The following is a 56,783-nucleotide window of genomic DNA, read 5'->3' on the forward strand; positions in this document are numbered from 1 at the left end:
CTTGCAGAACGCCAGCAGCCGCGCCATGTCCGGCCGCGCGCCGGCGCTGAGCAGTGCGGTGAAGCCACCGGCGGAATAGCCGACCACGCCCAGCCGCGACGCATCAATGTGTGGCCCCAACTGCGGGTCGGCCAGCACTGCGGCCAGCGCGGCCTTCAGGTCGTCGGCGCGCAGCCAGGTCAGCACGCTGCCGGCCAGCGTCATCTCATCGGCGCCATTGTTGCCCGGGTGGTCCACGGCGATCACCAGGTAGCCCGCACGCGCAAGCGCAGTGCCCAGCCACCCCATCATGCGCGCGGTGCCGCCATTACCATGCGACAGCAACAGCGTCGGCAGGCGCCCTCCGGTGATGGGGGCGTCCTTCGCGGCGCGCCCCACCTCGAACAGTGGCGCATCCGCTGGCCCGATGGTCAGCGGCGTTTCCTGGCTGCCAGGGCTTGCCGGGTACCACACGGTGAAGCGCAGCACATCGCGGTGCGCGCCATCGCGTATCGCCGCGCTTTCCAGCGTTGTCACGCCGTGGCGTTCACCGGCGGTGATGGGCGCTGCCGCCATCGCCAGCGGTGTCAGCGAAGCCAACAGCAGGGCCAGCATCCATCGCGTCGCATGCATCATCAGTCTCTCCGGGTCAGGCAGTGCGTTGATCGACCGGCAGCCAGATTTCCACGCCACCGTGGCCGCTGTGCTCGTCGAAGCGGGTGTCGTAGCGTTCAAGGTCCGGCGCGTTGGCCAGGTTGAGTTGGTTGGCGGGCAGATATTGGTCCAGCAGCCAGAACCAGGTCGAGCGGATGGTGGAGATATGGCCGCCATGCCAGGCCACCAGGTAACGGCGCGCAGGCACATCCACCCGCTGCCAGTGTGCCGGTACCGATGGCAGGGCATTCACCGGCAGCGCGGCGATGTAATCGAAACCACCATCGTCGTCGCTGTTGCAGCACACACCGAAACTGACCGGTGCCGGCGTTGGCCATTCGCGATTGAGCTGTGCCCACTGCCCCGGAATCGCACCACCGCTGTCGCGGGTGTGGCGCATGCCGATGCCAGCCACCTGGAACGGTGTGCAGTCGATCAGCCTGGGCGCCTCGCTGCAGGCCTGTGGTGCATCGTCGAGACGGATCGCGTGCACCAGTGCCAGCTCCTGCAGGCCCTGCTCGCGCACGCGCTCCGGGGTCTGCCCGAACTGCTCGCAGAAGGCACGGGTGAACGCGGCATGCGTGCTGTAGCCCGTCGCCAGAGCTACCTGCAGGATGTCGCCGGCACCGTTGGCCAGCTGCTGCGCAGCGGTGGTCAGGCGGCGTCCGCGCAGGTAGCGCACCACCGACGTACCGGTGCGGGCCTGGAACAGGCGCGACAGATGGAACGGCGACAGTCCGGCGGCAGCCGCGATGTCGGCCAGCGCCAGCGGCTTGTCCGCATGGCTTTCGATGTACCACAACGCTTTGCCTGCCGCGCTCATCGCGCTGTTCCTTGTTCGAATGCCGGGCAGCGTAACGGATCGACAGGGTGGGGCGCTTAGCAGTTCTTGCGGTGGCGGGGCTTTGCGTTTGCCGTTGTACCGGCAACAATGCGGCCTTCATGGACACGATGGAGGCCAGGGACATGCCGGAAGTCACCGCTATCAGCCAGACCGCGCAGATCGACGCATGGTGATGATCATTGCGATTGCCCTGCTGCCGGCGCTGCTGCCACTGGCGCTGCTGGTGATCATGTGGCGGCGGGCGCCGCGCTGGCGCGGGGCTCCCTGGCTGTACCGTGTGATGTTCTCATTGCTGGCAGCACTGCTGGCGCCCACGCTGTTGATGGCAGGCCATGGCGGCCTGCCGTGCCCCACCATCGGTGGCCTTGTGCTGGTACTCATGGACCTCGAGTGGATCGGCCAACTGCAGATGAACCTGATTGCCTTTGGAACCGAGGACACTGCCATCCTCTCCGCGCCTTTCCTGTTCGTTTTCGCGATCGCGCTGTTCATCCCGCTGCGCACGGCGCGGCCAGCCACCTTCGGCTTCGACGACGACGCTGCCGGCTAGCGCACGCCCGGTACGGGCGGCACCCGCACCGTAACCGCTGCAACTGTCGTCTCCACGTCATCGCTGCTTCACATCGCAGCCCGAGACTGCGCGCCTTGTCCAGGTCCCACCTGGCCCTGTCGTGCCTTCCCGGAGTCCTGCCGTGCATCGTTCGAAGCTGTCGCGTTCCATCCTCCTCGCCCTTGGTCTGGTCAGCGCAGGAGGCGCGATCGCAGCAGATGCCGGAACGGCAGACAGCAGCAGTGGCAGCCACGCCGCACCCACCCAGCTTGACGCGATGCTGGTTACCGGTACCCGTGCCTCCAACCGCACCCAGTTTGAAACCCTGGCGCCGGTGGACGTGTTCACCAAGCAGGACATCCAGTCGGTCGACTCCACCGATCTGAAGGACGTGCTGGCGCAGCTGGTGCCGTCGTTCGTGGTGCAGCGCCTGCCGATGGCCGATGGCCAGGTGTTCGTGCGCCCGGCCACGCTGCGCGGCCTGTCGCCGGACCAGACGCTGGTGCTGGTCAACGGCCGCCGCTTCCATCGCAGTGCGTTGCTTGGCAACCGCGGAGCACAGGCCGCCGACCTGGCGCAGATCCCGACCAGTGCCATCAAGCGCATCGAAGTACTGCGCGATGGTGCGTCGGCGCAGTACGGTTCGGATGCCATGGCCGGCGTCATCAACATCATCCTGGAAGACAGCCCGGGCACCGAGATCACCGCCGGTTATTCGCAGTACGCGCAGGGCGATGGCGCCTCGCGTGACTTCAGTGCACGCACCGGCTGGGCGCTGGGGGACTACGGCAGCCTGGCCCTGTTCGCCGAATCATCCAACTCCGATGCGACCTCGCGCACCCGCCAGCGTCCCGACGCCATCGCCTTCCAGGCCGCGCATCCAGAGCTGGACGTGCCCAACCCGGTGCAGCGCTGGGGCCAGCCGGAGCTGGAAAGCCGCCGCGTGGGCTTCAACCTGAAGGCCAATGCCAGCGACACCCTGGAGCTCTATGCCTTCGGCCTGTACAGCCACAGCGATGGCGTCAGCGATTTCAACTGGCGCAACCCGGATACCACCACTGGCGCGTACCGTACGACCAGCATCTTCCCGGGCTGGAACCTGCGCTCGCTGTATCCGGTGGGCTTCAGCCCGCAGTACGGCAACACGCAGAACGACCTGCAGCTGGTCGCGGGCCTGCGCGGTGAAATCACCCCCAAGCTGCGCTGGGACCTGAGCGCCTCGTATGGCCGCAATGCCATCGACTACAGCCTGGACAACTCGATCAACGCATCGCTGGGCCCGGACAGCCCGACCGCATTCGACCTCGGCCGGCTGACCCAGACCGAGAAGAACGCCAATGCGGACTTCAACTACGAATGGGACGTGGCTGCGCTGTCGAAGCCGATCAACGTCGCCTTCGGTGCCGAGTTCCGCCAGGAGACCTACCAGGTGCGCGCCGGTGACCCTGCCTCGTATGCGGTGGGCCGTGGTGCGGCGGCGGGTCTGGAAGCGAATTCCAACGGCGCGCCGGGTTTTTCGGCCAGCCAGGCCGGGCAGTGGAGCCAGCGCAGCAAGGCCGCCTACGTGGACATGGAAGTGCCGCTGGGCGAGCGCTGGAGCATCGGCGCGGCGGGTCGTTATGAAGACTTCTCCAGCTTCGGCAGCACGGTGGACGGCAAAATTTCTGCACGCTTTGCAATCACCCCGGATGTTGCGCTGCGCGGCACCGTGTCCACCGGCTTCCGCGCGCCCACGCCGGCCCAGCTCAACACCACCAGCACCACCCAGGGGCTGGATACGCGCACGCTGCAGATCTTTACCAGCGGCCGCCTGTCGCCCAGCGATCCGTTGGCGCAGCTGCTGGGCGCCAAGCCGCTGACCCCGGAAGAATCGCGCACTGCCTCGCTGGGCCTGACCTGGCGCACCGACATGGGCCTGTCCGGTTCGGTGGATGTCTACCGCATCAAGCTCAGCGACCGCTTCAGCCAGTCGGCCAGCTTCGCCATTCCGGCCGGCACGCCCAACCCGCTGGGCTATACCTCGGTGAACTACTTCACCAACGATTTCGACACCACCACCACCGGCGTGGACGTGGTCGGCAACTACCTGCGCGATCTCGGCGCCGGGCGCATGACGCTGACCCTGGCTTACAACTACAACCAGACCCGCGTCGACAACGGCAGCACCTCGGTGGCGACCAACGAGACCCAGCGCGTGCTGTTCGAAGACCGCCTGCCCGAGCACAAGGGCAGCTTCACCGGCAACTGGGACGTCGGCGCGTGGTCGTTGATGGCGCGCGTGCGCTACTACGGCAAGTGGACCGACTCCACCGGCAACGCAGCGGGCGATATCTACCAGCAGTTCGGTGCGATGACCTTCCTGGACCTGGCGGTGGGCTATCGCATCAACGAACACCACAGCCTGCGCGTGGGTGCCGACAACGTGTTCGACCGCTACCCGGATGAAGCCACCTTCCAGGCCAGCCGTGGCCTGATCTATTCGCGCAACGCGCCGTATGACACCGACGGCGCCAATGTGTACGCGCAGTACCGGCTGACCTTCTGATGGACAGCCGCCGTCGTTCCCTGCTGCGTGCGGGTGCGCTGTTGCCGGCCGCTGCGGCGTTGTCTTCACTGCCTGCCGCAGGCGCCGCGCGTTACGCTGGGCCCATGCAGATTCCCGCAACGACCGTGGCGCCGGACGTGCTGGCCCGCGACGAAGGCTACTGGGCAACCGTGGCCAGCCACTTCGACATCACCGATGAAGTGAACCACCTGGAGAATGGCTACTGGGGCGCGATGGGCCGCGAGACGCTGGCCAGCTACCAGCGGCACACCGCCGAAGTGAATCGTGGAAACGCCTGGTACGGCCGCCGCGCGTTCCCGGCGCAGTACATGGCGGTGCATCGGCAGGTGGCTGACATGCTCGGTGTCGGTGCGGACGAGATCGCGCTGACCCGCGGCGCCACCGAGGCGATGCTGGCGTTGATCGGCGGCTACAACCGCCTGCAGCCCGGCGACCAGGTGCTGTACGCCGACGTCGACTACGACAGCATGATCAACGCCATGCGCTGGCTGCAGCAGCGTCGTGGCGTGCAGGTCGAGCGCATCGCACTGCCGGCGGTGCCAACCCATCAGCAGATCCTGCAGGCCTACGATGACGCGTTCGCGCGCCTGCCGCGCCTGAAGCTGGTGTTGCTGACCCAGGTCAGCCACCGCCATGGGCTGGTGCTGCCAGTGGCTGAGATCGCCGAGCGTGCGCGTGCGCGCGGCATCGATGTGATTGTCGATGCCGCACATGGCTTCGGCCAGATCGACTACGTGGTACCGCAGTTGAAGGCCGATTTCGTTGGCATCAACCTGCACAAGTGGATCGGCGCACCGGTGGGCGTGGGTGCGATGTACGTACGCAAGGGGCGCGTGGCCGACCTGGATCCTTACATGGGCGAGACCGACGACGGTCGCGTGGGTAGCCGCGTGCACACCGGCACGGTCAACTTCGCTGCCTATCTGGCGCTGCCCGAGGCCATCGCCTTGCACCAGCGCATCGGAGCAGCCAACAAGCAGGCGCGCCTGCGCTATCTGCGCGAGCGGTGGACGGTGCCAGCGCGGCAGATGGCGCATATCGAGGTGCTGTCGTCGCCGGATCCGGCGTTGGCCAGTGCATTGGCCAGCTTCCGCCTGCGTGGCCATACCTCGGTGGAAGAGAACCAGGCACTGCAGAAGCGTCTGCTGGATGAGCATCGGATATTCACCACGCATCGCGATGGTCTGGACTCCGGCGCCTGCGTGCGGTTGACGCCGTCGGTGTTCACCCGCCCGGCGCAGATGGATGCGCTGGTGGCGGCGCTGGCCGCGCTGGCCTGAACTCCCCCCGCTTTGGTGGATGCCAACCTTGGTTGGCACCGCATCCACGCATGGCATGGACGGGCATTGCCAACCAAGGTTGGCATCTACCGAAACAGGCCCAGTAGATCCACGCCATGCGTGGATGCTCTCCGCCTACCGCTCGATCGCCGGCAACGCGTCGGACAACAACAACCGATCGATCCGCCGCAGCGCGTTCTCCAGTTGCCGCCGGTCCGCAGCCAATCCCAACGACAGCCGCACCCCGCTCGCGAACGGTGCGCCCGGCGGACAGAACGCCGATGAAGGCGCGATCGCCAAGCCCTGCAGCTGTGCCGTACGCACCAGCGTGGCGTCGGTCCACGGTGCTGGCACCCGGCACCACGCATGCAGCCCATCGGCGCGCTCCAGCAGTGAGGGCGCCAGCAGATACCGCGCCATCCGCGTACGCTCGCGCGCTTCGTCGCGCACCTGCACCAGCAGCGCCTGCGCCGAACCATCCAGCAGCAGCTGGCTGGCCAGCGCGGAGACCAGCGGATGGCCCATCAACCGCGTGGCACGCAGTGCGGCAGCCATCGCCTCGGCGTGGGCGGCGCTTGGGCATTGCACGAACGCGGTACGCAGGCCGGGGCTGATTACCTTCGACAGCGTGGCCACATGGAATACGTGCCGGGGCGCCAGCATCGCCAGCGCAATCGGCGCGGTGACGGCCAGATGCCAGTACGGGTCGTCCTCGATCGCCAGCAGGCCTTCGCGCTCCAGCACCCGCGCCAGCGCCTCGCGCCGCGAGGTGGGCACGGTCAGCGCCGTCGGGTTCTGGCAGGTGGGGTTGAGGTAGACCAGGCGCGCGCCACATTCCCGCGCCCGGCGGGCCAGCGCCTCCGGGCACATGCCCTGTTCGTCGCCCTCCACCGTGACCAGCCGCCGCCCCAATGCCGCAGCCGCCTGCAGCAGGCCCGGATACACCAAGCGGTCGCAGAGGATCGCATCGCCCTCGCGCCCCTGGCTGACCAGGATCGCCGCCAAGGCCACCTGCGCGCCTTCGGTCAGCAGCAGGCGTGCGTCGTCCACCGTGCCCAGCATCGGCTGCAGCCAGCGCGCCGCCGCGTGGCGGTCGGTCGGGTTGCCACCGCCCAGGTGATAGGTCATCAGGTTCGGCGCATTGCTGCGCGCCAGTACCGCCGCTGCGCCTCGACGCAGCATGTCCGCCAACGCATCGGCGTCGGGTACCGGCGGCACGTTCATGCTGAGATCGACGGCCTGGTCAAAGCCCGCTTTCGGCGGCGCGATGAAGCTGCCCTGTGGCCCACGTGCTTCGATCAGTCCACGCTTGCGTGCTTCATCGAACGCACGGGTCACCGTGGTCAGGTCCACGCCCAGCTGTTGTGCCAATGCACGCTGCGAGGGCAGCCGTTGCCCGGGCGCAAGGCCGCCGCGATTGATGGTGCGTTCCAGCGTGTTGACGATGCGCAGGTAGATCGGACCGCTGTGCACGTGCACGTCCTGCACCCAGCCCAGCCCTGCGACGCCAGGCCCTGCGACATCGGGTCGCGGCATGTACGGAGGATGTCGGGGCGTATCGTTGCTTCCAACGGCGGGAGCCTGTCCATAACCATCGGTCGGTTCGGACAGGTGACCGCCGTTGTTGTTTGCGGCGGCTGCGCCGGCCAGCGTCGGTGATGTCATCGCGCGTCCTCAGCGCTTGGCCTGCCACGGGCAGTAGCAGCCCACGGCAAGCAGTCCTTTCGGGCGCACGGTTTCCCCGCGCACCAGTTTGTCCAGCAACGGTTCGACAAAGCTGTTGGCCGAATTGCAGACCATGCCGATGCTGTACGGGCCGGCATAGGCCAGGTGGCCCTGGCGGTCCCAGATCGCCACCGCCGGGCTGGCCGGAATGTTCTCGATGCCGTCGATGGTCGGCAGGTTGATCACCTTGTTGCGCAGCGGCTCGGGCAGTTCACCTGCGGTACCGGGGCGGCGGATCGCATAGAAGTCGATGCCGGCGCGGCGGTACATGCTGATCAGGTAGCTGAGGTGCGCACCGGTTTCGCGGTTGCACACACCGCAGGCCGGGTCCCAGAAATGCACCACGCGGATGCGGCCGGTGTCGCCGGCCAGTTCCGCCGGCAACCGCAGCTGCGAGTCATCGAAGACGATGGCCTGTTCGGCGAACGAGGACTGCTCGCCATAGCCGAAGTACTGCCACAGGGCCGCCGCCACGCCGGCCATGAACAGGCAGGCGAGGGCGATCATCACCGGCAGCATCGAACGGCGTGGGCGCGGCGCGGCTGCGCCCATCAGGAGCCGTCCTCGCCGAACTTGTGCACGTACTGCTTGCGCATCTCGCGGCAGGAATCGGCCTGGGCGCGGCGCTGGATCTCGCTGCGCGCCGCGTCCTCGCTGCGTTGCAGGCACTGTTCGATGGCGTGGCGCTCGGCGGCCTGCACATCCACGGTCTGCGGTTGCAGACAGACCCAGGCCAGGGCAGCCAGCATCAGCACGACGAAGCCGCCGCAGCCGGCCATCACCAGGTGGAACTTCACTTTGTCGGCGGCCATCGGCGGCACGTCCCTCGGTCCATACATTACATACAAGATATCATCTTGTATGGTTATGGCTTGCGGGGTGGTTCAGACGATCGCCGAATGCCGCGCGTCGGGCGCCTCGGACAGGATCTCGTTCAGCTTGGCCAGCGCCCCGGCCAAGGCCTCCTGGTCCACGGCCCCGCCCAGCGACAGGCGGATGGCGTTGCCCGGTGGCGGTTCTTCCACACTGAAGGCATCCGAGCTGGCAATGCCCAGGCCCTGTTCCTGCGCGGCCTGGATCAAGCGGTACTGGTCCAACCGCGGCGGCAATGGCAGCCATACATGCAGGCCGGCCGGATGGGCCTGGCGGCGGGCGGGCAGGTAGCGGGCGGCGATGGCCTGGCGCTCGCGCAGTTCCTGCTGGAAGCGCTGCACCATCGCCTGCGCCTGGCCGGTGCGGATCCAGTGCGAGGCCACGGCCACCATCGACTGGGTGGGCATCAGCGCGATCGCGCGCAGGGCGTCCAGCACCGGCTCCATCGGCTGGCCGGCCGGCACCACCAGGTAGGCAGTGCGCAGGCCGGGGGCCAGGCACTTGGACAGGGTGGAGATGTAGTAGACGGGGCAGCCAGCGTCGGCCAGCGCGGCCAGTGGCGGGGCGGCATCGCCGGCCAGCAGCCAGTAGGGATCGTCCTCGACCACGGTCAGTTCGTGCCGCCGCGCGACCGCCAGCAGGGCCTGCCGGCGCTGCGCCGACATCGTTGCCGTGGTCGGGTTCTGGATGGTCGGCACCAGATACAGCAGGCGCGGCCGGCGCAGCTGGCAGGCCTCTTCCAGCGCATCGGGCAGCATGCCTTCGGCGTCCATCGCCACCGGCACCACGCCCCGCTGCAGTACGCGCGCAGCGGCCAGCAGGCCAGGGTAGGTCAGCTGTTCGGCGGCGATCAGTTCGCCCGGCTGGGTGCGGGCCAGGATCAGCGCGCACAGCGCGGTCTGCGCACCGGGGCAGATCACCACCCGCTCGGCGCCCACCGGGCCGAGGATCGGCGCCAGCCATTGCACGGCCGCAGCGCGGTCGTCGCGGCTGCCGGCGCCGACGTGGTAGCTCATCAGCTCGCCTTGGCCCAGCTGCTGGCCCAGGTGCTGGAAACCGGCCTCCATGCCCTGTGCGAACGGCGCGCTGCCCAGCAGCGGCGGGATGTTCATGCTCAGGTCGACCGAGGTGCTGCGGTTGCCGGCGGACATCGCGATGAAGGTGCCGCCGGCGCCCTGTGCGTCCAGCAGCCCGGCTTGGCGCAGTTCGGCGAAGGCGCGGGTGACCGTGGTCAGGTCCACGCCCAACTGCTGGGCCAGATCGCGCTGCGGTGGCAGGCGGTCGCCCGGGCGCAGCACGCCATCGTCCACCGCCTCGCGCACCTGCTGGGCGATCTGCAGGTACAGCGGTCCTGCGCCCTCACGGAAGGGGCGAACCCAGGTCCGGTTGGGGTGTTTCAGGCGGCGGCCGGCAGCAGGAGGCGTCATCGGTCGGATTTTTCCATACGTGCAGATGCACAAGTCCATACAATGCTGTATCTTGTATGGGCTTGATTGGAGTGGTTCGCCTGCTTGTAGGCGACCTCGTACCCACAGTGTAGCCGCTCCACGCCCGGGCGCTGCGCGCAGGCGAGCCGGTCAAGCGCGCATCTTCAACAGGGTTGACCTCCAATGAATATCTGCTGGAACCGCATCCGCCTGGCGCTGGTCGCCCTGGCCTGCATCGCCCTGACGGGCTGCGATTGGGTGCTGCTGGATTCGAAAGGCATGGTCGGGATTGCCCAACGCGACCTGATCCTGATCTGCATCGGCCTGATGCTGATCGTCGTCGTGCCGGCCATCGTGCTGACCTTCGTGTTCGCCTGGCGCTTCCGCGCCGGTAATACCAAAGCGAAGTACACGCCGGACTGGTCGCACTCCACCAAGGTGGAAGTGGTGGTCTGGGGCGTGCCGTTGATCATCATCGCGGTGCTGGCGGTGATCGTGTGGCAGTCCACCCACGAGCTGGATCCGTACAAGCCGCTGGACGTGGCCGGCGAGCCACTGCACGTGGACGTGATCGCCACCGACTGGAAGTGGGTGTTCGTATACCCGGACCTGGGCATCGCCACGGTCAACCAGCTCAACTTCCCGGCCAACCGCGCGCTGGCGTTCAACATCACCTCCAACTCGACGATGAACACCTTCTTCATCCCGCAGCTGGGTGGGCAGATCTACGCGATGGCCGGCATGCGCACGCAGCTGCACCTGATCGCCAACGAGCCCGGCCAGTTCCGTGGCATGTCCGGCAACTACAGCGGCCATGGTTTCTCGAACATGAAGTTCATCGCCACCGCCAGCAGCAACGAAGACTTCGATCGCTGGGTGGCCGAGGTGCGCAGCGCGCCGGATGCGCTCAGCTTCGAACAGTTCAAGGCGCTGGCCGCACCGTCGAAGAACGCGCCGGTGCAGCACTTCTCCAGCGTTGAACCGCTGCTGTTCAAGAAAGTCATCGACCAGTTCATCGGCGTCGGTGAGAACACCGCTGCTGCGGCCCCGGCCGGTACGGCCGCCGGTGCCCAGGTTTCCCAGGAGTAACGAACATGTTGGGTAAATTGACGTGGGAGGCCGTGCCGCTGCACGAGCCGATCGTGGTGGTCACGCTGGCGGCCATGGTGCTGGGTGGCCTCGCGCTGCTCGGCGCGGTGACGTACTTCAAGCTGTGGGGCGTGCTGTGGCGCGACTGGTTCACCACCGTGGACCACAAGAAGATCGGCATCATGTACGTGGTCGTCGCTCTGGTCATGCTGGTGCGCGGCTTCGCCGATGCGCTGATGATGCGTGCACAGCTGGCGGCCGCCGGGCCGGGCAGTGATGGCTTCCTGCCACCGGAGCACTACGACCAGATCTTCACCGCGCACGGCGTGATCATGATCTTCTTCGTGGCCACCCCGTTCGTGGTCGGCCTGATGAACATCATCGTGCCGCTGCAGATCGGCGCGCGCGACATGGCGTTCCCGTTCCTCAACGCCTTCAGCTTCTGGATCTTCGTGGTCGGCGCTGCGCTGATGATGATCTCGCTGGGCGTTGGCGAATTCGCCATGACCGGCTGGGTCGCCTATCCGCCGCTGTCGGGCATCGAGTTCAGTCCAGGCGTGGGTGTCGATTACTACATCTGGGCGTTGCAGGCGTCCGGCATCGGTACGTTGCTGACCGGCGTCAACCTGTTCATCACCATCCTGCGCATGCGTGCGCCGGGCATGACGTTGATGAAGATGCCGGTGTTCACCTGGACCGTGCTGGTCACCAGCGTGATCATCATCGCCGCCTTCCCGATCCTGACCGTGGCCCTGGGTGCACTCACCTTGGACCGCTACCTGGACTTCAACTTCTACACCAACACATTGGGTGGCAACCCGATGATGTACGTGAACCTGGTGTGGGCCTGGGGCCACCCGGAGGTGTACATCCTGGTGCTGCCGGCGTTCGGCATCTTCTCTGAAGTGACCGCCACGTTCTCGCGCAAGAAGCTGTTCGGCTACAAGTCGATGGTCGGCGCCACCCTGGCGATCGGCATCCTGTCCTTCATCGTGTGGCTGCACCACTTCTTCACCATGGGCTCCGGTGCCAGCGTCAATGCCTTCTTCGGCATCATGACGATGATCATCGCCATCCCCACCGGCGTGAAGATCTTCACCTGGCTGTTCACCATGTACGGAGGCCGCGTGGAGTTCAGCGTGCCGATGCTGTGGACCATCGCCTTCCTGGTCACCTTCACCATCGGTGGCATGACAGGCGTGCTGCTGGCCATCCCGGGCGCGGACTTCCTGCTGCACAACAGCCTGTTCCTGGTGGCCCACTTCCACAACACCATCATCGGCGGCGCGCTGTTCGGCTACCTGGCCGGCTTCGTCTACTGGTTCCCGAAGGTGTTCGGCTTCACCCTCAACGAGCGCCTGGGCAAGTGGTCCTTCGCCTGCTGGGTGATCGGCTTCTACCTGGCCTTCATGCCGCTGTACATGCTCGGCTTCATGGGCATGACCCGACGCATGAACCAGTACGACAACCCGGCGTGGACGCCATACCTGATCGCTGCGTTCATTGGTGCGCTGTTCGTGTTCGCAGGCATCATCCTGATGCTGGTGCAGATCTACGTCAGCGTGCGCGACCGCAAGCGCAACCTCGACCTCACCGGCGACCCGTGGAATGCACGCACGCTGGAATGGGCCACGCCGTCGCCGCCGCCGTTCTACAACTTCGCCGTGGTGCCCAAGGCCGATGAGCTGGACGCCTTCCACGAAGCGAAGAAGCGCGGCCTGCCACCGCAGCCGAAGAAGTACGCGCCGATCCACATGCCGAAGAACACCGGCGTGCCGTTGATCCTCAATGTCTGGATCCTGGTGCTGTGCTTCGCCCTGGTCTGGCACATCTGGTGGATGGCCGGTGCCAGCTTCATCGCGATGATCGTCACCCTGATCGCGCGCTCCTACAACGAGGACGTGGATTACTACGTCAGCTCCGAGGAGGTGGCGCGTACCGAAGCGGCCAACCACGCCAAGCTGCAGGAGGCACGCGCATGAACCTGTTGACCCGTCCGCAACTGGACAGCGACGCGCTGGTCCACGACGACCACCATGAGCATGACCATGCCCACGAACAGGGCGGCATGAAAGTGTTCGGCATGTGGGTCTACCTCATGTCCGACCTGGTGCTGTTCGGCTCGCTGTTCGCCTCGTACGCGGTGCTCAGCACCGCCTACGCCGGCGGCCCCACCGGCAAGGAGCTGTTCTCGCTGCCGTTCGTGATGGCCGAGACCTTCATCCTGCTGGTGTCCAGCATCACCTACGGCCAGGCCGTGCTGGCCATGCACCGCCTGGACAAGGCCGCGGTGCTGCGCTGGCTGGGCGTGACCTTCGTGCTCGGTGCCTCGTTCATCGGCATGGAGCTGTACGAGTTCTCGCACCTGATCCATGAAGGTGCCGGCCCCAGCACCAGTGCCTACCTGTCGGCGTTCTTCGCCCTGGTCGCCACCCACGGCCTGCACGTGGCCAGCGGCCTGATCTGGATGGCGGTGGTGATGCACCAGGTGTATCGCCGTGGCCTGACCCCGACCAACATCACCCGCGTGTCCTGCCTGAGCCTGTTCTGGCACTTCCTGGACCTGGTGTGGATCTGCGTCTTCACCTTCGTCTACCTGATCGGAGCCTTCTGACATGGCCCACGTCGAAACCTCGCGCGCCGGCAATGCGCACGGTTCCACCAAGTCCTACCTGATCGGCTTCGTGCTGTGCGCGCTGCTGACGGTGGTGCCGTTCGCGCTGGTGATGAACCCGGTGCTGTCGCGGCCGGTCACGCTGTTCCTGCTGGTCGGCTTCGCCGTCGCGCAGATCCTGGTGCAGCTGGTGTATTTCCTGCACATGGACCGCAAGTCCGAAGGTGGCTGGAACCTCGCCAGCTTCGTGTTCACCCTGGTGATCCTGTTCATCGTGGTCGCATTGTCGATCTGGATCATCTGGAGCATGCACTACCACATGATGATCAACTGACCGTGGCCGGGGCGATCGGCAAGGAGTGCGCGATCGCCCTGGCACCTCAGCCCTCACTCCCCCCAGGGCAGGCCTGACCGAGACCGCGCCCACCTCGTGTTGGTGGTACCCGTGATGCGTGTTGCTTCCGTTGTTCGTTCCCTTCGCCTGCCGCTGCTTGCCGCAGGCCTGGCACTCGGCCTGCTGGCCGGCTGCAGCGCGCAGTCGCGCATGGATTTCTATTCCAAGGACATCGCCTGCGAGGAACTGGGCCAGCACTGGACCATGCCCGACAGCGCCGGCACCCTGCGTGGCCCGAAGGACCTGCAGGGGCAGGTGACTTACCTGTTCTTCGGCTTCACCAGCTGCCCCGACGTGTGCCCGACCACCATGGTCGAGCTGAGCCAGGTCAAGCACCTGATGGGCAAGGATGCCGACCAGCTGCAGGTGGTGTTCGTCAGCGTGGACCCGGCGCGCGATACACCCGAAGTCGCGCACACCTACGTGCACGCATTCGACCCGAAGGCGATGGCACTGGTCGGTGATGAAGCCCAGCTCTCGGCGATGGCCAGCGACTTCAAGGCGTTCTACGAGAAGGAGCCCGGGCAGCTGCCGGACACCTACACGATGAGCCACATCGCCGGCGGCTACGTGTTCGACCGCCAGGGCCGCCTGCGCCTGTTCGCACCCTATGGCATGCCGGTGGAACAGCTGTTCTCGGACGTGCAGCGGTTGCTGCTGGAGCCGGAACATCCGGCTGCCGGCAGTGAAGCACTGGCCGCATGCAAGCTGCCGCACAACACCAGCATCGCCGCCCGCTGAGCGACGCGTCCGCTCCGGTGGGTGATGCCCGCTCCGGTGGGTGTCGACCTTGGTCGACACGATCACACATGCGCCAATCCCCCGGCCGGCCAGGAGAGCCAACCGGCCAGGGGCACCACTCAACGCCTTACTTGGTTTCTTCCCACTGCACCACGTCCGGCTCGGCAGCCTTGATGCCGGCGGTCGACAGCAGCTTGGTGGTCGCATCCAGCGCCGCGTTCACCGACGGGTACTCCACAATCGCGCGGCCCGCGGCCTTGGACACCTTCACCACGGTGCCGCCTGTGGCAGTGGCCGCGCGCTGGGCCGAGGCCGCATCGGTGAAGAACACCTTGACTCGTGACGTTGCCACCACCGGGGCGCCATCATTGGATACCGCCGCCGCGAACTTGCCGGCACCGGCATCAGCGCCGCCTGCTGCTGCACCATCCAGCGAACGCTTGCTGCGCGCGCTGGTCGTGGTCGCCGCGGCCTGCGGGGTGATCGTGAACTGACCGCCTGCGGCCTGCTTCACAGTGGTCGAAGGAGACAGCTGGAAACGCGCGCCGCCCACACCGAACGAGCGGCCGGTGGCGGAGGCTTTCAGTTCCTGTGCATCCACGGTGGACAGGCTCCGGGCCGGTGGGGTCTGCCCCGAGCTCTGTGCCCAGGCAGGGGAGGTCATCGCCGCGAAGGCGAGCGTGCTCAACAGAATGGTCGTCTTCATCATCAGTGCCCCAGAACGCGGATCTTGAAGAATTCGAGGTTGCCGCGCGATGCAGCGTTCGCGGCCTGCCCCATGTCGGTTACTTCCAGCGTCCAGGTGCCGGTGGCGTTCTCATCCAGGAAGGCATTGCTGGACAGCAGATCCCAGTTGGTGAAGTTGCGCTGCACGCCCCCCGTACCCGAGCCGATGGCGGTAAACGCCGGCTGCACCACGCTACGCGTGCCACTGGGCGAAACCAGCACGAACTGCAGCTGGCGGGTGTTGCTGTGGTTCACCCGGAAGCCCAGCTGCACCGATTCGATGTTGCGTGCACCATTGGCTACCTGGAAGGTCAGCCGCGCAGCCGCGTTGGTGGTGTTGCCGATGGCAACGGTGCGCGTGGTAGTGCGCCAGCCGGTGTCGACCAGCGGGCCCAGCGACTGGAAGTTCTCCGCTACCTGCACGGCACGCGCCGCATTGACCACACCGAAGCCGTACCAGTTGCTGTACGCGCGGTTGGCGGCGTTCACCGTCCAGCCCGGCACCAGCGTGCGCCCGTCGGCCAGCGTCACCGCCGGCTGGTTGGGATGATTGCGCGTGGCGGTAGTGGCCAGGATGTATTTCACATCGCGGTAGGACAGGTTCGGATTCGCTTCCAGCACCAGCGCCGCCACGCCCGACACCATCGGCGTCGCTGCCGAGGTGCCGTTCATCCTGCCGGTGTAGTTGCAGGTGGTGTCGAGGGCCGACAGGTTGCTGTCCAGCGCGTTGTAACGCTGGGCATTGGTGTTGCTGCCCTGCGCGCAGCCGGTCACGTCGGTGGTGAGGATGGCCGGATCGTAGCGAACCGCCAACTGGTTCGGCACGTACTGCCGCTGCCAGCCGTTCTCGCCACCAAAGCCGGACACCCAAAGCGCCGAACCGGTGGACGAGTACGACGAACGCACGCCGTCGGCGCGTACTGCCGCCACGGTGATCACGTTGAACAGGTTGTTGCGTGGATCGCGGCCGGCCGGCACGCAGCCGGTTCTGCGGTTCCTGGTGTCGGCGGTGCAGACGTCCTGGAACTGGTTGATCGCGGCGTTGTCGAAGTTGTTGCCCGCCGCCTTTACGTAGATGCCGCCGCGGCCGCCACGCGTGCCGGACAGGGCCTGCTCATTGGATGCCACGTCGTTCTGGCTGAAGGCGAACGGCAGGTTGGGGTTGCTGGGACCGGCGCCCCAGCTGTTGTTGAACACCTGCACATCGGCCGACTCGGCACCATCCCACCACGAGTACTCGATATTGCTCAGCTGGTTACCCCCTGCATCCGAGGCCAGCACGTTGAAGCCCTTCAGCGTGGCGGCGGGCGCAACGCCGCGGACGCCCACGCCGTTGGCACCGACCGCGCCGGCGATGCCGCCGACCATCGTGCCGTGGTTGTCCCTGTTGGGGTCGGACGGCGAAGGGTTGTTGCTGCCGTTGGCGAAGTTCTTGCCCGCGATTGCCGCGACGTTGGCTGCCAGGTCCGGGTGGGCGATCTGCAGGCCGTCATCGACGATCGCGATGGTAACGCCCTGACCGCGGATGCCATTGCGGAACAGGCCATCCACGTTGAGATCGTTGCCGGCCACGGGCAGGGTATCGCCCAGCACCGCTTGCCCGGTGTTGAGCAGATGCCATTGTCGACCGGCCAGCGGATCAGCCTGTTGTGCCTGGGCGGTAAGGGCCAGGCTGCCCAGTACCAGGGCAGTGGCCAGGGCCAGGCGCGCAGAGCGCGGTGGCGCGGAGCGTTGCGTGTGTCGCTTCATACACGAATCCTTCTGTTGTGAATCGGCATGGCAGGACGGCGGGGCGGATCTGCCCCATCGCAACGAGCCAAACGCGACACAACGAACAACCCCCTACCTCTTCACGCAGCCAATGTGTTGATGTGCCAAATGCGTCACAAACACTTATGCCGCCTGGTAATCACGACTGCGCCGCTCTAGCCTGAGCTTCGGTAGTTGCCAACCTTGGTTGGCACCAGGCATCCACGCATGGTGTGGATCTACGAGGTCATCGCACCCCCTCCCACCCCCCTGTGCTACTACAGCCCGTGCAGCCCTTCCCCGTACGGAGCACGACCATGGTCAACCCCGTCGCCCAGGCCCACCGCGGCCTCGGCACAACACTGTTCAGCCTGTTGAACCCGATACCGTTCGGCTTCTTCGTGGCCGGCCTCATCTTCGACATCCTCTACCTCAACACCGCTGAAGTGATGTGGGGCAAGTCGGCCGCGTGGCTGATCACCTTCGGCCTGCTGATCGCCATCCTGCCGCGCCTGATCAACCTGTTCGCGGTGTGGCGCCGCAATGGCACCGCTACCGGCACCGACCGCCTCGATTTCCTGCTCAATCTGGTCGCCATCGTGCTGGCCATCTGGAACGCCTTCGTGCACAGCCGCGACGCCTATGCGGCGGCCGTACCAGGCACCATCCTTTCCGCGCTGACGGTGGCACTGATCGCGCTCGGCTTCGTCCTGCTTTCGCTGCAGCAGCCGGTGCTGCAAGGAGCCCGTCATGGCTAAGCGCATCCTGCCCGCCGTGGGCGTGCTCTCGCTGGCATTGGCGCTGGCCGCCTGTGCCGGCAAAGCCGAGTACCACCCGGCCGATCAATCCGGTGCGCAGCCACCGCTGCCTGCGCCGCAGAACTACCTGATGCCGCCGATGCAGGTGCCCAAGGGCGTGGGCTGGGGCGAGGGCCAGGCACCGTCGGTAGCCGACGGCCTGAAGATCGAGCGCATCGCCGCCAACCTGCAGCATCCGCGCCGGCTGCTGTCGCTGCCCAATGGCGATGTGCTGGTGGTGGAAGGCAATGGCCCGGGCGAAGAGCCGGTCACCACGCCCAAGCAGTGGATCGCCGGCAAGGTGAAGGCGCGCTCGGGCAAGGCCGGCAAGGGCGGCAACCGGGTCACCCTGCTGCGGCGCACGCCGGGTACCGACGCCTGGACCCAGCATGTGTACATCGAGAACCTGCACTCGCCGTTCGGTATCCAGCTGATCGGCGACACGCTGTATGTGGCCAACACCGGCAACATCATGAAGTACCACTACGTGCCCGGCGAAACCCGCATGTCCGACAAGGGCAGCGAGTTCACCGACCTGCCAAGCACCATCAACCACCACTGGACCAAGGAACTGCTGGCCAGCCGCGATGGCAGCAAGCTGTACGTGGGCGTGGGCTCCAACAGCAACATCACCGAGAACGGCCTGGCCGTCGAGTACCGCCGTGCGGTGGTACTGGAAGTGGACGTGGCCACCAGCGGCAGCCGCATCTACGCCTCGGGCCTGCGCAACCCCACCGGCCTGGACTGGGAGCCGAGCACCGGCAAGCTGTGGGCGGTGGTGAACGAGCGCGACGAGATCGGTGCCGACCTGGTGCCGGATTACCTCACTTCGGTGCAGGAGCACGGCTTCTACGGCTGGCCCTACAGCTACTACGGCCAGCACGTGGATGAGCGCGTGCAGCCACAGCGGCCGGACCTGGTGGCCAAGGCGATCCGCCCGGACTTTGCCATCGGCTCGCACGTGGCACCGCTGGGCCTGCTGTTCTACACCGGCCAAGCGTTGCCGGCAAAGTACCACGGCGGTGCCTTCATCGGCGAGCACGGCAGCTGGGACCGCTCGCCTTTGAGCGGTTACGAAGTGGTGTACGTGCCGTTCAAGGAAGGCAAGCCAGCCGGCCGCCCGGAAGCGGTGGTGAGCGGGTTCGCGTCCAAGGATGAGAAGACGCTGATGGGCGCGCCGGTAGGCATGGCCATCGATGCCGAAGGCGCGTTGCTGGTCGCCGACGATGTGGGCGACGTGGTGTGGCGGGTATCGGCGAAGTAACCGGCCACCCGCGCATCGCAGGCTTTCTGTAGAGCCGAGCCCATGCTCGGCTGACGTGCGCAGCGCGGGGTTTCTACGCCCAGATGGAAGAGCAGCCGAGCATGGGCTCGGCTCTACAGCGCTGATGGCCCGGTGCGCAGCCCACTGAACACCGATTCGGCCGCAAACCCTACACCGCCCAGCAGTACGCCGAAGTACACCACCGACGCCACCACGAAGCCGTAGCCGGCCGCCACTGCGGCGCCATCGCGCTGGATGAAGCCGATCGCAAATGACATCAGCGCCAGCGCCGGCAGCGTGTTGCTGAAGGGAATCGGCCCGGCCGGCAGCATCAGCAGGATCGTGGCGAACACCAGCGCCAGGTTGTTCAGCCGCATCATCTTCTTCGAGCGCACCATCGCTGCCAGCCGCATCGGCCGAGACAGCCGCTCCATCCGGTGCACCCACTTCAGGGCACGGCCCAGGTTGGCCTTCAGCTTGTCGGTGGCGATCTGTTTGTCGGCCAACCGCTGCGGCACCCACAACGGGCGATCGCGCACGCGGCTCAGGCCGATCAGCAGGATGGACGCACCGAATACCGTGCTCAGCCCGGGAATCGACACCGGAATCAGGAAGATCGCCGACAGCAGGATCACCACCAGCATCAGGCCCTCGTCGCCCAGCGCATGCAGCAGCGTGCCGACACGGATGTGGTCGCCGGGCAGGCCGTCGATCAGGTCTTCAATCTGCTGGGCAAGCGGGGCAGTGTCGTTGGCGTCGGGCGCTTGGTAGGTCATGCGTCGAAGAAGTGTCCAGGGAAGGGCGGTCGATAGGGCCGTCCTGCGGTGGGGGACGCACAGGCCCCATGAGTATCTCCGGCCGGCGCGGCGCGGAGGTGAACCGGGCATGAGGCCGGCAGTGCCCCGCAGCCTGGCCTAAAATGGGCGTCCCCCGCACTGGTTGAAGATGATGGACATGGGTCGCAGGCAATCGACCATCGAACTGGTCGCCATCGATATGGATGGCACCCTGCTGGACCCCGCCCACAAGCTTACTCCGCGGGTAAAACAGGCCATCGCCGAGGCGCGCGCGCTGGGCGTGCACATCGTGCTGACCAGCGGCCGCCCGGTGCCGGGGCTGGTGCCATTCCTGCATGAACTTGGCATCGATGGCGACGATGACTACTGCATCGCCTGCAACGGTGGTCTGGTGCAGCGCATCGGCCCGCGCGAAACCGTGGTCGAGTATCCGCTCAGCTTCGATGATTTCGTGTACTGCGAACAGGTCGCCCGCGAGATCGGCGTGCATTTCCAGGCACTGGACGCGCAGCGCATGTACACGCCCAACCAGGACATCAGCATCTACACCGTGGCCGACTCGCATCTCTCGCGCATGCCACTGTCGTACCGCCGCGTGGCCGACATGGACCCGGGCATGTCCTTCATCAAGCTGATGATGATCGACGAACCAGAAGTGCTGGACGCCGCCATCGCGCGCCTGCCAACCGCATTGACCGAGCGTTTCGCGGTGCTGAAGAGCGCGCCCTTCTTCCTGGAAGTGTTCGACCGCCGCGCCGGCAAGGGGCCGAGCCTGCAGAAGCTGGCCGAGCACCTGGGCATCGACCGCGCCAACGTGATGGCCATCGGCGACCAGGAAAACGACCTGACCATGCTGCAGTACGCCGGTACCAGCGTGGCGATGGGGAATGCCATCGATGCGGTGAAGGCGACCGCGCGTTTCGAGACCGCGACCAACGCCGATGAAGGCGTGGCCAAGGCGATTGAGCGGCATGTGCTTGCATGACCCAGGGCCATCCGCAACGGACGCTCCCTGCAGGAGCGCCCTCCGGTTGCATACGTTTGCAGCGTCAATGCGCGCCGATGCGCCACTCGTGGAGTGAACCCAGTGGCTGCAAAGGCTCGGAGTAGTCTGCTTGCCTTTTCAGGCCTGCGGCCAGGTACGCCGATGCGATGCCACTGCTGTCACCAAACCATACATCCAGCAGTGTGGCCCCGTCGTTCACAGTGAAAAGCGGGTGGTAGAAATCCTTGTTTTCCATGTAATCCAGCGGAACCCGGAAGCTGAAATGACAATCAGGATCTGAGCGCACGGCGTCGAGATGGACGGTTTCTTCTGGTCGATAGTTCAGGTTATAGCTATCCACCAGCTTGATGAACGCATCCGCCCTGTCGTTTTCCGAAAGGAATCCAGGGAAGGAAAATTCCTCGGATGCAAGAACGGCAAGCGCGTGTTCAAGAAGCTCGCCTGTTCTTTCAACTTTCGGCTTATCTGCCCCGAAGCGAATCGCGGCATCGTCCCGCATATCCTTGTCGGGATGCGTCTCGGCCATCTCCGAAAGGCGGTCCAGATACGAGGATACGATGGAAAAATCAACGTCTCCTGCGCCGCTACGCAATGCCAGGAGCGCGTTTCTGATGCCATGCAAGCTGGTATTACAACGGTACTCGACCTGATCATTGCTATCCAGACCGATATCAACGTGGACGCTCAGCGTGGCTTTCAGGTGCTGGGGCTGCGGAGCCGGTTGCGAGGCTGTGCTGCCTTTACGTCCCTCAACATGGCCACATGCCTTGAGGAAGTCGAGATGAGAGGCTTCCACTGCGCCGCGCTCGCGGACGCCTGCGAGCAGTCGTACCGCCCGGGCGTGAGCTTCTTCCGGATGCTCGACAAGGCTGCGAATCAAGCGCGCGAAGGCAGCTACTTGTTCTTGGACGGCAGCTTCGCTGGTATGGCCCAGGAAAGAAAGCGATTCAAGGTTGGAGATCTGCCCTGACTCTTGCACGAATCGATAAAAGCCCGAGTTCTCCGCAACGATCAGCGGCACGCAGCAGCACATCGCCTCCCACGCCACGAGGCCGAAACCCTCATGGACCGAAGGCATGAGAACCAGGCTCGCATTCTTGACGACCGACAGCATCTGCCGGCGAGAATCGACGAACTCGAGGCATTTGACCGGAACCTCGTAGCCCGCCTCCTCATTGATCATCGTCTTGAACTCGCCGATCTGGGGCGAGTTGCGATCGAAGCCGTACATGTCAACAGTGGCGTCACGCATGCGCGCACCGGGGGCGCGAAGCGCGCGTCCGATGGCCCTTGCAGCCAACGCTGCCTGCTTGACCGCGTCGTTGCCATCCTCAATCCGGCCGGAGTACAGAATTCGAGGTGCGGTTCGAGCATTGGCAGCCGGTTCAATCGATAGAAGCGGTGGCAGCAACAACTTGGGTGGCTTCATCGAAGACGATGCCCGCTGCATGTCTTTCAGGCTGTCCACAAGTATCGGGCCAATGCCGAAGCACTGATCAGCCTTTGGAAAGAGATCATTCTGTCGATTCTCTTTGCCAAGAGCGTTCTGCGAGTCGCGCATCAATGCGCTGTACCTTCCATATGCCATGTGATGCAGCAGGATGGTTCTTGCTCCGATCCGCTTTCCAATCTCCAAGGCAAGTTCACCGGTCACGACATCATGCCCAACCACTGCATCCACCTGTCCATGGGCCGCCAGTTTTCCAACCGCAAGATCTGCGTCATCGGCGATTCCAAGGAATTCCTCACCCGAGCTTCTCAGCGCAACCGCCGTGGCAGTCGATGCCAAGTCTGGGTCAACGCATGCACCACTTGGAACAAGGCAGAGCAGATGCAGTCCTGCCGTAGGGGAAAGTGCTGAAAGAAGCTCGGCATTCAGCACGTTGATGCCGCCGAGATTGGCGCGTAGATGGCTTGCTACAAATACGATCGTTGTCATTCCGTGACCCTCGCCAGTGCTGCGTTTTGATGATTGACGCACTGCCGTCGAATTTGACTTCCCATGACGTGCAGCCCTGCATGGGGCTATCGGCCGGGGCGGGCGCAACTTGAGGCGGCTTGGAGCCGAATCTATACATGGGTATACGTTCGATATGCCCGATGCCATATGTGATGTACCACCGCGCGATGGCGAAGGCGGGAATCCAGTGCAAGAATTCCGCTCGTCGAAATCATCCCGCCGCATCACCCGGAAGATCACCGCTTCCATCCGCTGCCGACCGGCGCGCACCGCGCCGTCATTCCTTCAACGCAATCGCCGCCAGCCAGCGCGCCGCACACCGGCGCTGCATCGCGCTGGGCGTGCGCCTGCGCCACCTTTCCCCTGCACCCTGGATCTGGCCATGAACACTCCACCTACGCTTCTTGCCCTGGCGATCGGCACCGCTCTCGTTGCACCACTGCACGCTGCCGAGTCGACCGACGCCGCCCATGAGACCCCCACCACCCTGAACGCGCTGCAGGTCATCGCCACGCCGCGCGGTGCCGCTGTCGCCCCCACCCAGGTGGTCGGCCCCAACCGCTACGTCATCAACGCCACCGACCTGGATGCGATGGTGTCGGGCAACAACGGCCTGTCGATGCTGAAAAACGTGCCGGGCGCGAGCTACACCGCCACCGACGGCCTCGGTCTCGACATCTCCGCCACCAGCCTGTTCGTACGCGGTTTCCGCATGAATGAAATGGGCATCACCTTCGAAGGCATGCCGCTGAACGACAACGGCTTCCTCTCGCTTACCGGAACCAGCGTGGTCAACGTCGGCGTGCCCGATGGCATCGGCTCGATCACGGTCAGCCCGGGCGGCGCGCCGGTCAGCGTGTTCTCGAGCAGCGTCAACGGCGGCAGCCTCGAGTACCGGCTGGCAGAACTGCAGGACACACCCAGCCTGCGCATCAAGCAGGGCGTGGGCAGCAACAACACCCTGGTCACCACGGTCTCGGGCCAGAGCGGCCAGCTGGGCGAGCACGGCCCGAAGCTGCTGGTCGACCTGCAGCGCGTGTCGGCCGACAAGTACCAGGGCGCCGGCACGCAGAAGTTCCTGCGCGGCGACCTGAAGGCCCAGCAGGATGTGGCATGGGGTGACTTCACCGTGTTCCTGTCCGACAGCAAGGCCGCGGTGTGGGGCTACAACAACATCTCCTTCGACATGATCCGCAAGCTGGGCTGGAAGGCCGACAGCTTCTATCCGGACTATGCGTGGGCGTACTACGTGGCCTCGCCGGAGAACGCCGACAAATCCTGCGGCGCCTACACGTGCGGTGAGCTGTCCGAACTGATTCCGTACGACACCGGTCAGGTGACCCGTGACCGCGTCGCGTCGATCAACCACCGCTTCCAGATCACGCCAGCGCTCAGCGGCAACGTGCAGCTGTACAACGCCAACAGCCACACCCAGGCCACCTTGACCGACCCGACCGTGCCGTCACCCAACGGTGCGCCCTTCTCCGAACAGGTGCAGACGCCGCACCTCAATCGCTTGGGCGGCATGTTCAACCTGCAGTTCGAGACCGGTGCGCACACCATCACTACCGGCTTCTGGCAGGAGAAGAGCAAGGCGGCCGCCAAGACCGAGTGGTACCAGCAGCCGCTGCTGGGGGAGGGCAAACCACTGAAGGCCACCGGGCCGTTCGATGTGTATGGGCCGGCGTTCCAGACCGACAACGCATCAAGCTGGGTGACCCGTTCACGGCAGTTCTACCTGCATGACAACTACGCTGTCACCGACACGCTGGTGCTGGGGCTGGGCTTCAAGGCGGTGGACTTCAGTACCACCGGGGGTGGCATCGGCGATGCGCCGGAGCGGCCGGTGAACGGCACGCTGCGTGCCAAGAGCAACTTCCTGCCGCATGTATCGCTGTACTGGAGCCCGACAGAAAAGACCGATGCCTTCATCGACCTGGCCAACACCATGAACGGCTATCGCGTGGCCCAGCGCGGCAACATCGGCTACACCGCCTCGGCCTGGACCATCACCGACCAGGAAGAGTTCGACCGCGTGGCCGGCACCCTGCGGCCGGAGAAGAACTGGAACCTGACCGTCGGTGCCAGCCATCGCTTCGACCGGCTGACGGTGACGGCGGACGTGTTCTACAACGACATCCGCAACCGGCTGCTGTCGGCGGCGATCGGCACCCAGTTCGCACAGATCAACACGGTGCGGTTGATGCCGAAGATGCACGTGATCGGCGCCGACCTCGGCATCACCGCCGACCTCACCGATCACCTGCAGTTCTACCAGGGCATCGCGCTTGCGCGCTCGTACTACGACAGCGATTTCGTGGTGGGTGATACCGTGTACCCGATCAAGGGCAACGCACAGCCGGGCTATCCGCAGCTGTCGCTGGTCAGCGACCTGTCCGCGCACTTTGGCGGTTGGCGTTTCGGTGCCACCAGCACCTCGTACCTGCGCCAGCCCTTCACCTATGAAAACGACATCCGCGTGCCGACGTTCTGGCAGGTCAACGCATACACGGCCTACAAGCTGGGGCCGGACAGCCTGGTGCCGGGGCTGGAGCTGCGGCTGGACGTGAGCAACCTGTTCAACCGCAACAACATCGGCACCGCCACCATCGCCGGTTCGTCGTTCTCGGGGGATTACCAGACCCTGCAGCGCAGCGCCCCCCGGCAGGTGATGTTCAGTACGTCGATGGCGTTCTGAGATACGAAACGGGGTCCGGAACGGGGTCGGATCCCTTTGCCACGCCAAGGGCTCCGACCCCATCCGCTGTTTGCACGATCTGCACTGATTTCGTGGCACCAACGCAAGGTTCCCACAATGTTGCTGGGTCATCCTGTAGGCATGGCACAGCAGAACCCCCGTTTCCCTCCAGTCCGCAGGCGCGCCCATGGACGTCCGCGTCCGGTGCCGTTCGCAGCACCGGCGGTCGACCTGGAGGCCGAGTACCAGTTCTGGCAGGTCTATGACCGCGTGGTCCGGCCCCTGCCCGGGGGCGGCTTCCGCCTGGCCTGGCTGGTGCTGCAGACCGTGTACCGGGCGCGGGCGCGCTATCCCGACGACACCCACAAGCTCGCGCTGTCACGCGTGCTGTTCGGCGCGAACATGACCGCCGACCGCGCCGCCGAGCTGGAGGAGCTGTACGCGCTCGTCAGCCGCCGGCTGGCGGCGGTGGCGGTACGCGGCCAGGATCCCCTCCGCATGATGGGATCCTGATCCGTCCCGCATCACCCACCACGCGTGCCATCGCCCCCGTCAGCTGACCTTGCAGGGCATGCAGATCCGTCCCACCCCACCGGCACCGGCGCGCAGGTCAGGGTCGAAGAACTCCTCCTGGCTGCGGATCTGCCCGCAGCGGCTGCAGACCTTCTTTTCCTTCGACTCCAGTCCCTGCACCTGCTCGATCACCTGATCGACCGCTGCCGAGCGGATTTCCGTGCCGGCCACCTCAATCAGGCGATAGAGCCGGTCGGACAGTGTCTGCACCGGGTCGCTGCCGAGGTTGAAGCGGTTGATGCGCAGGAAGCGATAGCCGTAGCTTTCCAGCGTCAGCTGGCGCTCGACATCGGCCTCCACCAGATAGCGCTCGTGGTTGCCCACATGCACCGGCTTGTCGCGGCGGAAATGGAACTCGAAGCCGTCGTACTCGATCACGATCTGCAGTGCGCCGCGCACGGTCTGCACGGTCACCAGGAAGTCCACGCGCCACGCCGGGTGCTGGTAGGTCGGGTCGAGCTGGCGCAGGTAGTCGCCCACCGGGAACTGCGGAATGATCTCGACCGCATCGCCATGTTCCAACACGAACGGCGTCTGCTGCAGCCACTGCAGCACCTTCGATTCCATCGGGCTGCGCGCGTCGGTCTGCGCGGCGTCGGGCGCGGGGCGGTCCAGCTGGCTGGCGTAGTAACGCAGCGCATTGCCGATGGCGCCGCGGAACGCATCCACCGGCATCGAATGGACGAACCAGATCGCCTCCTGCGCACGGGAGAAGCCGACATTCAGGCGCTGCACCTTCAGCTTGTCCTCCACCGCATCCACCGCGCCGCTCAGGCTGACCGGGAAGATGTAGTTCAGCGCGTCCTGGCCGGCGGTCGCCACCATCGAATAGAAGATCAGCCCGCGTTCTTCGCCCTGGCAGGAGTCGACCGTCATCACCTTCAGCCGAAGCCGCTCTTCGAAATCGCGGCCGCGCGGATGATTGAACAGCGCCTTGGACAGCAGCGTCTGCTGCTCGCGGAACGGCGTGATGATGCCCACCGTGGGCGGTGCATCCGTATCCAGCAGTTCAACCAGGCGCTCGGCAATGAATGCCGCTTCGGCGTCGTTGGTGCTGCGGCTGGTACGGTGCCCGCTGGCATCGACCTGGCTGAAGCGGATCACTTCCTGCAGCGGCCGGCTGCGGATCTTCAGTGCCTGCAGCTGGTGGTTGTAGAAGGTGGAGGACGAGAACCCGATCAGTTCCGCATAGCTGCGGAAGTGCTTGCGCAGCATTACCGAGTACGAGGCCGAGAGCGAGCAGAACTCCAGCACCGAGCGCTTCACATCGAACATGGCCAACCGTTCCAGCACGTCGGCCTGCTGGCTGACGTTGGCGCGGAAGTAGTTGACCAGATCCGAGCGGTACTTGTTGTTCAGCGCGATGCTGGCGTTGGCCGCCTTGACGTTGGAGAACTGCTTGGAGTCGCCCAGCACCACCACCTTGCGCGCACGCAGCAGCGCCGGCAGCGCCTGTGCCACCGATACCTGCGAGCCTTCATCGATCACCAGCACGTCGAACAGGTCCGGCGCCAGTGGCATGTACTCACCGAACTCGCGGATGCTGGCGATCATCACCGGGAACGACTCGCGCACGCTCTCGAACTTGTCCACCGGGAATTTCTGCCGGTTGGCGATCACGCCAGCCAGAGCGCGCGCGTCGGCGCGGTGATGATCCATGAAGCTGATCAGGCGCCCATCCACATGGGCATTCATCACCGAGGTGTTCAGGCGTTCCAGCTTGGTCTTGGTGCCCACATAGTCGTACTGCGGTGCATCGACGAAGGCCTTGCGCGTGGCCATCCAGCCCTGCAGGAAGCGCAGGGTCAGCGCCCACAGCGCAGGGTCGTCCTTCGGCTCGGCCAGCAGGGTCTCGACGATGGCCGGATTGAGCCGCGCCAGCAGGGTCATTGCCTGCCGTGCAACCGCTGCACCCGGTCCCGGCGCGGCGCCGTGGGCGATCTGCCGGTAGCTGGCAGGCAGCTGTGCGCCCAGGTCTTCGGCCTCCAGTTTCATGCGCAGTGCGTTTGCGCCCTGCACGGTGGCCTGCAGGGCGGCTGCATCGTTCTTGAGCAGCAGCGGGCGGGTGGTGCCGAGCTGGTTGAGCTGCAGTTCCAGCCCGCGTACCGCATTTCCGCGCAACAGATAACCCAGCACCGGCATTTTCAGCTGCTGGTACTGCAGCAGGATCGTGCCCAGCAGCCGTACCTGTTCGGCATCCAACGACTCGAACAACTCCCAGCCGTCAACCGTTCGATCGGCAAGGAAGGCCGTTGTCACCGCATCGCGACGGATGCGCTCGTCCAGCGACGCCGGGGTGTAGTCGGTGCTGCCGAACAGATCGGCAAGATAGGCCTCAAGCACGTCGGCCTGGGCAGTCATCGCTTCCAGCTCGGCCAGCACGTTGGCATCCATCACCGCATGCACCTGCTGCAATACCGCAGGTGCGCGTTCGCCCAGTTCAGCTTCCTGCTCGTGCATGGCCTTCACGGCGGCAAGCGAGACACGCCCCAGCGTCTGCACGGTGCTGGAAATGGCCTGCCGCAGGGTCTGCGCCGTGTCCTGCCGCTCGCTCTCAAGGGCGGGCTGGTTGGCCTTCATGGCCTTGGCGAAGGCCGAAATCTGGCTGATGGTGCCGGTGGAGGTCAGGCGCTTGAAGTTGGCTGCCTGCTGGCCGAGCCGCAGAATCGGGTTGGGGAAATCACGATCGTGGCGAACCCGGCTCATCGCATCGGACAGCTTGTCGTACACCACGTCCAGCGCTTCGGTCTTGTCCGACAGCACCAGGCAGCTCTTCTTGTTGAACGCACAGTCGGCGGCAATGGCGGTGATGGTGTGCGACTTGCCGGTGCCGGGCGGGCCTTCGACCACCACGATCCGCCCCTGCGGCTCGCGCACCGCCAGCAGGATCTTGCGCTGTTCCTCGTTCAGCGGGATGGGCGAATCGAACACCATGCGCTCCACCAGCGGCAGCGCATCCCAGGCCGATTCCACCCGTTCCCCGATCGGCTCGGGGTTGCGCATCAGCACGCCTTCCACCATGCCGTGGAACAGATCCACCAGCTTCGACCCACCATTGCGGGCCTGGTCGATGATCTCCTCGAAATCATTCAGCAGCGCTTCGTCGGCGCGCTCGAATGCAGCCAGGTGCAGGGCAGGCGACAGCGCCACGGTGGCGGTAGAGGCCTCGCTGGCGGATGAGGACAGCGAGACCTCACCGCCCAGATCCACCGCGTTGGCCACCTGCCGGAACAGCGATGCCGCCACTTCGAACAGGCTCTGTGCCGGATCGAGGTACTGGATGCGCTCCTGGATCGGCGACACCCATTCGCGCGCCATGCCCACGGCCAGTTCCTGCAGCACGAAGTCGATCGCGCGCCGGTTGGCGAACAGGCGGTTGCTGAGCGTCAGGGTGTAACCGGACCCATCCTTGGCCCGCACCACGTCCAGCGGCAGATAGAACACCGGGTACTGCACGCCTGCGTACTTGAGCGTGCCCACGTAGAGATACAGCTGCAGGCCATCGCCGGTGGCGACATAGGTTTCCAGGTCGCGGAACTCATGGAAGGCGTCGGCCGCCACGAAGTTCTCGAAGAACGCCATCAGCGCGCTGATCGTCCCGTCACGGGTCAGCTGGTGCTCGCAAGCCTGCTGCAGCGGCAGTTCGTCGCCGGTGGCCAGCAAGCGCGCCAACACCTCCGGCAGGGTCTGGTACAGATCCACAACGGAGCGGGTGACCAGGTCCGATTCAGCCGCGTGCAGCGAATCCATCACCCAGTACGCCTGGCCCTGCAGTGGGCCGGCCAGATGCGCGATCAGCGGCCGCACCACCTGCACGCACATCGCATCCACCAAGGTGCCCTGCACCGATTCCACCCAGGCTTCCGGGTCTTCCAGTGCACCGGCCATGCTGGCACGTGCCTTGTCCAGCACGGCCACGCGTACCATGGCGATGGCGGTCTCGGTGATGGCGTTGACCTGCTCTTCGACGATGCGGCGCAGCGTCGCGCTGATCGGCCGGGTATAGCTGCGCGGGCCGATGGTGAAGGAAAGCTCCTCGCCGGAGGGCCGGCTGAGCAGCTTCCACAGCTCTTTGTCCAGCGCCGGATAGGGCGCGGTGCGCATGCCTGCGCGGAAGCCGGAATCGCTCGTAAGCACGATGCGGCGCCGCGGTGCCTGCGCGCGCTTGAAGTCGGACTCGAGGAAATCACGGAAGTACTGCGAGATCCGCACCGCGATTTCGCGCATCTTCGTTTCACCCAGTGGCCCGCCGCCGGTTGCCGCAGGTGTCAGCGGAGCGGATGCATCGGAGGTCGGCAGGTGCGGCGGCTGGGGAGTGCTCATGAATGGCTGGGCGGGCACCTGGCGAGGCAGGCACCGCTAGGGACTGGGCCCTGCATGGTCGCACGCGTCGCCCGTGGCGGGGAGGGGGCCAACGCCGTCCTGTACCGACGGCAGGATCATGTGTGCCGTCAGCGATCGCCAGAACAGCGACTCGTCGTAGCTGTCAAAGTCGGTTCGGACCAGAATCGGCGATGGCAGGCCCTGTGCGCGCAGACGCAGGCGGATGCTGGCCACTTCTTCGCTCAACCCCATGCCGAACAGCACGAGCTGCACCTTCGCATCGCGCAGCACGAACGATTCCTGCAGACGCGTGCCGAGACCGGCCGCCAGGAACGTTCCCACCAGATCGTAGTTGCGCCACTCCAGCACCGACAGGCCGCTGTCCACGCTGTAGATTGATTCCATGCGTATCAGGCCGCGCCGTCCTATCGTCCGTGATATCCGCTGACGGGCGGCCTCCTGCCCGCCCATGATGAGCATCCTGAGCAAACCGCATCTCCTTGTGTATGGGCTCGCGGAAATGGTCAGGGCGCAGGTGGCATCGCAGATATCAGATGAATCTGATTCCTTCGTGCATGCAGTAGCGTGCTAGGTGCCTGGCTTGCCCCGGTCCAGCTGCCGATAGCCGATGGCCTCGGCCAGGTGCGCGGTCTGGATGCTCTGGCTTTCGGCAAGATCGGCAATCGTGCGTGCCACGCGCAGGATGCGATGCATTGCCCGCGCCGAAAGTTGCAGGCGCTCGATGGCGTGTTCCAGCAGGTCCTGGTCGGCTTCGCTCAAGCGCGTGCAGGCACGCAGGGCGGCAGGCGGCAGGTGTGCGTTGAGGCCGCCACGCGCCTGCTGCCGCGCGTGCGCCGCTTCCACCCGCGAGCGCACGCTGGCGCTGGGCTCGCCCAGCGGTGTGCTTTCGCGCAGCTCCACCGCATCCATGCGACTCACGTTGATGTGCAGGTCAATGCGGTCCAGCAACGGGCCCGAGACCCGCGCGCGGTAGCGGGTGATGCGCTCGTCGCTGCACAGGCAGCGGTTGCTGCGGTCGCCGGCCCAGCCGCAGGGGCAGGGGTTCATCGCCGCCACCAGTTGAAAACGCGCGGGATAGACCACGCTGCGCGCCGCGCGGGAGATGCGGATGTGGCCTGATTCCAGCGGCTCGCGCAGAGTTTCCAGCGCGCTGCGGTTCCACTCCGGCAGTTCATCCAGGAAAAGCACGCCGTGATGGGCCAGCGAAATCTCGCCGGGGCAGGGCGGATTACCGCCACCCACCAACGCCGCCGCGCTCGCACTGTGGTGCGGCGCCCGGAACGGCCGCTGTCGCCAACGCTTCGGGTCCAGCCCTTCGCCGCTGACCGAGGTAATGGCCGCCAACTGCAGGGCATCGATCTCTTCGGAATCCGGCAGCAGGCTGGGCAGGCGCGAGGCCAGCAGGGTCTTGCCGCAGCCCGGGCTGCCGATCAGCAGCAGATGGTGACCACCGGCCGCCGCCACTTCCAGTGCCCGGCGTGCGAGCGCCTGCCCACGCACGTCGGCCAGATCCGGCAGGGGCAGCGGCGTGGTGTCCACGCGTTCCACCTGCGGCAGCAAACGCGGATTGCCCAGCCCGGCGCAGCATTCCAGCAGGGTGCGCGCCACGCGCACATCGGCGTGCTGGGCCAGCGCGGCTTCAGCGGCATTGCCCGGGGGCACGATCAGGATGCGCCCCGCTTCGGCGGCGGCGATGGCGGCCGGCAGCGCGCCGGATACCGGACGCAGCTCACCGGTCAGGCCAAGTTCGCCGAGGAACTCGTACTGCAGCAGCGACTGCGGGTCTACCTGACCGCTGGCCGCGAGGATGCCCAGCGCAATGGCCAGATCGTAGCGACCGCCTTCCTTGGGTAGGTCGGCGGGCGCGAGGTTCAAGGTGATGCGCCGCTGCGGAAAGTCGAAGCGCGCGCAGAGCAGGGCGGCACGCACGCGCTCGCGTGACTCGCGCACGCTGGCCTCGGCCAAGCCGACAATCTGGGTAACCGGCAGACCGCCAGAGAGATGTACCTCGATGCGCACCAGCGGGGCGTCGACCCCGGCGCGGGCACGGCTGTGGACCAGCGCCAGGCTCATGTGTGGTTTCCTGCGGACAGACGCTCGATGGTGCGGTCGGCGGTCTGCGGGTGCTATCGGGGCTTGCAGGTGATGCGCCTAGGTGGATTCTGGCCCGCAGGCCACGCCCACGCGTAATGCGCTGCCGTATGACCCAACAAACTACGTGTTGACAAGGTGGAACGAGCGTTCTACCTTGGCGCTATGGACAAGCCCATGACCGACACCAAGCAGAAGATCCTGGCAACGGTCGAAGCGCTGATCTATCAGAACGGTATCCATGCCACGGGCATGGACCTGCTGGTGAAGACCTCCGGCGTCGCCCGCAAGAGCATCTACCGTCATTTCGAAAACAAGGACGAGGTCGCAGCCGCTGCATTGAGTGCGCGCGACGTGCGTTGGCTCGACTGGTTCATGCAGGAATGCAACAAGGCCGATGGCCCCGAAGAACGCATCCTGCGCATGTTCACCGTGCTCAAGGGGTGGTTCCAGTCGGAAGGCTACCGCGGCTGTGCGTTCATCAACACCGCAGGCGAAGTCGGAAATCCCGATGATCCGATCAGGGTGATCGCCAAGCACCATAAACGGAAACTGCTCGACTACACGCTTGAGCTCACAGGCCAGCTGGACATCAAGCAGCCGGCCACTCTGGCACGGCAACTGCTGGTGCTGGTGGAAGGCGCAATCACCATATCGCGCGTAATGGGCGACTACGACGCCGCAGACAATGCAAGAGACGTCGCGCAGTTGCTGCTGAAACAGGCCACGCGTTAGCGCCCGGGCGACACCGAATCCGTTGAAGCAACCCGTTCATCCATTTTGACTGGAGGTCACACCGTGTCCGCTGCTGAAACCCGTCCCCCGCTTCCCCCCTTCACCCTTGAATCGGCGATCCAGAAGGTTCGCCTTGCCGAAGATGGTTGGAACACCCGCGATGCCGACAAGGTCGCGCTTGCCTACTCGCTCGACACCACGTGGCGTAATCGTGCCGAGTTTACCGACGGTCGGGAGGAAGCCCGGCAGTTCCTTGCGCGCAAATGGAAGAAGGAGCTGGAGTACCGCCTGATCAAGGAACTATGGGCCTTTACCGGGAACCGTATCGCCGTGCGCTATGCGTACGAATGGCGCGACGATTCCGGCAACTGGTTCCGCTCGTATGGAAACGAGAACTGGGAATTCGGGGCGGATGGTTTGATGGTGCGTCGCTTCTCGTGCATCAACGACATGCCCATCAAGGAAAGCGAGCGCAAGTTCCACTGGCCGCTGGGGCGTCGCCCGTATGATCATCCAGGGCTGTCCGATCTGGGCATGTAAGCTTGCTGGGTCTGTCGCAGCGGCTTGATCCAGCGCACGCCCAGCTCGCGAGGGTGCTGATCTTGGCCGCAAGCGGCTGCGCAGCAGCCATCACGTAGTGGGTCGCCAATGGAGAAAGCCGCGCGCGAAGGCTTCTTTGGCCTGCTCAAACGCGAGCGGATCTATCGAACGAACTACACCCCACTGGATGCGGCACGAGCGGATGTGTTTGACGACATCGAGCGACTCCCCCATCCATGCGGCGAAGGATCGTCCAGCTAGATCGGAAGTTTGCAGCCCTTCTACAACCGTCCGTGATTTCGGGGTAGAACCCCACCCACCTACTCGGAGATCGGCCGCAGGCCATCTATTTCGAGGATTCCGCTGAACAACGTCGCGGGATTACACAACTAAGTGCCCAGCTTCCCGCTAACGGAATAGAGAGGCTCCAACAGCCATTCATAGAGTTTGCGGCGCTCGCCCATGATGTCGGCTTCCAGCTGCATGCCAGGACGAAGTGGTTCCGTCTTACCGTAAGCCAGCACTCCCTGTTGATCCAACGAGACCAGGACTCGATACAGGGACCGCTTTGCATCGCCGTCCTTCTGGGATCCCGTCAGCGCGCTGCGAGAGATGCGGATGACCGTTCCTTCGTGGGCTCCAAACTTCTGGTAAGGATAAGCTTGATAGCGCAGGAGAACTCGGTCGCCTGATTTGACGAACCCAATGGCCGAACTGGGCACCAGCAGCTGTGCTCTAAGCTCGGACCCCTTGGGAAGCAGGCTGAGAATGGGCTGTCCCGGCTGCACCGCCTGGCCTGCCTCGACGAGTCGATTTGCCACCAATCCCGTTACCGGTGCTCGAAGCAGCAGCTCTCCGTCGGCCTCCATCCGGACGGTCTCCTGACTCAATGCAGCCAGATCACGTTCAGAAGCCGCCTTGGCGGAGAGCCTCTGATGGGGAATTTCTGCAAGCCGCTGTTCCAGTTCGGCCAAGTTCCGCCGAATTGAGGTCGCTTGGCGTTGAAGCGCTTGTTGTGCGTTGACCGCCTCGAGCATCGATTGCTCTTGTTGGTTGATCTGAACCAGGCTTACGTAGCGCTCAACCTCGACGCTCCGATATCGGGCGAGGGTCTCGCGACCAATTCGCACCTGCTCGCCGCGGGTGTGGATCTCTGCCTCGATCTGCGAAAGCTCGCGCAGCAGCGCAGTGCGTTGGGCCTTCGCACCCTCCTGCTGTGCTGAGAGCTGCCTGTCCTGAAATCCGCTCATCGCCTCCACACTGGTCATACGGGAGCGTTGTGCCTCAAGCAAGGTCGACACGGCATCCTGTCCTGAGGAGGTGACCCGCGGCACGTTGATCGTCAGCAGCCCGTCCTGGCGTTGGACGTGATCCCCTTCTTCAATATCCAGTCTCGCAACCACACCTGCCGACGGAGCGACCACAGTGGAAAGCCCGAGATCGGGCACAAGCTCACCCAAAACCCTCGATCTGCGTGAATACTCGGCCAAGCAAAGGAAGCTGACGATGGCCAAGGCAGCCATCGCTGCGAACACCGCCAGAATCCAGAAGCGGAGCGGTTGCGCCAGGGATACTCCACCAAGCCAACTTCGCCGCTGGGCATCGATGGCTTCTTTGCGGAATAGGCCACTCATGCCGGGACCTCCTCGACGCCACCTTGTGCCGCCTCCATGGAGCTTGACGCGTTCTGCGTCAGGACGCGTGCCACAGCACCGGCGTGCATGATCAGCACCCGGTCGGCACTGGCGATGGTCTCTGGGCGATGGGCGATGATCACCCGGGTCAGCTCAAGCCGCCCGACGGCTTCATTCACCAGCCTTTCCCGCTCAACATCCAGATGGCTGGTTGCCTCGTCCAGGAAGAGCAACCGGGGCTCGCGATACAGCGCGCGTGCGAGGATCACCCGCTGCTTCTGACCGCCAGAGAGGGTCGTCCCCATGTCGCCGATCAGGCTGTTGTAGCCCATGGGCATCGCTGCGATATCGTCATGCACGGCGGCCAACTGTGCGGCTTCACGCACCCTGGCTTCATCATGGTGATCGTCTTCGAAGGCGATGTTCTCGCTGACACTTCCCGCGAAGAGCTGGTCATCCTGCATCACCGCGCCGACCATGCGGCGATACTCGCTTACGCTGATCTTTGACAGAGGCACGCCTCCGATGCGGATCTCACCTTCCGTCGGCTGGAGAAGGCCAAGGAGTATCTTGACCAGTGTGGTCTTTCCGCAGCCGGATTGGCCGATGATGGCGACGGATTCACCAGGATCCACCACAAAGCTGCAGTTCCTCAGCACCCATGGTTCTCCTGGGGCATAGCGGAAGCCAAGCCCTTCGACCTCAATTCGGATGCCGTCCGGCGACAGAGCGCTGGTGCTGGAAGTGAGGCTCTCTGGTTCGGCGAGAACAATGTCGGAGAGTCGTTCGCCGTGCAGGCGAAGCATGCGGAATTCCACCCACTTGTCGATCAACGCTCCCACCCGCTGTGAAAACTGGTCTTTGTAGGCGAGGTAAGCAATCAGCATGCCGACGGAGAACACGTTTTCCATCGCCAGTAGTGCACCCAGCCAAATAGCCGCAACGCGCTCCAGCCCAAACAGCAAGTGATTGGCGCCACCGAAGCTCAGCCCAAACTTCGAGAGCCAAACGTCTTGATTGACCGTTTCGTTCATAAGGTTGAAGTAGCCTGCTTGGCGAACGGATTCTCGGCCGGCGACCTTTACCGATTGAACTCCGCGAATGGACTCAAGCAGATGGCTCTCTTGGCGTGCACCGGCGATCAATTGCTTCTCTGTGCCTCGCCGGAGGGGCGCGAAGGCACAGGCACGCGCGACTGCATACAGAGCAACCGCAAGCAGCGTGACCAGCGCAAGCTTCCAGCTGTAGAGCAGCATCATTCCCAGCGTAATAATCGCCATTAGGCCATCAATAAGCGCCTCTACGAAGCTTGTCGTCAATGTCTGCTGGATGGATTGGACGCTTCCCATCCGTGAGGTGACATCACCTAGATGGCGCTTCTCAAAGAAGTCCAAGGGCAAATGCAGCAGGTGCCGGAAGACGTTCCCGGTCCATTGGAGGTTAAGCCGGTTCGACAGGTAGATGACCGCTCGGCCTCGGATCTGCCCGATGCAGACCTGCAGCAGCAGCGCCAAGGCAAACCCCGTGCCCAGTACGGTCAGCAAGTCTCTGTCATGGGCAATGAGCGCTTGGTCGACGGTCCATTGCATGAAGAATGGTGCTATCAGGACGAACACCTGAAGAGCAAGGGACAGGAGCAGCAGCAAGCCAAAGGCCTGCCAGAGCCCGTCGATCCTTCCTGTCAGCTGTGCAAGCGAGACGGCCGGCGGGCGAGGGGTAGCCCGGAACTCGGCAGTTGGATGCAACTCCAGAGCGATTCCAGTGAAGTGCCTTGAGACTTCCTCCAAGGAAAGCTTGCGCTTGCCAAAGGCCGGATCCAGAACGGTAACGCCATTGCGATGCACCTTGTTGATCACGACGAAGTGATTGAGGTCCCAGTGCGCGATGCAAGGCAGTAGAAGTTGGCTCAAGTGCTCCAGGTCTAGGCGTAGTGGGCGGCAGCGAAAGCCGAGCGCTCCCCCGATTTCAATAATTTGAGCCAGAGTCGCACCCTTAAGAGAAAGGGCATGGCGGCGACGGAGTTCTCGGAGTCCAATCTTGTTGCCATGATGTGATGCAACCATGGCCAAGCATGCAAGTCCGCATTCCGCCGCTTCGGATTGAGTGACGGCGTCAATAAACTAAGATCTTCAGAAAGTGTGAAAGGAGGATTTGAAAGTCCTTGTTGTACCACTGCTGTAGCAGATGCACACGGCGCATGGTCTCTAGCGGATAAGGCTGTCGGCCACGACGCCCAGCACCCAAGTAGTGCGGGTCAACGAATGCCTACAACCCCTCCCATGGCACTACCTGCTCTACTTCGGCAAAGAAGATCGCGCGCCGGGTCGGCTTGCTCTGGCGCAATCCATCAGGCTGCAGGCGAGCGGCCGGCACCACCGGCAGAGCATCCCTCTGTGTACACCGGCGCAAGAGCTGAAGAAAGTAGAAGGGCTGCGAAAGCTGGTCCATTTTTCTATTGCGCTTTTACACGAAATTAATTGTCAGGTGGGCGAACCTTTCTCTGCTCTGTAGCTGCCACAAGTGCCCCATAAGCAAGTGAGCCTACCACTACAGAGATCAGTCCCGTGCTCCATATATTTCTAGAGCCAATTATTGCCCAGATAATTATGGCCCCGGCGCCCCAGGTCATGAGGAAGTTCAGAGAATTGATGGACCACCGCAAGCCGAAGTGATGCTGAAGTTGATCCACACCAATGGATCGGCCAACCTTCTTTAATAGCCATAGTGCAAGTAATGGTTTCGGATAAATCATGCAGTCTATTCCTCTTGCTATGAATTCTTTCAGTCAGGTGCCGTCGATTTTCACGGCGGCACCCTTGAGAATTATCTTTCTCTTTTAGTAACTGGAACGGGCTTGCGATAGCCGGTAATCGCACCCGCTACCAGGCCGACAGCAAAGCCAATAGGGCCACCCATCAAGCCACCAGCAGCAGCCCCCACCGCCATATCTCGAAACTGCTGGTGACTCTCTGGAGTGTAAATGCTTGCTCCTTGATTTCCGCCGCTAACCTCGATTACTTCTGCATGTGTCAGATTACGCATTATGGAACTCCTAGTTAGATTGCGCAGATCCCCGCGCCCGGGGTCGAGATTTTTTTGACAAATCCCCAGGAAAAGCTTCTGTTTTCCATCAGTGAATCGGGTCTTCGACGCCCGGCCACCCTGTTGACGGTGGCGCTATTAGAGTTGCCTGATGTTGTTGCAAAAGCCAAGGGGTTGGGGCAATGCCGTCAAAACCCGGGATGTCTTTGGCGTTGTTGCATAGGGGGGGCATTTCATGAGCCCTTGCGGGACATCGCATCCGGCGGGCATGGGCCGCTTCGTCAGGTTCTTCCGGTAGAGGATTCAGTGCGTGGCAAATACGACATTGCTTGCCCGGCGAGGAAGTTCAGGTGCCCATGCGATGTTGAATCACCCCGGTTTCTGTAGACACCCCGAAGCTTCATTGTGAATGCTGCTTTTCGAACTCCACCGGAGACAGCCCGTTGTTGTGTCCTTTCTGTCGTCTGGTGTTGTAGAACATCTCGATGCAGTTGAAGACGTAGGACTTTGCTTCCTTGCGTGTCACGTTGATCCGGCGTTTGAAGCGCTCGCGCTTGAGAAGTTGGAAGAAGTTCTCGGCGAGCGAGGCCGTTGTGTCGCAGGCACTGGCGGACAAGCTGTTTCCGGGGGGCGGCGCCGTCGGCAAGTTCCTGTATGCCGATGCGCAGCACCCCATCCAGGTGGTCGGCGTGGTCAAGACGCTTTTCCCGGCCTGTTCTGAAGACCGATGCAGACAATGACATGTCACTCATCCTGCCGTTGATTCCGGACGGGCCCCGCGTGATGTTCACCATCCGTGCTGCGGATGGGCGAGTGGCGGACGTGATTGCGTCCAGTGAGGCCGCGTTGTCGCAGCGCGATGCGAACCGCACCATCGCCCGCAGCATCTCGTTCCGGGAGCTGCGCGCCGACTACTTCCGCCACGATCAAACCATGGCGATCATGTTCCTGAGCTCCGGGTTGGCGCTGTTGGTGGTAACTGCAACGGGCGTGTATGGACTGGCCAGCTTCTGGGTCCGCAAGCGGTATCGTCAGATCGGTATCCGGCGCGCACTGCGCGCCCGCAAATCCGACATCCTGCGGTACTTCCTGGTGGAGAACCTGATTCTCACCGCCGCCGGGTCTGCTGTCGGCACCGCACTGGCCATCGGTCTGAACATGGCCGTGGCCCGGTACTACGAGGTAGCCAGGATCGAGGCGCCATTTCTCGCGATTGGCGTGCTGACCGTGCTTCTGTTGGGCCAGGCCGCAGCCTATGCTCCGGCCCGACGAGCAGCCAAAGAAGCCCCGGTAGCGATCCTGCAGCGCGTGATGCTGACTGGCCGGTCATCCGGCTAGTGCTTCTGCCAGCGCACCGTTCCTTACGAGCGGTGCGGGTCAACGGTAGCGTCGAGCCCGCACCGCTGCTTGCGGGGCACGCGCCCTGTGACGCTACGCAACCTCGCCTCGAACCACGACGGCTCGTCAGGCGCCACCAGCAACCGCGCGCGGCTCGGGTCCTGGCTCAGCCAACGGCGGAAGTTGGCGTGCAGGTATGCGATATCAGGCGCACGCCGCAATGCATCCGTAGGGATTCGGATCACCACGCGCGGCGATGCGTTCTCCACCGCCAGCACCCGAACGCCCTTGCACCGGATCTCGAAGGATGTCGCTTCGGAATAGCGCGTGTGCAGTTCAAAACCTTCCTGGGCCTTCGCGGCCACGAAGCCGAGCGCATCACTTCGCAGCAACCGGTAATCGAACGCATGCAGCGTTTGATAGGCCCACACCTGCTCGCCTGCAGGTTTGGGCCAGTGCATCCACACTACGATGGCCAAGAGGACGCACAGTGCCGCAGCGGCAAGGCCGCGCCTCTTCATTCGTAGCGCCGGGAATGGGAAGAAGGCCACGTTCACAAGCGCGCTGTCACTCCCCTGGCCGCACCCGTTCGTGGATGAAGGCGGTAAGTGCGATATCGGCCATCACCAGCCCCTCCATCACCCGGTCGCCCACGTACTGATCGGGCTCACCGTTTTGGCGCGTGCGCTCGGCCGCCAGCAGGATCTCCTGCACGACGCGCTGGCCCGTCAGCGCGCAGTCGGCGTCGGACAACTGCATCTGCCTGCTGCGCAGGTGATGGTGTTCGGGCCACGGCTGACCGTCGGCCGCAGCGCCTGCGCCGATGCTGCGAAGGATGGCGATGAGGCTGTTGGGGTCCAGGGCAGGGGCGGGCGAGGGCGCTTCCTGGATGGGGCGCGGGTGAGGGGAGTGCGGTGTGGTCATGGCAGGCTCCGTGCAAGCAGGCAGAAGCCGCCACCGATAAAGGTGGCGGACGATGCGTGGCTCGAAAACCGGTTGCTGTTGTAAGGCCGGCGGGTACAAGACCCCCACGCACCGCCCGCCATAGCCGGCAGACGGATTGCCAGCCGGCACCACGCGGGGTGGTGCCGGCTGACAAGCGTAAACAACAACAGCAATCGGGTTTTCGACGCCCGGCCACCCGTTGTCGGTGGCCCTACCAGAGTTGCCTGATGTTGTTGGAAATGCCAAGGGGTTGGGGTCAATGCCGCCAAAGCCCGAGACGTTTTTAGCATTGTCGCATAGGGGCCAGCGCTGCGAGACGCGTTGAGGGCAGGACTCTTGGCCTTTGTGTGATGAGTCCGCCCGGTTCATCCTCTGGACGACACTAGGTGAGGGAAATACGACAAAGCTCAGCCATGGCGCCGACGGTTGCCTATGCAAGGGGACTTGAGAATGTCATTGCCTGAGTAGTGAACCAGAGCCGTCACTAGTGCTAGGTCCGCATTTGGTCGCCTAGCTTTCGTCTCATATTGACCTTAGTGCCATTCTTGCCCGGGCTAGAGCTTGAGGCAAATCCGCGATCCTTGAGCGCATTAAGCAACCTCGGGACCCCATCAGTATGGGGTATCTCGACGCTCCGGCCTTCAGCCAATCTGGCCAGGTCTCCACCAAGGGCGATCAAAGCAACTGACGCCACCGGCCAAGATATGACCGGCATCGCTTGCACGAGAAGGCTCATTGTCCATTTTTTCTCATAGGTCCCAGACTGCAACTTCTTGGAGGCCAATTCAGCGAGGCCGATCTGGAAAGCCATGCCAGCCTTCGTGGCTTGCTCGGCTAGATGACCAAGAACTTCTTCCTTCTCGTTGAGTAGATCCTCGCCCATTACCGCAAAGACTCGCAGCGCATCGTCAATAGGCATTGCGCCAACTAGGTAGAGGCGAGTGGCAAGCGGGAAATCGATTCGCGACTCCAATTCAGTTAGGCGTACGTCATTCCATTGGCACCCAACATAGGAGGCCAATGCAGTGAAATCCCGCTCGGCGAGCACGGTCCAAATGCTCTCACAAAGCTCAAGCCGACCGTGTTGAGCCAATAGGCGCAGCCGGCTGTCAGAGACAGCGTCGGTCAGAATCTCGGAAGCGGTAATAACCATGGTTGAAGTAAGGGCGAGAACTGCCTCGTCGTCTAGGTTGGACTCGGTTGCAATCCACTCTTGTAAGCGCTCATCTTCCTCTTTGCCAGTCCACAGTGCCCGACCAAGCGTCTCTGCATCCTGCGTGGCGTAGTCACTGAGAATGATTCGGATCGCTCTCTCATCAATCTCATCTTTCAAGTTGTCGCCAGTGCGTGGCCTTTGAGCCTCGTATGATTTTAGAGCGCCGACCCTGTCTGTGATCCTGTTGGCACGCATGGCGCTATCCCATAAGTGCGGATCAAGATCATCCAGTGCAGGGAACGAGCACGAAGTCAAGGTAAAGTAGCGACGCGCCAGCTTTTCGTTGTCCTTGATCGCTTTAGTTGCCATCAGAACCACATCGGCTGACTCATCCAGCTTCACCGCTTGGGCGACCAGTTCGCTAATAATGGTGTCTGCGTATTTCGTAATGAATTCGCGAAGTCCGGAAATGCGCTCTGATGCAATCAGTTGAGATATTGTAACCGGCGGCTGATGTTCTGGGGGCTGCTGACCATTAAGGGCCACAAGCCTTAGCATTGATACACTAGGTGAAAGCGCGTCCAGCGCAATCAGCTCGGAAAGCACTTCTGGCGACGTTCTTTGATTAAGTCTACTGAAGCGTACCTGCGCTTCGCCGATCCACCGCCACCCAGGGGATGTTCGGGGTAGATGCGTAATTAGCAACGTCACATCATGAAGCGCTTCAATACGCTTCTTGAAAGAGGAGTCGGACTCACTGATAGCTTTAAGCTGAGCAAGTTCAAGCGCGCTGAGAACGGCCAGGACGCGGCTGGGGACTGGGGAGTCTAACGATGGATCTTGACTCGTGAGGATAGAGCTGAATAGGTTGGATCGAAGATGGAAGACGGCTTGAACTAGCGCCGCCGCTTCATTTCTTTCAATTAGGACGTCGAGAGATTGAAGGAAGCGAGGCAGGTGGTCTAGGGCGTCGCTTAAGATGCGTTGGAGGTGATCAACGTTAGTGGGTATTTTTGTGTCACGGTAGCTGATTGCTAGGTGGAGCAACAGCTCAGCGATGATGCCTCTGCCCTGATCAATGTTCCGTGGCCGAATCTTCTTCAGAAGCTTGACGGGTTCCTTAATATTTGCCTGCACATCGCAAACCTCGCCCTGCCTAAGCTTCAGGACTAGCTCCATATCATCGCGGCCAATCGCATGGCCGTAGAAGTGTCCAAGATAATCGGCGTAGTCCTCATCAAGGTGGCCAGCGACTAGTAGGTAGCGAATAGTTTCATTTTCCGACAGTTCCTTAGTGTATTCCTCCTGGTAACCGCCGCGCAGGGCATCAGAAAGCGGAAGCTTGTGCAAATCTCTTAGCGCTTCGTGCGTTGCTGCTATTTGGCTTTGGAGTTCGCCGTTGTCGGCCTCCACTACGCCGAGTCGCTCAAGGTAATTCGTCTCGAGAAGAACCGACGGCATATGGAACCACTGGCCTGTGCGCGAACCACTCGCTACGAACTGCATCGTTTGGCTAGCTGTCGCCAGTTCCGTGAACCTGCCATCCTCTAAGAACTCCATGAAGGAAACGTGATTGCCATTCCAGTGGATATGGCTGGCATTGTGAGAGTTAGCGTGCAACTGGGCGTGATACCAAACGCATGCCCTTAGCTCCGATCTACTGGTCGCGGCGTCTTTGATCTTGCGCGCCTGCAAGCGCTCGATTTCGGCGATTTTAAGCCTTAATTCCTCGGAGCACTTGTTTCGCCACGACGAGTAGCCAGAGATTAGCTCATACAGAAATCCTGTGCGCTTTGAGAGTTGCCAGTACTGATCCGAGTGAAGGTTTTTTACAACAATGAGCGCGAATAGTTTGTTCCAAGCCAACGGGAGATCTGTAGCCAAAATATTCGCAAAAATATCGAGTTCGTTGACTATGTTCTTTACAAGTCGCATATCGTCGACACGATAGGAGACGGTCTCCACGAGTTCGTCGTCAATTCGCTGCGCGAATGATTTTCCGTCTAGAATTCGCTGACCTAAAAGTTCGATCATCTTGGCATGCGAGTTCTCTTTATTGATCACTGGCACCACCGGAAGAACGACATCGAAGAACTTGGTCTTCTCGCTTCCCGCAAAGAGCTCGTCATTCAGTGCATAGATAAAGCGGATATCTCGCTTTATCTGGGGGGACTCGTTTACTATGGCGTTGATTTCGCGAAGTCGAAAGAAAACATCCTGTATTCCGAATCTGTCTAGATCTTCAATTATCACTACATCAATGTTGCTGCTCTGAAAGCAATATATTATTTCATCAACATTCTTGTGGAGTACAGAGCTGTGCTGGAGGCTTTCGATTTTGCCGCCCTTAATTGACCAGCCGTCGATGTTGAGCAATGACATGGATCGTACGAGCTGATATACGATCCACACTGCTGCGGCGAACACCATCGCAAGTGCCCAATAGGGCGGTAGCCATGCTAATTTTGTGGCGAGCCAGTTGAGAGTTAAGTTTTTGGGCGGATTGGCCCCGAACAAGTAAAGCCTAGCTCCAGCCAGGATGGCCAGACTAAGGCAGAATGTAGTGAGCCAGGCTCGGTAGCGGGATGGCTGGATGATTCGTTTAAGGCGAGTGCGAGGGAGGCTGGTTGCGGGGACCGAGTATAGGAGCTGCTGAACGATGGTTTCCTCGATGCGGTCGATTAGGAGGCGCACATCCTCATCGGCAGATTTTTGTGCTTTGGAACGCGCACTACCGAGCGGCGGCATCTCCGCTTCATCTGCGCTTTCCGCAACGATGCCATCTTTCCGAAATGTCGCTAGCGAGACCGACGCGTATGTAAAGCCGCGGTGGTTCTCCTTGAATGTTCGGATAAGACTGCTCTTCCCCGCGCCGTACCCGCCGGTGATTGCGATGTTGCGCACATGCGGATTGGTCATGGCTCTCGCCATTTCCTGCTCGTAGCGCCTAGATTGCGCTGGTTCAAGCAGAACCGGTGTAAGCGTCTCGAGTCCCTGTTCTTCCGAAGGTAGGCGCTTGAATGCTCGAGTGGCAGCCAGAATGTGCAGCCAAGCTCCCTTCAGTCGCTGCCTGAACTGATATGCAGGCGCAGTCATTCCTGTGGCCCTCCTAGCGGAGAGTAAGCATCAGAGCTTAGGAACGGCAACACGCGTACCGCTCCATGACTGAGTCGAATTTCCATGTATGTCCCCTTATCCCGGCGCTATGGAGGCCGCAAGCTAAGTCTAGCGTTTATCGATGTACCGCGGACCATCGGAATGGGCCGCTTCTCGCCAAGTCGTGTGTGGATTCTTTTTTTTGTTCGGAAGAGAGTTTGATCTAACCTTTCAAGATCCCTAAATTCCTTAAGACGCCAGTGCGGAAGCACTACTTGTGCGCATGTATCTGTCAGCGCAGGAAATTGAGCGAGGGATGCCCTTGTCGAATGCCCTGCCTGATCTGAACATAGGGCTTTTTTGGTGGGCGCTATCGGAAGGCGCGATCTGCCCCGCAGGCTGGCCGGTGACGGCAAGGATGGCCGGTGCGTAGTTTCTGATTTCCTTCAGCGTGATTAGTTGGGTGAGGTATAAGTCGGGCTACTGCTTTGGAAAGTCGAAGTGAGTGTAGAGAGAGGGTGCGCTCATGCGCTTACCGGACTGCCTGCGCTATTCATCGCGAAACTGGCGACTCGCGGAGCAAGCTTGGAATGAGGTCCACTTCTCTCCGGGCTGACGATACGTCGCTCTTAGCGTAAGCAGTTGTGATGTGCGCCAGACCCATTTTTAATTCTCTTTGGCGGTTGAGAGGAAAGAAGACGCGCGCAACCGTGCCCTGCGGAAGAAGACGCCGACTTGTCGAGTCAGCCTCATTCCTCCATCAGTTGATGATCTCCCCACTCCCCGACGCCACAAACTCCCTCAACTGCCGAACGAACTCCGCGTCGTAGGCTTCCCACTCCGCAATCTCCCCAACAACCCGCAACGGCTCCGCACTCCGATACGACCGTGTCGGATTCCCAGGAAACTTCTTGTTGGTGACATTCGGATCGTCCTCGAACGGCCCGGTCGGCTCCACCACATACACACGCGGTCGCCCCTCACCCTTGGCCATCTCCGCAGCCAGCCCGGCGCCCTTGGCAATCGTCGTGAAGTAGATGTGGTTCATCACCACGCTGTCGCGATAGTTGGAGCGGAATCCTGCGCTCAGCAGCCCGCCCACCGCGAGGTCAGCGCGGGTGCCGTGGTAGAACGGCCCGGCGACCTGGTCGCAGGTGTCATGCGAAACGGGTGTCCATTCGGTGTCCTGTGCCATCGGCACTGCCCCTGACTGTCCTGCCGGATCGACAGGCCGGCGAGTCTAGGGCGCCGGGCGGGCCTTGCGGCAAGGCCCCGTCAGGGAAATACTCTGTAAGTGGGAGGCGCAGTGCGCCTCCTTTTTTCATTCTGCCTTGCTGCGGCCTTCCAGCTCGCGCACCGCCGTTTCCAGCGCATCCAGCTTCTCGCGGGTCTTCAACAACACCGCACGCTGCACTTCAAACTCTTCGCGGGTCACCAGGTCCAGCTTGGCCAGCCCCGCCTGCAGCGCGCTCTTGAAGGTGGCCTGCAGTTCCTCGCGCGATTCGCGCAGGCCCGGCGGCACCAGGTCGCTGAGGCGACGGGCGAGGTCATCGATTTGGTTCAGGTCGATCATGGGGTGCTCCGTGGGGTGGTGGGCCTGCGCATCCGGCGCGGCCACGGCTGTTCGGCAGTAAGGATACTGCTGGCCCCGGGCTGCCGGACAGGCGCTGCGGGTTTCGCACCGGCCGCGTTCAGGCGCTATCCTCCACGCCGGAATACAGGAGATAGACGATGAAGATGGTCATGGCGGTGATCAAGCCGTTCAAGCTCGACGACGTGCGCGAAGCGCTGGCCGAGCGCGGGGTCACCGGGATCACGGTGACGGAAGTGAAGGGCTTCGGTCGCCAGAAGGGCCATACCGAGCTGTACCGCGGCGCCGAGTACGTGGTCGACTTCCTGCCGAAGGTGAAGCTGGAAGTGGCGGTGACCGACGATCAGGTGGAAGTGGTGGTGGAAGCCATCGTGAAGGCGGCGGGCACCGGCAAGATCGGCGACGGCAAGGTGTTCGTGTACGACCTGGGCAGTGTGGTGCGTATTCGTACGGGTGAGCTGGACGCGGACGCGTTGTAAGCCGCTTTTGTAGAGCCGAGCCCACGCTCGGCTGGTGCAAAGAGCAGCCGAGCGTGGGCTCGGCTCTACAGAAAAGCGGTCGAGCAAGCTCGACCTCTACCGGCGCTTGGCCCACTTGTAGAACCGCTTCCAGCCCTGCCGCACAGCAGCCACCCAACCCGGGTCAGCCACCAGCGCGGCCTGCGCGGCACTCGGCGCCTGGCCGGTCACGCGCTGGCGCATCTTCAGCAGATTCTTCATGTCGCTGCGGCTCAGCTGCCGGCTCAGCGGGTTGCGGCGCAGCCAGCGCGGTACGCGCCAGGCCGAGGTGAAGTCCAGCAGCACCGGAACACCGGCGCTGACCACCACGTTGGTGCCATGCAGGTCGTTGTGGGTGATGCCGGCGGCATGCAGGCGGGTGATCGCGTGCTGCAGCTGCTCGAACACTTCATTGCCCACCGCCTGCGCGGTGCTGAGCGTCTGGCCGGGGATGAATTCCATGCCCAGCGCCAGGCCGCCGAGGGTGCCGAGCAGGGCCGGGGCGTGCTTCCAGCCGCCCAGGCGTTCCAGCATGCGCGCCTCGCGGCGCACCATCAGCCGGGCGATCGGCGACACGGGGGTGCCACGGTAGCGGGAGTAGTCCTTCACCACCGCCGGACGGCCGTCCAGACAGGTGCGGTAGACATCGGGGGCGAGGAAGCGTTCACCGCGCTTGAGCAGCAGCGGCGCCACGGCGTCATCGCCGCAGGACGGGGAGGGGGTAATGGAAGGGATCATCTGGGGTCTCGGGCGACCCGGTGGGCGGCGCTGAAGCGTCAAGCGAACCGGTACGACTGGGGGAACTGGCTAAACTTTCGTTAAGTCAATTTTAGTACCGGCGAGTTCGCTATTCCACGATTTGTCGGAGAAATGTCGGCGCCGTGGCTGGAACAGTTCGTCACATACATTCGGACAATTCTGTCTCACTTTTTTAAAAGGCATTGAATTTCAATGGCTTGCAAGGCCGGCCGTCTCCGCTCACACGGCAGCGCTGCGCGCCGCGCACGCCCGGCTTGACCCCGGCGCACGGCCTGCCGACCATAAGCTGTTACACGCGACATCGACGGCCGCACCCACCCGGCACGTCCCCGTCTCCTGCCGCGTTCCCCCACTGATGCCGGCCCTGCGGCCGCATCGCCCTGTTTCCCTGTCCGGCGTGTGCTGGAGGAAAGTGTTTTGATCATCAAAATCGTACTTGCGGCGCTGTTCGTGTCCTGCGTGCTGTACATCCACTTCCGTGGCAAGGTCCGTGCGCGCTGGTCGCGCCAGTTGCTGGACCACTCCAGCTTCATGGCCCCGATCAACGTGGTCATGTACATGTTCTCGAAGGTGCCGACCACGCCGTTCCTGGACCCCGGCAAGGAATTCCCGCAGCTGGAGCCGCTGCGGCAGAACTGGCAGATGATCCGCGACGAGGCACTGGCGCTGCGCGATGCGCAGGCGATCGCTGCCTCCAGCACGTTCAACGATGCCGGCTTCAATTCGTTCTTCCGCCGTGGCTGGAAGCGCTTCTACCTGAAGTGGTACGGCCCCTCGCACCCGTCGGCCAAGGCGATGTGCCCGAAGACCACCGCGCTGCTGGAATCGCTGCCGGACGTGCGCGCGGCGATGTTCGCGCAGCTGCCGTCGGGCAGCGAACTGCGCCCGCACCGCGACCCGTTCGCCGGTTCGCTGCGCCTGCACCTGGGCCTGGCTACGCCCAACAACGATGCCTGCTACATCGAAGTGGATGGCATCAAGAAGAGCTGGCGCGACGGCGAGTGGATGATGTTCGACGAGACCTACATCCACCACGCACACAACGAGACGCCCGATGACCGGGTGATCCTGTTCTGCGATATCGCCCGTCCGCTGCGCTTCGGCCTGCCGGGCCTGTTCAACCGCCTGGTGGCGTCCACGCTGCTGGCCGGCGGCGCATCGCCGAACCTGCCGGGTGACCCGACCGGTGGCGTCAACAAGGCCTTCGGCAGCGTCTACAAGGTGCGGCTGAAGGCCAAGGCCCTGCGCGAGCGCAGCGTGGTGGCCTACCAGGTGATCAAGTGGGGCCTGGTGGTGGCGGTGATCGCTGGTATCTGGGCGCTGTGAGGGAAAAGCAGCCGAGCGTGGCTCGGCTCTACAGGACTCCGCGGGGCATGTTGTAGAGCAGAGCCTATGCTCGGCTTGGTCTACCGCAACCTGTCCGAAGAGCAGCCGAGCATGGCTCGGCTCTACAGAAGGCAAAAACCCGCGCTGTCGCCAGCGCGGGTTTTTGTTTTTGGGCCCTGCGCGTTCTGTTGTAGAGCCGAGCCCATGCTCGGCTGCATTTCGCGCAGAAGCAGCCGAGCATGGGCTCGGCTCTACAGGATCAGCCCTTCAGCGCCGCCTTCACGAACGGCGGGGTCACCAGCACGCCGGTGTGCAGCGCGGCGGTGTAGTACAGGGTGTCGAAGGTCTTGGCGGCCGAATCGGCCTGGCGGAAGTCGAAGCTGCTGTCGCCCTTGCGCGCCAGGGTCACGCTCCACCAGCCGGTGGGGTAGCACGGCTGCGGGAACGGCAGGGTCTTGAACGAGCCGAAGCCGGCCTTGCCCATTTCGGCGCGCATTTCGTTGATCAGGTCCAGCTGCATCAGCGGCGACTCGGACTGCTGCACCAGGATGCCGTCGTCCTTCAGGGCCTTGAAGCAGCTCTCGTAGAACGCCTTGTTGAACAGGCCTTCGCCCGGGCCGACCGGATCGGTCGAATCGACGATCACCACGTCCACGCTGCCGGCCGGGCAGTTGGCCATGTAGGCCACGCCGTCATCGAACATCAGCTCGGCGCGCGGGTCGTTGTTGGAATCGCACAGTTCCGGGAAGTGCTTGCGCGCCATCACCGTCACCTGCTCGTCGATGTCGCACTGGGTCACGCTCTCCACGCCCTTGTGCTTGAGCACTTCGCGCAGGGTGCCGCAGTCGCCGCCGCCGATGATCACCACGCGCTTGGGCGCGGCGTGGGTGAACAGCACCGGGTGGCTGATCATCTCGTGGTAGAAGAAGTTGTCCTTGCTGGTCAGCATGATGGCCCCATCGATGGTCATCAGGTTGCCCCAGTCGGTGGTCTGGAAGATCTCGATCTTCTGGAACGGCGACTGCACTTCGTCCAGCTTGCCGGTGATGCGGTAGCCGATGGCCGAGCCGGTGCGCTCGAAGTGTTCGATGTACCAGTTGCTGTTGTCAGTCATGGGAAAGCATTCCTGTTCGGAAGGGATGGAGCCGGGCTGAAGGCGGGGTGCCACGCATCCGGACGGATCGGCCCGTTCAGGTTGGAACCTGCCGCGGGCGCGGGCGCGCATGATAACGAACCTGTGGGCATATAGGCGTTATCATGCCCCCCCTTTTATTTGCCACAAGGCCGACTGCAATGACCGATTGGTCCCTCGACCAAGCCCGCAAGACCTACTCGATCCCGCACTGGGCGGATGGTTATTTCGACGTGGATCAGGCCGGGCACATGGTGGTGAGACCGACCGGGGCGGATGGCCCGGTGGTGTCGCTGCCCAAGGTGGTGGATGCCGCACGCGCGGCCGGCGCCAAGCTGCCGCTGCTGGTGCGCTTCCCGGACATCCTCGGCCAGCGCCTGGGCAAGCTGCAGGCCGCCTTTGCGCAGGCCCAGCAGGATTGGGACTACCCGGGCGGCTACACCGCTGTGTACCCGATCAAGGTGAACCAGCACCGTGGCGTGGCCGGCACCCTGGCCAGCCACCACGGTGAAGGCTTCGGCCTGGAAGCGGGCAGCAAGCCGGAACTGATGGCTGTGCTGGCGCTGTCGCGCCCGGGTGGCCTGATCGTCTGCAACGGTTACAAGGACCGCGAGTACATCCGCCTGGCCCTGATCGGTCGCAAGCTGGGCCTGCAGACCTTCATCGTCATCGAGAAGCCGTCCGAGCTGAAGCTGGTGCTGGAAGAGTCCAAGGCGCTGGACGTGAAGCCGGGCCTGGGCGTGCGCATGCGCCTGGCCTCGCTGGGCGCCGGCAAGTGGCAGAACAGTGGTGGCGACAAGGCCAAGTTCGGCCTGTCCCCGCGCCAGCTGCTGGACCTGTGGAAGTCGCTGCGCGATACCGAATATGCCGACTGCCTGAGCCTGCTGCACTTCCACATGGGCTCGCAGATCTCCAACGTGCGCGACATCGCCAACGGCATGCGCGAAGCCACCCGTTACTTCGTCGAACTGTCACAGCTGGGTGCGAAGATCACCCACGTCGACGTGGGCGGCGGCCTGGGCGTGGACTATGAAGGCACCCGTTCGCGCAGCTTCTGCTCGATCAACTACGGCCTGAATTCGTACGCCAGCAACATCGTGCAGCCGCTGGCCAATGCCTGCGAAGAACACGGCCTGACCCCGCCGCGTATTGTCACCGAATGCGGCCGCGCGATGACCGCGCACCACGCGGTGCTGATCGCCAACGTGTCCGAAGTGGAACAGGCGCAGGAAGGCCGCGTGCCGGATCAGCACGACGACGAGCCGGCCTCGATCCGCCACCTGCGCGAGATCCACGAAGAGCTGGACGTGCGTCCGGCGGTGGAACTGTTCCAGGAAGCACAGCACTTCCACGCCGAAGGCCTGTCCAGTTATGCGCTGGGCCAGATCGACCTGCCGCAGCGTGCGCGCATCGACGATCTGTTCTATGCCATCGCCCATGGCGTGCGTGCGCGCCTGAGCTACGACGAGAAGAGCCATCGTCCGGCGCTGGATGAACTGAACGAGCGCCTGGTCGACAAGTACTTCGTCAACTTCAGCGTGTTCGAGTCGATTCCCGATGCGTGGGCGATCGACCAGGTGTTCCCGATCGTGCCGATCGAGCGCTTGAACGAGACGCCGGATCGCCGCGGCATCATCGCCGACATGACCTGCGATTCCGATGGCATGGTCAAGACCTATGTCGAGAACGAAAGCCTGGACAGCTCGCTGCCGCTGCACGCGATCAAGCACGGCGAGAGCTACCGCATCGGTTTCTTCATGGTCGGTGCCTACCAGGAAATCCTCGGCGACATCCACAACCTGTTCGGTGATACCGATGCGGTGGAAGTGCTGGCCGATGCCGATGGCTACGCCATCACCCAGCAGCGTCGCGGCGACACCACCGACGTGATGCTGGACTACGTGGGCTACAAGCTGGATGACCTGCGTGCGGCCTACGCCGACCGCGTGGCATCGGCAGACCTGTCGCCGGAGCGCGCGCAGGAGCTGTCTGAAGCGCTGGAAGCGGGCCTGACCGGTTACACCTACCTGTCCGACGAACCGCTGGTCTGATGGACGGCGCCGGGCCTGCCCGGCGCCACCGTTGCCGATGAGCGCACGCGCGATCTTCCACCTGTTCCTGCATGCCGCCGTGCCAGCCCTGCTGGCATGGCTGTTCTGGCGCAAGCGCTTTGCGTCGGCGTGGCTGTTGCTGCTGCTGGGCTGGATCATCGACCTGGACCATCTGCTGGCCGACCCGATCTACGCCCCGAACCGCTGCAGCATCGGCTTCCACCCGCTGCATACCGCGCCGGCGATTGTCGTGTATGCGGGCCTGTGCGTGCCGAAGAAGACGCGGCTGGTGGGGATTGGCCTGATGATCCACATCGTGCTGGATGCCATCGACTGCTGGTGGATGCACCACCGCTGATGCTTGATGCGTGTCGACCAAGGTCGACACCTACCGGGGTGCACGATAACCCACGGAACTGACGCACTGCTTTGGTAGATGCCGACCTTGGTCGGCGCTCTTGATGCGTGTCGACCAAGGTCGACACCTACCGGGTGGCGCGTGATCCGGTAGCGCCGGGCCATGCCCGGCGAGCGCAGCGGCGCGTCACCCCACCGGCAACCACAGCGTCGCGCGCAACCCCGGTTGCGCATTCTCCAACGTCAACCGTCCGCCATAACTGGCAGCGATATCACCCACGATGGCCAGCCCCAGGCCGCTGCTGCTTTCGCGCTCATCCAACCGCACGCCGCGCTGGGTAACCTGCGCCAGCGCCTCGGCTGCCAGACCCGGGCCGTCATCGCGCACGTCGATGCGCAACTGCCCTTCGTCCGCACGCGCTGTCACTGTCACGTCCTGCTGTGCCCACTTGCCGGCGTTGTCGAGCAGGTTGCCAAGCATTTCTTCCAGGTCGGCGCTGGCGCCGGCGAACTGCAGGTCGCTGGCAATACCCTCGGCCTGGAACTGCAGCGCACGCTCGCCATGTACCCGTGCCATCAGCCTGCACATCGCCTGTGCCACCGCTGCCACCGGCGTGCGCTCGCGATGATCGGCGGTCAGTCCGGCGGCAAGATAGCGATCGACGCTGGCCTGCATGCGCGCGCCCTGCTCACGTAGCGTCGCGCGCCACTCGCGGCCTTCGCCATCGGCTTCGGCGGCAAGCACGCTCAGCGGTGTTTTCAGCGCATGCGCCAAGTCCTGTGCGCTGGTACGTGCGCGCGCCACCATTCGTTGCTGGTGGTCCAGCAGCGCATTGAGCTCGTCACCCAGCGGCGCGATTTCAGCGCCCAGTCCCGCCGTATCGATGCGCTGTGCATCACCGCGGCGCACACGTTCCAACTGCGTACCGAGACGTTGCAGCGGGCGCAGGCCGAAATGCACCTGGCTGGCCAGTACCGCCAGCCACGCCGCAACCAGTACCGCCAGCGCCATCGCGCTGCGTTGGCGGAACGCGGCGACGTCGGCGTCCAGTGCGCTGCGGTCGGTGGCGACCACGGCAACATAGGGTTGGTTCGCGCGTGGCAGGCGCACCTGCTGCACGCGCGCGCGCAGCGACTGCTGCAGCGGGCCGGGAAGATTGCGTGCGGCCGCGCCCGCAGCCGATGCGGCCAGTGTCTCGTCCCACAACGAACGCGACTGCAGCAGCACCTTGCCGCTGCCATCGGCGATCTGCCAGTAAGCACCGGAGAACACGCGCTGGAAGCGCGCGTCATTGGGCTCCTGGCGCAATTGCAGCTGGCCATCGGCATCGATCTCGGCCTGCGCCAGCAGGGTCAGCATGTCCTGCTGCAGTTCGTTGTCCAGGCGGTCGCGCGCGCTGCGCTTGAACAGTTCGCCCAGCAGCGCACTGGCCAGTGCCGAGACCAGCAGCAGGCCGATGCCACCGGCCAGCAGCAGTCGGCGTCGCAGTGACGGTTGCCGGCTCACGGCGCGGCCAACCGCCAGCCCTGGCCGCGTACGGTCTGGATCAGGTCGGTGCCGAGCTTGCGGCGCACGCGCCCCAGCAGCACGTCCAGCGCATTCGAATCGGGATCGTGGCCGCCATCGAACACGTGCTCACCCAGACGGTCGCGGCCGATCACCTGGCCGCTGTGGTGGATGAAGTAGCTGAGCAGGCGGAACTCCTGCGGGCTCAGCGCCAGTGCCTGGCCGTCCAGGTCGAAGCGCCCGGCATTGACGTCCAGCTGCAGCGGGCCGCACTGCAGGCGCGGGCTGGCGTGGCCATGGCTGCGACGGATCAGCGCGCGCAGGCGCAGCACCAGTTCGTCGGCCTGGAAGGGTTTGGTCAGGTAGTCGTCGGCGCCGGCATCGAAGCCGGCCAGCTTGTCGTGCCAGCGTCCGCGTGCGGTCAGCACCAGCACCGGGAAGTCGCGGCCATTGCCGCGCCAGCGCTCGATCACGCTCAGGCCATCCAGCCCGGGCAAGCCCAGATCGACGATGGCGGCCTGCAGGTCTTCCACCTGGCCGATCTCCTCGGCCTGGCGACCATCGGCAACCACGTCGACCACGTAACCGGCCTGTTCCAGCAGCGGCTGCAGGCGCTCGGCCAACGCGGCATCGTCTTCGGCCAACAGGATGCGCATCAGTCGTCCAGCTCCGTCTTCAGCAGCCTGCCGTTGCGCGCATCATAGTCCAGCTCCACCACCACGCCGTCGGCGCGCAGGATCTCCACTTCGTAAACGCCATCGTCCAGCTCCACTTCCAGCAGCTGGCCGGGGTGGCGCTTGAGTGCATCGCGCACCACGCTTTCCAGCGGCACGTAGCGGCCCTGTTGCACGGCCCGGCGCGCGACCTGCTGCGCCGGGTCCTGGGCAGGGCCGGTGGCGGTCGGGGCGCTGGCCAGCGCCAGCAGCAAGGGCAGGGAAGACAGGATCGGCACGTGGATGATGGGGAATGGGGAACAGGCACCAGTGTGCCGCCGCCGACTAACGGTTGGCTAACAGCGCTGGCTAAGTGGCTGTTAACCGCGCGGCGCATCGTGGCGTTGCCGGGATGGTCCGGCACCAAACAGGAGAACCCCCATGTTGAAGTCGCTCACCCTCGCCACTGTCGTCGCGTTCGCCGTCACTCCCGCCGCCCAGGCCGCACCGCTGGGCATGGCCCAGGTCGAACAGACCCTGCGCAAGGCCGGCTACACCCAGATCCATGAGATCGAGCGCGATGACGGCCTGTGGGAAGCCGACGTCAGCCGCGCCGACGGCCGCTTCAGCGAGGTGTATGTGGACCCGAAGACCGGCGAGATCTTCGACGAGCACGATAGCCGCGCATTGCTGAGTACCGAACAGGTGCTGGCCATGGCGCAGTCGCAGGGACTGCGTGAAATCCATTCGCTGGAACGCGACGGTGCGACATGGTCGCTGGAAGCCCGCAATGCCCGCAACCAGCGCGTGGAAGTGCGCCTGAGTGGGTATGACGGCCGCATTCTGCACAGCGAGCGCGATGGCTGGCTGGATTGATGCCTGCTGGGGTGGGTGTGTCGACCAAGGTCGACACCTACCGGGTAGAGCCGGCCGCCGGCTGGGTTGAGCTGCGCTTCGGTAGATGCCGACCTTGGTCGGCACAGGGCCGGAAGAGCGTGTCGACCAAGGTCGACACCTACCGATTGATGGCGGGTAGAGCCGGCCGCTGGCCGGCGGCTGCACGGTGTTTCCGACATCCGGAGGTTGCCGGCCAGCGGCCGGCACTACCAAGCCCTTACCAGCCGTAAGGCGGCGGGTAGTCCCAATAGCCCGGGCCACCACCGTAGTAGCCACCACCACCATACGGCCCAAAGAAGCCCGGGCCCTTGCCTTCGCTCACGTGGATGTTGACGTTGACCCCACGGGTCTTGCCTTCATCGTTGGTGTAGTTCTTGCTGAGGTTGAGCGTGGCGGCGTTGTAGTGGGTGTTGCCGTAATTCTTGGCGTAGCCGATGCCGGTGGTGAAGCTGCCGGACACCTTGACCTTGTCATCCGTCACGTCGGCGATCCTGCCGTCGCCATTCACGCGCGGGCCGGTCTTGTCGCCGTAGAACGTGCCCGGCGGATCCTGCTGCAGGGTCGGATCGTTGAGATAGCGGATCGGCGTCTGCGGCACGGACAGGTCCAGGCCGGAGGCCTGCGGCGCGGTGGCGCCGGCGGCGGACTGCGCCAACGCGGTCCCGGGCAGGGCGGCCAGGCACAGCAGCAGGGTCAGGGGGCGGATCATGACGGCGCTCCAACGGAGAGGGGCCGCGCAGCACGCGGCGGTACAGGCCGACGCTAGCAGGCGTTGCTTGAATGATG

Annotated in this window: 48 protein-coding genes and 3 pseudogenes (1 of these 51 only partly in view); 22 read left to right on the forward strand and 29 right to left on the reverse strand. The window is 63.8% G+C overall.

All coding sequences use genetic code 11. From position 1 onward, the window contains the following. Together AC27VL_RS12770 and AC27VL_RS12775 are read right to left on the reverse strand one after the other, a co-directional pair. On the reverse strand, positions 1 to 594 hold the 5' portion of the coding sequence (locus AC27VL_RS12770; protein ID WP_488766815.1) for an alpha/beta hydrolase family protein. The gene continues 468 nt to the left of window position 1, outside the view; the window shows 594 of its 1,062 coding nt (coding positions 1-594); its start codon is at positions 592 to 594; the stop codon falls past the left edge of the window. 34 nt (positions 595 to 628) lie between these two features. Continuing rightward, complete coding sequence (locus tag AC27VL_RS12775) at positions 629 to 1,456, reverse strand: AraC family transcriptional regulator (RefSeq protein ID WP_488766752.1); 828 nt, start codon at positions 1,454 to 1,456, stop codon at positions 629 to 631. A 187-nt stretch (positions 1,457 to 1,643) separates the two neighbouring features. On the opposite strand from AC27VL_RS12775, the gene AC27VL_RS12780 reads away from it, so the two are divergent. The 3 genes from AC27VL_RS12780 to AC27VL_RS12790 all read left to right on the forward strand — a co-directional run bounded on the left by AC27VL_RS12780 (position 1,644) and on the right by AC27VL_RS12790 (position 5,873). After that, positions 1,644 to 2,027 carry a hypothetical protein gene (locus tag AC27VL_RS12780; protein WP_488766754.1) on the forward strand — a complete coding sequence of 128 codons (384 nt, stop codon included), beginning with the start codon at positions 1,644 to 1,646 and terminating at the stop codon, positions 2,025 to 2,027. Positions 2,028 to 2,169: 142 nt separating this feature from the next. Further along, positions 2,170 to 4,572, forward strand: coding sequence for a TonB-dependent receptor plug domain-containing protein (locus AC27VL_RS12785; protein ID WP_488766756.1), 2,403 nt, complete (start codon positions 2,170 to 2,172; stop codon positions 4,570 to 4,572). Continuing rightward, positions 4,572 to 5,873, forward strand: coding sequence for an aminotransferase class V-fold PLP-dependent enzyme (locus AC27VL_RS12790; protein WP_488766758.1), 1,302 nt, complete (start codon positions 4,572 to 4,574; stop codon positions 5,871 to 5,873). Before AC27VL_RS12785 ends, AC27VL_RS12790 begins: the two co-directional genes overlap by 1 nt. A gap of 135 nt (positions 5,874 to 6,008) precedes the next feature. On the opposite strand, the gene AC27VL_RS12795 is transcribed toward AC27VL_RS12790, so the two are convergent. The 4 genes from AC27VL_RS12795 to AC27VL_RS12810 form a co-directional block, all read right to left on the reverse strand. Beyond that, the gene (locus tag AC27VL_RS12795) at positions 6,009 to 7,538 is read right to left on the reverse strand and encodes an aminotransferase-like domain-containing protein (protein WP_488766759.1); all 1,530 of its coding nucleotides are present in this window, start codon (positions 7,536 to 7,538) and stop codon (positions 6,009 to 6,011) included. A gap of 9 nt (positions 7,539 to 7,547) precedes the next feature. Beyond that, complete coding sequence (locus tag AC27VL_RS12800; protein WP_488766761.1) at positions 7,548 to 8,150, reverse strand: DUF6436 domain-containing protein; 603 nt, start codon at positions 8,148 to 8,150, stop codon at positions 7,548 to 7,550. After that, positions 8,150 to 8,410 (reverse strand): hypothetical protein, encoded by a 261-nt coding sequence (locus AC27VL_RS12805; RefSeq protein ID WP_191077669.1) that lies wholly within the window; start codon positions 8,408 to 8,410, stop codon positions 8,150 to 8,152. Before AC27VL_RS12805 ends, AC27VL_RS12800 begins: the two co-directional genes overlap by 1 nt. A 72-nt stretch (positions 8,411 to 8,482) precedes the next feature. Then, positions 8,483 to 9,898 (reverse strand): aminotransferase-like domain-containing protein, encoded by a 1,416-nt coding sequence (locus tag AC27VL_RS12810; protein ID WP_488766764.1) that lies wholly within the window; start codon positions 9,896 to 9,898, stop codon positions 8,483 to 8,485. A gap of 183 nt (positions 9,899 to 10,081) precedes the next feature. On the opposite strand from AC27VL_RS12810, the gene cyoA reads away from it, so the two are divergent. From cyoA to AC27VL_RS12835, 5 genes are all read left to right on the forward strand, one after another. Further along, positions 10,082 to 10,987, forward strand: coding sequence for a ubiquinol oxidase subunit II (cyoA, locus tag AC27VL_RS12815; protein WP_100553898.1), 906 nt, complete (start codon positions 10,082 to 10,084; stop codon positions 10,985 to 10,987). 5 nt (positions 10,988 to 10,992) lie between these two features. After that, the gene (gene cyoB / locus AC27VL_RS12820; protein WP_488766766.1) at positions 10,993 to 12,969 is read left to right on the forward strand and encodes a cytochrome o ubiquinol oxidase subunit I; all 1,977 of its coding nucleotides are present in this window, start codon (positions 10,993 to 10,995) and stop codon (positions 12,967 to 12,969) included. Then, entirely contained in the window at positions 12,966 to 13,601 is a 636-nt protein-coding gene (gene cyoC, locus AC27VL_RS12825) for a cytochrome o ubiquinol oxidase subunit III (RefSeq protein ID WP_080149637.1), read from the forward strand. The genes cyoB and cyoC overlap by 4 nt, the downstream gene beginning before the upstream one ends. 1 nt (position 13,602) lies before the next feature. Continuing rightward, on the forward strand, positions 13,603 to 13,935 hold the full coding sequence (cyoD, locus tag AC27VL_RS12830; RefSeq protein ID WP_025877422.1) for a cytochrome o ubiquinol oxidase subunit IV: 333 nt from the start codon (positions 13,603 to 13,605) through the stop codon (positions 13,933 to 13,935). Positions 13,936 to 14,049: 114 nt separating this feature from the next. Then, on the forward strand, positions 14,050 to 14,736 hold the full coding sequence (locus AC27VL_RS12835; protein ID WP_488766768.1) for an SCO family protein: 687 nt from the start codon (positions 14,050 to 14,052) through the stop codon (positions 14,734 to 14,736). Between the two features lie 127 nt (positions 14,737 to 14,863). Here AC27VL_RS12835 and AC27VL_RS12840 read toward each other — a convergent pair whose 3' ends face one another. After that, a complete protein-coding gene (locus tag AC27VL_RS12840; RefSeq protein ID WP_488766770.1) occupies positions 14,864 to 15,445 on the reverse strand; it encodes a S8 family serine peptidase in 582 nt (193 codons plus the stop codon). Beyond that, on the reverse strand, positions 15,445 to 17,211 hold the full coding sequence (locus AC27VL_RS12845) for a S8 family serine peptidase (RefSeq protein ID WP_488766772.1): 1,767 nt from the start codon (positions 17,209 to 17,211) through the stop codon (positions 15,445 to 15,447). The genes AC27VL_RS12840 and AC27VL_RS12845 overlap by 1 nt, the downstream gene beginning before the upstream one ends. A 317-nt stretch (positions 17,212 to 17,528) precedes the next feature. On the opposite strand from AC27VL_RS12845, the gene AC27VL_RS12850 reads away from it, so the two are divergent. Continuing rightward, positions 17,529 to 17,969: a DUF2231 domain-containing protein gene (locus AC27VL_RS12850; RefSeq protein WP_230110963.1), complete on the forward strand. Its 441-nt coding sequence runs from the start codon at positions 17,529 to 17,531 to the stop codon at positions 17,967 to 17,969. Beyond that, entirely contained in the window at positions 17,962 to 19,272 is a 1,311-nt protein-coding gene (locus tag AC27VL_RS12855; RefSeq protein ID WP_488766774.1) for a PQQ-dependent sugar dehydrogenase, read from the forward strand. The genes AC27VL_RS12850 and AC27VL_RS12855 overlap by 8 nt, the downstream gene beginning before the upstream one ends. Positions 19,273 to 19,385: 113 nt before the next feature. Here the strand turns inward: AC27VL_RS12855 and AC27VL_RS12860 are convergent, their stop codons facing one another. Further along, on the reverse strand, positions 19,386 to 20,048 hold the full coding sequence (locus AC27VL_RS12860) for an exopolysaccharide biosynthesis protein (RefSeq protein ID WP_488766776.1): 663 nt from the start codon (positions 20,046 to 20,048) through the stop codon (positions 19,386 to 19,388). 172 nt (positions 20,049 to 20,220) lie between these two features. Between AC27VL_RS12860 and yidA the strand changes: the two genes are divergently transcribed. Continuing rightward, positions 20,221 to 21,054 (forward strand): sugar-phosphatase, encoded by an 834-nt coding sequence (yidA, locus tag AC27VL_RS12865; RefSeq protein WP_488766778.1) that lies wholly within the window; start codon positions 20,221 to 20,223, stop codon positions 21,052 to 21,054. A gap of 64 nt (positions 21,055 to 21,118) precedes the next feature. On the opposite strand, the gene AC27VL_RS12870 is transcribed toward yidA, so the two are convergent. Next, positions 21,119 to 23,014: a glycosyltransferase gene (locus AC27VL_RS12870; protein WP_165781010.1), complete on the reverse strand. Its 1,896-nt coding sequence runs from the start codon at positions 23,012 to 23,014 to the stop codon at positions 21,119 to 21,121. Positions 23,015 to 23,417: 403 nt separating this feature from the next. Here AC27VL_RS12870 and AC27VL_RS12875 point away from each other — a divergent pair, with 403 nt between their 5' ends. Together AC27VL_RS12875 and AC27VL_RS12880 are read left to right on the forward strand one after the other, a co-directional pair. Beyond that, positions 23,418 to 25,733 (forward strand): TonB-dependent receptor, encoded by a 2,316-nt coding sequence (locus tag AC27VL_RS12875; protein WP_488766780.1) that lies wholly within the window; start codon positions 23,418 to 23,420, stop codon positions 25,731 to 25,733. A 204-nt stretch (positions 25,734 to 25,937) separates the two neighbouring features. Further along, positions 25,938 to 26,246 carry a hypothetical protein gene (locus AC27VL_RS12880; RefSeq protein WP_375068954.1) on the forward strand — a complete coding sequence of 103 codons (309 nt, stop codon included), beginning with the start codon at positions 25,938 to 25,940 and terminating at the stop codon, positions 26,244 to 26,246. Positions 26,247 to 26,285: 39 nt separating this feature from the next. Here AC27VL_RS12880 and AC27VL_RS12885 read toward each other — a convergent pair whose 3' ends face one another. From AC27VL_RS12885 to AC27VL_RS12895, 3 genes are all read right to left on the reverse strand, one after another. After that, the gene (locus AC27VL_RS12885; protein WP_488766782.1) at positions 26,286 to 30,629 is read right to left on the reverse strand and encodes an AAA domain-containing protein; all 4,344 of its coding nucleotides are present in this window, start codon (positions 30,627 to 30,629) and stop codon (positions 26,286 to 26,288) included. Positions 30,630 to 30,665: 36 nt separating this feature from the next. Next, complete coding sequence (locus AC27VL_RS12890) at positions 30,666 to 31,100, reverse strand: hypothetical protein (RefSeq protein ID WP_488766784.1); 435 nt, start codon at positions 31,098 to 31,100, stop codon at positions 30,666 to 30,668. A gap of 117 nt (positions 31,101 to 31,217) precedes the next feature. Next, positions 31,218 to 32,723: a YifB family Mg chelatase-like AAA ATPase gene (locus AC27VL_RS12895; protein ID WP_488766786.1), complete on the reverse strand. Its 1,506-nt coding sequence runs from the start codon at positions 32,721 to 32,723 to the stop codon at positions 31,218 to 31,220. A 183-nt stretch (positions 32,724 to 32,906) separates the two neighbouring features. Between AC27VL_RS12895 and AC27VL_RS12900 the strand changes: the two genes are divergently transcribed. From AC27VL_RS12900 to AC27VL_RS12910, 3 genes and pseudogenes are all read left to right on the forward strand, one after another. Beyond that, entirely contained in the window at positions 32,907 to 33,476 is a 570-nt protein-coding gene (locus AC27VL_RS12900) for a TetR/AcrR family transcriptional regulator (RefSeq protein WP_180165154.1), read from the forward strand. Between the two features lie 63 nt (positions 33,477 to 33,539). Beyond that, positions 33,540 to 34,016, forward strand: coding sequence for a nuclear transport factor 2 family protein (locus AC27VL_RS12905; protein WP_191077680.1), 477 nt, complete (start codon positions 33,540 to 33,542; stop codon positions 34,014 to 34,016). Positions 34,017 to 34,127: 111 nt separating this feature from the next. Next, positions 34,128 to 34,324: pseudogene (locus AC27VL_RS12910) on the forward strand (IS3 family transposase); the annotation flags it as partial. Positions 34,325 to 34,405: 81 nt separating this feature from the next. Here AC27VL_RS12910 and AC27VL_RS12915 read toward each other — a convergent pair. The 5 genes and pseudogenes from AC27VL_RS12915 to AC27VL_RS12935 form a co-directional block, all read right to left on the reverse strand. Then, a complete protein-coding gene (locus tag AC27VL_RS12915; protein ID WP_488766788.1) occupies positions 34,406 to 35,650 on the reverse strand; it encodes an HlyD family secretion protein in 1,245 nt (414 codons plus the stop codon). Next, a complete protein-coding gene (locus tag AC27VL_RS12920; RefSeq protein ID WP_488766817.1) occupies positions 35,647 to 37,767 on the reverse strand; it encodes a peptidase domain-containing ABC transporter in 2,121 nt (706 codons plus the stop codon). The genes AC27VL_RS12915 and AC27VL_RS12920 overlap by 4 nt, the downstream gene beginning before the upstream one ends. 49 nt (positions 37,768 to 37,816) lie before the next feature. Continuing rightward, positions 37,817 to 38,023, reverse strand: a pseudogene (locus tag AC27VL_RS12925) (transposase); the annotation flags it as partial. A gap of 450 nt (positions 38,024 to 38,473) precedes the next feature. Then, positions 38,474 to 38,692: a hypothetical protein gene (locus AC27VL_RS12930; RefSeq protein WP_488766790.1), complete on the reverse strand. Its 219-nt coding sequence runs from the start codon at positions 38,690 to 38,692 to the stop codon at positions 38,474 to 38,476. A 400-nt stretch (positions 38,693 to 39,092) separates the two neighbouring features. Beyond that, positions 39,093 to 39,278: pseudogene (locus tag AC27VL_RS12935) on the reverse strand (IS3 family transposase); the annotation flags it as partial. A 155-nt stretch (positions 39,279 to 39,433) separates the two neighbouring features. Between AC27VL_RS12935 and AC27VL_RS12940 the strand changes: the two are divergent. After that, positions 39,434 to 40,030, forward strand: a complete 597-nt coding sequence (locus AC27VL_RS12940) for an ABC transporter permease (RefSeq protein ID WP_488766792.1) — start codon at positions 39,434 to 39,436, stop codon at positions 40,028 to 40,030. Positions 40,031 to 40,053: 23 nt separating this feature from the next. Here AC27VL_RS12940 and AC27VL_RS12945 read toward each other — a convergent pair whose 3' ends face one another. The 5 genes from AC27VL_RS12945 to ubiK form a co-directional block, all read right to left on the reverse strand. Continuing rightward, on the reverse strand, positions 40,054 to 40,551 hold the full coding sequence (locus AC27VL_RS12945; RefSeq protein ID WP_488766793.1) for a cold-shock protein: 498 nt from the start codon (positions 40,549 to 40,551) through the stop codon (positions 40,054 to 40,056). Positions 40,552 to 40,597: 46 nt separating this feature from the next. Then, a complete protein-coding gene (locus tag AC27VL_RS12950; protein WP_488766795.1) occupies positions 40,598 to 40,954 on the reverse strand; it encodes a hypothetical protein in 357 nt (118 codons plus the stop codon). A gap of 511 nt (positions 40,955 to 41,465) precedes the next feature. Continuing rightward, the gene (locus AC27VL_RS12955; RefSeq protein ID WP_488766796.1) at positions 41,466 to 45,227 is read right to left on the reverse strand and encodes a YobI family P-loop NTPase; all 3,762 of its coding nucleotides are present in this window, start codon (positions 45,225 to 45,227) and stop codon (positions 41,466 to 41,468) included. A 760-nt stretch (positions 45,228 to 45,987) separates the two neighbouring features. Further along, positions 45,988 to 46,422: an NAD(+)--rifampin ADP-ribosyltransferase gene (arr, locus tag AC27VL_RS12960; protein WP_488766798.1), complete on the reverse strand. Its 435-nt coding sequence runs from the start codon at positions 46,420 to 46,422 to the stop codon at positions 45,988 to 45,990. Positions 46,423 to 46,548: 126 nt separating this feature from the next. After that, a complete protein-coding gene (gene ubiK / locus AC27VL_RS12965) occupies positions 46,549 to 46,800 on the reverse strand; it encodes a ubiquinone biosynthesis accessory factor UbiK (RefSeq protein WP_089237467.1) in 252 nt (83 codons plus the stop codon). 158 nt (positions 46,801 to 46,958) lie between these two features. Here ubiK and AC27VL_RS12970 point away from each other — a divergent pair, with 158 nt between their 5' ends. Further along, positions 46,959 to 47,297 carry a P-II family nitrogen regulator gene (locus AC27VL_RS12970; RefSeq protein WP_032977217.1) on the forward strand — a complete coding sequence of 113 codons (339 nt, stop codon included), beginning with the start codon at positions 46,959 to 46,961 and terminating at the stop codon, positions 47,295 to 47,297. Between the two features lie 96 nt (positions 47,298 to 47,393). Here the strand turns inward: AC27VL_RS12970 and AC27VL_RS12975 are convergent, their stop codons facing one another. Continuing rightward, positions 47,394 to 48,053: an RIO1 family regulatory kinase/ATPase domain-containing protein gene (locus AC27VL_RS12975; RefSeq protein ID WP_089237465.1), complete on the reverse strand. Its 660-nt coding sequence runs from the start codon at positions 48,051 to 48,053 to the stop codon at positions 47,394 to 47,396. 441 nt (positions 48,054 to 48,494) lie between these two features. Here AC27VL_RS12975 and AC27VL_RS12980 point away from each other — a divergent pair, with 441 nt between their 5' ends. After that, the gene (locus tag AC27VL_RS12980) at positions 48,495 to 49,400 is read left to right on the forward strand and encodes an aspartyl/asparaginyl beta-hydroxylase domain-containing protein (RefSeq protein WP_049465655.1); all 906 of its coding nucleotides are present in this window, start codon (positions 48,495 to 48,497) and stop codon (positions 49,398 to 49,400) included. A 259-nt stretch (positions 49,401 to 49,659) separates the two neighbouring features. Here AC27VL_RS12980 and speE read toward each other — a convergent pair whose 3' ends face one another. After that, a complete protein-coding gene (gene speE / locus AC27VL_RS12985; RefSeq protein WP_488766801.1) occupies positions 49,660 to 50,514 on the reverse strand; it encodes a polyamine aminopropyltransferase in 855 nt (284 codons plus the stop codon). A gap of 179 nt (positions 50,515 to 50,693) precedes the next feature. Here speE and speA point away from each other — a divergent pair, with 179 nt between their 5' ends. After that, positions 50,694 to 52,583, forward strand: coding sequence for an arginine decarboxylase (gene speA / locus AC27VL_RS12990; RefSeq protein ID WP_088101771.1), 1,890 nt, complete (start codon positions 50,694 to 50,696; stop codon positions 52,581 to 52,583). Positions 52,584 to 52,620: 37 nt separating this feature from the next. Then, positions 52,621 to 52,941, forward strand: a complete 321-nt coding sequence (locus AC27VL_RS12995; RefSeq protein WP_191077690.1) for a DUF6122 family protein — start codon at positions 52,621 to 52,623, stop codon at positions 52,939 to 52,941. A gap of 186 nt (positions 52,942 to 53,127) precedes the next feature. Here AC27VL_RS12995 and AC27VL_RS13000 read toward each other — a convergent pair whose 3' ends face one another. Genes AC27VL_RS13000 through AC27VL_RS13010 form a run of 3 tightly spaced genes read right to left on the reverse strand, consistent with a single transcriptional unit; the run spans position 53,128 to position 55,393 of the window. Next, the gene (locus tag AC27VL_RS13000) at positions 53,128 to 54,447 is read right to left on the reverse strand and encodes a sensor histidine kinase (RefSeq protein WP_488766803.1); all 1,320 of its coding nucleotides are present in this window, start codon (positions 54,445 to 54,447) and stop codon (positions 53,128 to 53,130) included. Beyond that, positions 54,444 to 55,103: a response regulator transcription factor gene (locus AC27VL_RS13005; RefSeq protein WP_089237460.1), complete on the reverse strand. Its 660-nt coding sequence runs from the start codon at positions 55,101 to 55,103 to the stop codon at positions 54,444 to 54,446. The genes AC27VL_RS13000 and AC27VL_RS13005 overlap by 4 nt, the downstream gene beginning before the upstream one ends. Beyond that, positions 55,103 to 55,393, reverse strand: coding sequence for a PepSY domain-containing protein (locus tag AC27VL_RS13010; RefSeq protein WP_191077731.1), 291 nt, complete (start codon positions 55,391 to 55,393; stop codon positions 55,103 to 55,105). The genes AC27VL_RS13005 and AC27VL_RS13010 overlap by 1 nt, the downstream gene beginning before the upstream one ends. Positions 55,394 to 55,541: 148 nt before the next feature. On the opposite strand from AC27VL_RS13010, the gene AC27VL_RS13015 reads away from it, so the two are divergent. Further along, positions 55,542 to 55,976, forward strand: coding sequence for a PepSY domain-containing protein (locus tag AC27VL_RS13015; protein ID WP_191077693.1), 435 nt, complete (start codon positions 55,542 to 55,544; stop codon positions 55,974 to 55,976). A 238-nt stretch (positions 55,977 to 56,214) separates the two neighbouring features. On the opposite strand, the gene AC27VL_RS13020 is transcribed toward AC27VL_RS13015, so the two are convergent. Next, positions 56,215 to 56,706 (reverse strand): hypothetical protein, encoded by a 492-nt coding sequence (locus AC27VL_RS13020; protein ID WP_099819724.1) that lies wholly within the window; start codon positions 56,704 to 56,706, stop codon positions 56,215 to 56,217. Positions 56,707 to 56,783: the final 77 nt, after the last annotated feature.

It is taken from the genome of Stenotrophomonas sp. 14P6.2.3, assembly GCF_057799055.1.

What these genes read in the sequence shown, in the direction of transcription:
- AC27VL_RS12790 (WP_488766758.1), top strand. Translation starts at nt 4,572, where the DNA reads ATGGACAGCCGCCGTCGTTCCCTGCTGCGTGCGGGTGCGCTGTTGCCG.
- AC27VL_RS12955 (WP_488766796.1), bottom strand. Translation starts at nt 45,227, where the DNA reads ATGACTGCGCCTGCATATCAGTTCAGGCAGCGACTGAAGGGAGCTTGG.
- AC27VL_RS12805 (WP_191077669.1), bottom strand. Translation starts at nt 8,410, where the DNA reads ATGGCCGCCGACAAAGTGAAGTTCCACCTGGTGATGGCCGGCTGCGGC.
- speA (WP_088101771.1), top strand. Translation starts at nt 50,694, where the DNA reads ATGACCGATTGGTCCCTCGACCAAGCCCGCAAGACCTACTCGATCCCG.
- AC27VL_RS12995 (WP_191077690.1), top strand. Translation starts at nt 52,621, where the DNA reads ATGAGCGCACGCGCGATCTTCCACCTGTTCCTGCATGCCGCCGTGCCA.
- AC27VL_RS12875 (WP_488766780.1), top strand. Translation starts at nt 23,418, where the DNA reads ATGAACACTCCACCTACGCTTCTTGCCCTGGCGATCGGCACCGCTCTC.
- AC27VL_RS12940 (WP_488766792.1), top strand. Translation starts at nt 39,434, where the DNA reads ATGTCACTCATCCTGCCGTTGATTCCGGACGGGCCCCGCGTGATGTTC.
- ubiK (WP_089237467.1), bottom strand. Translation starts at nt 46,800, where the DNA reads ATGATCGACCTGAACCAAATCGATGACCTCGCCCGTCGCCTCAGCGAC.
- yidA (WP_488766778.1), top strand. Translation starts at nt 20,221, where the DNA reads ATGGACATGGGTCGCAGGCAATCGACCATCGAACTGGTCGCCATCGAT.
- AC27VL_RS12795 (WP_488766759.1), bottom strand. Translation starts at nt 7,538, where the DNA reads ATGACATCACCGACGCTGGCCGGCGCAGCCGCCGCAAACAACAACGGC.
- arr (WP_488766798.1), bottom strand. Translation starts at nt 46,422, where the DNA reads ATGGCACAGGACACCGAATGGACACCCGTTTCGCATGACACCTGCGAC.
- AC27VL_RS12970 (WP_032977217.1), top strand. Translation starts at nt 46,959, where the DNA reads ATGAAGATGGTCATGGCGGTGATCAAGCCGTTCAAGCTCGACGACGTG.
- AC27VL_RS12860 (WP_488766776.1), bottom strand. Translation starts at nt 20,048, where the DNA reads ATGACCTACCAAGCGCCCGACGCCAACGACACTGCCCCGCTTGCCCAG.
- AC27VL_RS13015 (WP_191077693.1), top strand. Translation starts at nt 55,542, where the DNA reads ATGTTGAAGTCGCTCACCCTCGCCACTGTCGTCGCGTTCGCCGTCACT.
- AC27VL_RS12950 (WP_488766795.1), bottom strand. Translation starts at nt 40,954, where the DNA reads ATGACCACACCGCACTCCCCTCACCCGCGCCCCATCCAGGAAGCGCCC.
- speE (WP_488766801.1), bottom strand. Translation starts at nt 50,514, where the DNA reads ATGACTGACAACAGCAACTGGTACATCGAACACTTCGAGCGCACCGGC.
- AC27VL_RS12900 (WP_180165154.1), top strand. Translation starts at nt 32,907, where the DNA reads ATGGACAAGCCCATGACCGACACCAAGCAGAAGATCCTGGCAACGGTC.
- AC27VL_RS12930 (WP_488766790.1), bottom strand. Translation starts at nt 38,692, where the DNA reads ATGCGTAATCTGACACATGCAGAAGTAATCGAGGTTAGCGGCGGAAAT.
- AC27VL_RS12895 (WP_488766786.1), bottom strand. Translation starts at nt 32,723, where the DNA reads ATGAGCCTGGCGCTGGTCCACAGCCGTGCCCGCGCCGGGGTCGACGCC.
- AC27VL_RS12775 (WP_488766752.1), bottom strand. Translation starts at nt 1,456, where the DNA reads ATGAGCGCGGCAGGCAAAGCGTTGTGGTACATCGAAAGCCATGCGGAC.
- AC27VL_RS12800 (WP_488766761.1), bottom strand. Translation starts at nt 8,150, where the DNA reads ATGGGCGCAGCCGCGCCGCGCCCACGCCGTTCGATGCTGCCGGTGATG.
- AC27VL_RS12890 (WP_488766784.1), bottom strand. Translation starts at nt 31,100, where the DNA reads ATGGGCGGGCAGGAGGCCGCCCGTCAGCGGATATCACGGACGATAGGA.
- cyoA (WP_100553898.1), top strand. Translation starts at nt 10,082, where the DNA reads ATGAATATCTGCTGGAACCGCATCCGCCTGGCGCTGGTCGCCCTGGCC.
- AC27VL_RS12870 (WP_165781010.1), bottom strand. Translation starts at nt 23,014, where the DNA reads ATGACAACGATCGTATTTGTAGCAAGCCATCTACGCGCCAATCTCGGC.
- cyoB (WP_488766766.1), top strand. Translation starts at nt 10,993, where the DNA reads ATGTTGGGTAAATTGACGTGGGAGGCCGTGCCGCTGCACGAGCCGATC.
- cyoD (WP_025877422.1), top strand. Translation starts at nt 13,603, where the DNA reads ATGGCCCACGTCGAAACCTCGCGCGCCGGCAATGCGCACGGTTCCACC.
- AC27VL_RS12855 (WP_488766774.1), top strand. Translation starts at nt 17,962, where the DNA reads ATGGCTAAGCGCATCCTGCCCGCCGTGGGCGTGCTCTCGCTGGCATTG.
- AC27VL_RS13005 (WP_089237460.1), bottom strand. Translation starts at nt 55,103, where the DNA reads ATGCGCATCCTGTTGGCCGAAGACGATGCCGCGTTGGCCGAGCGCCTG.
- AC27VL_RS12850 (WP_230110963.1), top strand. Translation starts at nt 17,529, where the DNA reads ATGGTCAACCCCGTCGCCCAGGCCCACCGCGGCCTCGGCACAACACTG.
- AC27VL_RS13020 (WP_099819724.1), bottom strand. Translation starts at nt 56,706, where the DNA reads ATGATCCGCCCCCTGACCCTGCTGCTGTGCCTGGCCGCCCTGCCCGGG.
- AC27VL_RS12885 (WP_488766782.1), bottom strand. Translation starts at nt 30,629, where the DNA reads ATGAGCACTCCCCAGCCGCCGCACCTGCCGACCTCCGATGCATCCGCT.
- AC27VL_RS12975 (WP_089237465.1), bottom strand. Translation starts at nt 48,053, where the DNA reads ATGATCCCTTCCATTACCCCCTCCCCGTCCTGCGGCGATGACGCCGTG.
- AC27VL_RS12915 (WP_488766788.1), bottom strand. Translation starts at nt 35,650, where the DNA reads ATGAGTGGCCTATTCCGCAAAGAAGCCATCGATGCCCAGCGGCGAAGT.
- AC27VL_RS12780 (WP_488766754.1), top strand. Translation starts at nt 1,644, where the DNA reads ATGGTGATGATCATTGCGATTGCCCTGCTGCCGGCGCTGCTGCCACTG.
- AC27VL_RS12835 (WP_488766768.1), top strand. Translation starts at nt 14,050, where the DNA reads ATGCGTGTTGCTTCCGTTGTTCGTTCCCTTCGCCTGCCGCTGCTTGCC.
- cyoC (WP_080149637.1), top strand. Translation starts at nt 12,966, where the DNA reads ATGAACCTGTTGACCCGTCCGCAACTGGACAGCGACGCGCTGGTCCAC.
- AC27VL_RS12810 (WP_488766764.1), bottom strand. Translation starts at nt 9,898, where the DNA reads ATGACGCCTCCTGCTGCCGGCCGCCGCCTGAAACACCCCAACCGGACC.
- AC27VL_RS12945 (WP_488766793.1), bottom strand. Translation starts at nt 40,551, where the DNA reads ATGAAGAGGCGCGGCCTTGCCGCTGCGGCACTGTGCGTCCTCTTGGCC.
- AC27VL_RS12845 (WP_488766772.1), bottom strand. Translation starts at nt 17,211, where the DNA reads ATGAAGCGACACACGCAACGCTCCGCGCCACCGCGCTCTGCGCGCCTG.
- AC27VL_RS12840 (WP_488766770.1), bottom strand. Translation starts at nt 15,445, where the DNA reads ATGATGAAGACGACCATTCTGTTGAGCACGCTCGCCTTCGCGGCGATG.